This window comes from Streptosporangium saharense (genome assembly GCF_014203715.1).
Taxonomy (GTDB): Bacteria; Actinomycetota; Actinomycetes; order Streptosporangiales; family Streptosporangiaceae; genus Streptosporangium; species Streptosporangium saharense.
The window spans coordinates 1-55937 of the sequence record NZ_JACHJP010000001.1; the positions used below are offsets into that span (position 1 = coordinate 1).

Below are 55937 nucleotides of genomic sequence, written 5' to 3' on the forward strand. Positions count from 1 at the left end.
CAGCAGGACGGGCACGAGTACGTGCAGCCGTCCGGGCTGTTGATGAACGCCCGTCTCCAGGCCCGCCGTGAGTACGGCCCGCAGATCCTTCCCGCTCCCCGGCCTCCGGTGGAGGTCGCACCGGGCGAGGTGGTTCCGCTGGTGCCCGCCCAGCGACGTCCGGTTCCCGAGTTGGACCCCGAGCCGGGATCGCCCGCAGCGGCCCCGGCCGCGACCGCCGTACCGGATGACCTGCCCGGCCTCGCGGAAACCGCCCCTGGGCCAGATCACGCACCGATCCCCGCCGATACCCTGCCCGCCGCCCCGGCCCGGGCTCCGAGCACTGCGTCCACCATGCCTCCTGCCGCTGACCCGGTCGCTGCCCCGGCTTTCGTGCCTGTACGGCCTGCTCGTCCGTCGCTGTCCCGGCGAACCCGGCGTCCTGTCCCCGGTGTTCCCCGGTCCGGGATCTCCTGGGCCAGGCTGCGCCGCCTCGGTCTCTTCTGGGGTGGAGTACGGCCCGCGACCGGCAGGTGCCGCATTCCCCGCACTCATATGACCTGTCGGCCCGGTCTCCACAGGGCGGTGCCGTACGGCATGCGCCCCTCTTTCTCTTGTCCCGTAGGGCAGGCCCGTCTGGCGATCACCCTGGCCAGGCATGCCTCTGATCGGATCACGGAGGTCCAGATCATGCGCAACACCCCCGCTTCTACCCCGGTGATCCCGGGTTGGCGGTTGATCGTCAGTGACACCGGCCGGTACTGGGCGATCCGCAACCGTGCTTTCCCGCGTGTGGCGTTGCGGGCCGGGGTGGAACCGGCGGTGGACGCCGACACCTTCGAGGAGGTCCAGGCCGCCGTGGCCGCGCAGGAGGACAAGGCCCGCGCTGTTGTCGCCGCCGCTGAGAAGACCGCCGTCGTCAACGCCGAGAAGACCGCCGTGGCCGCTGCTGAGAAGACGGAGCCGGTCTCGTGACGGGACGCCACCGCGACGGTCAGCCGTACGCCTCGGTGTATCAGCGGGTCTGGGACGGACCGGCACGGGCTGAGGCCGAGCGGCTTGATCAGGTGTGGTCTGGCTGGACGGTGCTCTACAGCCTGGGCAAGCGCGCCTTCTACGCCGTCGCGTCCTGGGACAGTCCCCAGCTCGTGGTGGTTGAGGACGCGACCTCCGAGGGGTTGGAGGAGCGGATGCAGGAGGCTGAGATGGCCCGCCTGCTCCAGGCCACGCCGCCTGAGCGCATCGAGGAGCGTCCGTCCGCTGAGCCGCGCGACCGGGGGCCAGCCAGAAGGCGACGTTCGCCGGGCGGGAGGGCGGCATGATGTCATCACTCAGGGCAGCCCATCCACAGGTCGGGCTTTCAGATCGAACCTGCGACACCCTGCAACAGGCCCATCCCGGTTGGCTGGTCTTCCACAACGCACAAAGCGGATTGTGGAGCGCCTACCGCCACGTCCTGTCCGGCAGGCCGGAACCCGGGGCCGTGTTGCTGGTACGCGCGGAGTCGGCCGAAGAGCTGGACCGCAAGCTGGCCGCGCAGACGCCTCCGGCGGTGCCGCCGAGCATCCGGGCCGTCGCCGCCACCCGCGCTCTGCAGGCCCGAACCGCCCACGCCGTCCGGGCCGCCGCCACCGCCCGGACCGGATGGGCCGGTCAGCGGCCTCCCGCCCTGCGCAGACTCCTGCGCTCCTAAGCCGGTACGGCGGGTAGCGGGACCTCATCCCACCCGCTGCCCGCCGTACCTCATAAACGTGCGGCTCAGGTTGGAGGGCTTGGGCCGCACACCCCCGCAAGGCGGCTCCCACGCACGCCGGGACATGGCAGGGCGTGTTGGGGAAGGGGGAGCCGCCTCGCATACCGGTCTCGCGTCCCCACACGCGGGACCGGTCCCTCTACCGGGTGCCCGGCCTCATGCTCCCCGGCTCGGGGCCGGGCACCCCCCCACCTGACCGGCACGGCCTCCCCGCGTGAGGCGGGTTTCCTGTCCGTCCTCCGAAGCGAGACGACGATGACTGATGACGAGTACGAGCGACGCGTGATCGACGTGCTCACCAGCACCCACCCCGGCTGGCACTACCAACAACGCGACCTACCCGGCCTACCCCGCTGGTGGGCCACCCGCTACTACCCACTCCGTGCTGACCAGCGCAAAGCCGGAGCCCGCGACGTGCTCGGCCGCACCACCCTGCACCGACTGATCAGCGCCCTCGCCCACCACGACGAAATCCTCCATCGACTCCGCTACTGAAGGAGCCCCCCCATGCCCACGAGCAAGGCCGTCGCACCCGACGGCACCTTCACCACCGGCCCAGAAACCACCGACCGGCTCCTCACCCCCGGCGAAGTCGCGTACATCTTCGGCGTGGACCCCAAGACCGTCAACCGGTGGTCCCTCACCGGAAAGATCCCCTCGCTCAGGACGCCCAGCGGACAGCGTCGCTACCGGCAGAGCGACATCAACGCCCTGCTGAACGGTTCCCGTACCCCCTGATCGGTGCGGGCGGCCCACCGCCGACTTCGTCCACCACGAGGCCGCGATGTGGAACGCGATGGTGGCCGCCGACGAGCACGGGGTCACCCGGGCGATCAAGGACAACATCGCTCAGGGCCTCGAAGAGGGCGGCGCGGGGCCGGACAAGTGGCCTGTCCGGCCCGGTGTGAAGAGGAGCTAGCCGAGGAAGCTGACGTGGAAGGTGATGTTCGAGTAGGCGGTGAAGGTGCAGGGGACGGAGCCGAACACGTTCTGGCATGGTCCGGAGCCCCACGAAGTGATGTCTCCGTCCGGCGTCAGCTGCACGCTTGAACCGTAGGGGACGGCGTGGCCGCAGCTGGCGACGCTGCATGTGCCGATCAGCGTGCCGTTGGCGCGGACGCGGACCGATCCGTAGAAACCGTGCAGTTGAAGATTGACGGTGACATCGGTGAAACCGACGGGAACGCCGTTCTTTCCCGCGTCGTCTGTCTGTGCCGAGGCGGAGGCGGTCGGCAGGAGTGCTGTGACGATCGCCAGGAAGCCGATGACGAGTGTCGTCGCCCGTCGTACGCCCGGTGCCCCGGAGTGGTGGCGAGTGCGGTCGGGGGCCTTACACGGCATGGGTCCTCCCTCACGTTCGGGTCGCGGGTTTCCGCGCCGCGATCCCGGCTGGCGGGTTCAGCGAACACCACGCCGCAGGAGATGACACCGGTATGGCGATATATCCGGACAAGTCCGGACGCAATAGGTGAAGCCGTTCCTCGTGTGTGGCGGTCCCACGAAGCCCGGTGAAGGACGGCGCCTCCCCGGAGTAGGAAGGCGCCGCTTCGAAAGAACGTCAGGGCTGGCTGGCCGTCAGGACTCTCAGGGAGTGTTCCACCAGGGTTACCAGGACGGTTTTGGCCGAGGTGCGGCGCCGTACGTCGCAGAGGAGGACCGGCACCTCCGGGTCCAGGTCGAGGGCGACGCGGACCTCTTCGGCCTCGTACTGCTCGGCCCCGTCGAAGCAGTTGACCGCCACGATGAACGGCGTGCCGCGCTGTTCGAAGTAGTCGATCGACGGGAAGCAGTCGGTCAGCCTGCGGGTGTCGGCGAGCACGACGGCGCCGAGCGCGCCGTAGGACAGCTCGTCCCACATGAACCAGAACCGTTCCTGGCCCGGGGTGCCGAACAGGTAGACGACCAGTCCCTCCCTGATCGTGATGCGCCCGAAGTCCATCGCCACGGTGGTCGTGGTCTTGTTCTCCACACCTTCGACGTCGTCGATGCCGATGCCGCGGTCGGAGAGCACCTCCTCCGTGCGCAGCGGGCGGATCTCGCTGATCGAGCCGACGAGCGTGGTCTTGCCGACGCCGAACCCGCCCGCGATGAGGATCTTGAGCGCTACAGGTTCGTCAGAGGGCCCGAAGTCCATTGATCACTTCCTTGAGAATGCGCTCGCTCGCCGACGCGCGCCCGATCGAAATGAGCTTGTGGTCCTTGAGGTCGCCGAGGAGCACCCGGACGACGCCAAGCGGCAGGTCCAGATCGGATGCGATGTCGGCGACCGAGGTCGCCTCGACGGCGACCAGGGAGAGAATGCGTTGGTGCTCGGGTCCCGGGACGAACCCGCCAGACGGCGCGGAACCGGTCGCGGTGACCATCGCGACCAGGTCCAGGGTGTCACCGGACGATCTGGTACGGCCCCCGATCAGCGCGAACGGCCGGACGACCGGTCCCGCCTCCTCGTCCATCCATCGGGTCATCCGCCCGCTCCACCCCTGGCCCCGGGCAAGAAGAACCCGGGCAGGGAGAACGAGGAGAACCCGGCCAAACGTGCGTGTGGCATCATGCGAGTCCCTGCCTCGGACGGGTGGAGATGTGCTGGCCGACCCGCTTGACCAGCATCGCCATCTCGTAGGCGATGTGGCCGACGTCGGCGTCCGCGGTGCTCAGTACGGCCAGGCAGGTGCCCTGCCCGGCGGCCGTGACGAACAGGAACGCCGACTCCATCTCCACGATGGTCTGGCGCACCTCGCCGCCGCCGAAGTGGCGTCCCGCCCCGCGCGCCAGGCTCTGGAACCCGGAGGCGATGGCGGACAGGTGCTCGGCCTCCTCCCGGTTGAGTCCCTTGGAGAAGCCGACGGCGAGCCCGTCCGTGGACAGGATCACCGCCTGACGTACCGCGCCCACCCGGTTGGTCAGGTCGTCGAGGAGCCAGTTGAGCTCGCCGGTGCTGGAAACTTTTCCAGTCATTAGTCCTCCTTGTCGCCTGTCCTGTGGTGTGCGAGATCGGTGTTCTCTTCCTCCCGGCCACGTCGTGATCCCGCCTGGAAGGCGGAGAACAACGCCCGTGCCTCGTCCGGTGAGCGCTCCGGCGGATCGACCTCCGGCGAAGGCTCTGGAGAGGGCTCGGACGAGGAGTCGGATGACGACTCCTGGCGGAGTTGCGGCGCCAGGTTGGCCTGCCGTACCCGACGGGGCAGGGCCCGGGGCCGTGGCGCCCCCTCAGCGGGAGCAGCGGCCTCCCCGGCGTCCTCTGAGACGACCGACAGGGAGGGCTCGGGGACGGGGGCCGTCCTGGACCTGCGGGGCAGCGCGCCCGGCATGGACGACTCGAACAGGCCACCCGAGGGGCGCGCGGGCAGTTCTGCGGGCCGCTCGTCCACCCGCTCCGCGGTGAGGGCGAGGTGCGAGGGCAGCTCGGCCAGTACGGCGCGCGGGATGAGCACGATGGCGGTGGTGCCGCCGAAGGGGGAGCCGCGCAGGATGACGCGGATGTTGTGCCTGGCGGCGAGCCTGCCGACCACGAACAGGCCGAGACGCTCGCTGTCGGCGAGGTCGAACTCCGGCGGGCTGGCCAGCCGTTCGTTGAGGACCGCGTACTCCTCGGCGCTCAGCCCGAGGCCGCGATCCTCGACCTCGATGACGAAGCCGTTGGCGACCAGGTCCCCCCTGACGACCACCGTGGTCTGCTCGGGGGAGTAGATCGTGGCGTTCTCGATCAGCTCGGCGATGAGGTGGGTGATGTCGGCGACGGCCGCCCCGTCGAGCGCGGCGGCGGGCATCGGCGCGACGGTGACCCGGGTGTAGTCCTCGACCTCGGCGATGGCCGCCCTGACGATGTCCACGGCCGCCACGGGGTTGCGCCAGGCGCGTCCCGGGGCCGCGCCGGACAGGATGATCAGGCCCTCGGCGTGCCGCCGCATGCGGGTGGTCAGGTGGTCGAGCCGGAACAGGTCCTCAAGGCTGTCGGGGTCGGTCGCCCTGCGCTGCATGCCGTCGAGCAGGGTGAGCTGACGCTGCAGCAGGATCTGCTTGCGCCGGGCCAGGTTCAGGAAGACCTGGCCGACGCCGCGGCGCAGGTTGGCCTGGCCGACGGCGGCCTCGACGGCGGTGCGCCGTACCGAGTCGAAGGCCTGGGCGACGTCGCCGACCTCGACCGAGTCGCCCACCTTGATGGGCGGGACCTCGGACGGGACGTCCACCTCCTCGCCGAGCCGCAGCCGTTCGACGACCCGCGGGAGCCGTACGTCGGCCAGGTCGAGGGCGGTCGAGCGGAGGGTCGCGAGCTCACCGGCGAGCCTGCGGCCGAAGCGGACGGACAGGACGATCGAGGCGATCACCGCGATGAGCCCCATGCCGCCCGCGACCGCGATTCTGACGATGATCCCGGTGGCGACCGACCTGGCCCGCTGGGACAGGGTGTTTGAGGAGGCGACGCCGAGCTGGTCGAGCCAGTTGGCCACGCCGTTGGTGCTCTGCTTCCAGCGCTGCGCCTCGACGGGCAGCCGGTTGCCCTGGGCTCCCGCGATCGTCCGCTCAAGGGCGGTGAACCGCTCGAAGGCTGTCGAGTCGAAGGTGTCCCGGTACGGCCTGCCCAGCTCGGCGTCGAGCGCGGACAGGCCCCGCGCGTGCAGGTAGCGCCGGGTCGCGGCGTACTCGCCGAAGGCCTCGCGCTCCCTCGGGGTGAGGCGGTAGTCGATCAGGGCGCCGCTGATGAGCGCGTTCTCCCTGGCGATCATCTCGCGGGCGTTGCCCATGGACTGCATGGCGGCGGCCTGGCGGTAGATGGCCAGGTCGGGGACCGCGACGAGCTGGTCGTAGAGGAGGAAGACCGAGTCGAGGACCCGGTTGTAGTTCGTCAGGACGTCCAGGCGCGCGTCACGGCCGCTGTCGATGCCGGAGCGGATGCTCGCGAGTCGGCCGATCTGGCTGAGGACCCCGTTCAACGCGGTGCGGAGTTCCGGACTTCCGGAATCGGTGGACGCGGCGGCGGCACGGAACTTCTCGACAGCCCGGTCGGTACGGCTGCGCTGGTCGGCGATTCCGCTGGTGAGGACGCGGGAGCTGATGGCCACCGAGGACTGCGTCCGCTCGGCCTGAAGCTGGAGCCCAAGCTCGGTGGAGGTGACGCCGACCGTTTGGTAGAGGGTGTTCGACCGTAACAGTGCTGCCCCGTCGCCCACGGTCAGATTAAGGGCGAAACCCCACAAAGCACTCAGCGATAGCAGGGGTAAGAGCAGCAGCAAAAAGATCTTGAACCGAATTGACCGGTTTCCAGAGCCCATGCCCACTCGTCCCAACTTCTGAGTGTGTGGAGGCCCGCGATGCCTTGGGGATGGATATGCCTCCGGAAGATCGCACAGGAGACTAGCACCGATAGGGTTTCCGCGCAGTGGAGGATCTGATGATTAATGTGATTACCGGGGCGAGTGCCGGAATCGGTGAGGCCGCTGCCGTCGAACTCGCCAGGCGCGGGCGGCAGGTCGTTCTGGTCGGCCGGAACCCCGAGAAGCTGGCCGGGGTCGCCGCCCGGGTCAAGGAGGTCTCCGGGGCGGTCCCGGACACGGCGACGTGTGACTACGGCTCTCTCGACGACGTCAGGCGGCTTGCCGAGGAGTTGCGCTCCCGCTACGAGCGGATCGGCGTGCTGGTCAACAACGCGGGCGTGATGACCACCGCCCGGACCCGCACCGGGGACGGCCACGAGACGATGATCCAGGTCAACCACCTCGCGCCCTTCCTGCTGACGACCCTGCTGCTCGACCGGGTCGAGGAGCGGGTGATCACCACCTCGTCCATGGCCGCCAGGTCGGGCCGTCTCGACCCGGCCGACCTGAGCCGCGACCGGCGCCGCTGGAGCGGCTGGCTGCAGTACGGCGACTCCAAGCAGGCAAACGCCCTGTTCACGGTCGAGCTGGCCCGCCGCCTGTCCGGCACCGGGGTGAGCGCGACCTGTTTCCACCCCGGCGTGATCAAGACCGGGTTCGCCCCGGGGACATTTCTGATGTGGATGACCCACCACATCCCGGGCGTCGGCCGTACGGTCGAGCAGGGGGCGAGCACGCTCGTCCACCTCGCCACCCACCCTGACGGGACCACCCACTCCGGGCGATATTTCGCCAACGGCGCCCCCGCGAAGGCGACCAGGGGGATGACCGATCCCGGCCTGGCCCGCGCCCTCTGGGAGGCCAGTGAGCGGGCCGTCGTCTGACCGTCGCCGGGATGTCATCCCGGGTTGGCCCGCCGTTGGGACACGGGCGGCTACGGTGCGTGGCCTGTGAGCGTCACGAGCCCCAGCCGGGTCGCCGCCCTCCCCACGGCGGGCAGGGACCCCTTCTTCGACAACGCCAAGTTCCTGGCGATCACCCTGGTCGTCTCCGGGCACCTGATCGAGGACCTGCGGGACGTCGCGGTCGCGCACGCGGCCTACTTCTTCGTCTATTTGTTCCACATGCCACTGTTCATCGTTCTCAGTGGCTATTTGTCACGAAATTTCACCTTCTCTTCGGGCAAGGCGCGCAAGCTGATCAGCACGCTCGCCGTGCCGTACGTGATCTTCGAGCTTGTCTACTCCCTGCCCCGCCTGATCCTGTACGGCAAGCTGGACATCAGCCTGCTCGACCCGTACTACCTGACCTGGTTCCTGATGTCGCTGTTCCTGTGGCGGCTGTCCACGCCGGTCTGGCAGCAGCTCAGGTGGCCGCTGGTGGTCGCGGTCGGCATCTCGCTGCTGTCCGGGATGAGCAGGCTGCCCGACGAGCTGTCCATGAACCGCACGCTGGGGCTGCTGCCGTTCTACGTGCTGGGGCTCATGCTGCGTCCCGAGCACTTCGAGCTGCTCAGACGACCGAAGGTGAGGATCGCCGGGGCGCTCACGCTGGTGGCCGGGGCGGCGCTCGCGCTGGCCGTACACGCCTCGGTGAAGACCGAGTGGATCCGCTGGCGGCACGCCAACGACGCCATCGGGGTCGACGACCTCACCGGCAGCCTGTTCCGGCTGGGCATGCTGGTGGCCGGGGCGCTGCTGGTCGCGGCCTTCCTCGCGGTCACCCCCTCGCGCGGGACGTGGTACTCGGGGCTCGGCGCGGCGACCATGTACGCCTACCTGCTGCACGGCCTGGTGGTGAAGGTCGCCGAGCGTTTCTACGGCGACTGGGCGCGGACGGTCCCCGGCGTGGTGGCCGTGGCGCTTCTCGGCGTCGGGCTCGCGGCCCTGCTGTGCACGCCACCGGTCCGCGCCCTGACTCGCTGGGCCGTCGAACCCCGGATGAACTGGGCCTTCACCCGCCTGCGCCGCCCGGCCCGCTGAGCGCTCAGGCCCGCAGGTCGAGGACGGCCCGGTAGGCGGCGGTGATCGCCGCGTCGGCGTAGGCCGAGGGCACGGAGTCGGAGTTGGCGATCGCGATCCGCCCCCACCTGCGCCGCGCCGTCTCGGCGGGGAAGGGCCCCTGGGGGTAGAAGTCCAGGTTCCACGGCGTCGCGTACTCTGGCGCGTAGCCGTGTCCCCACCGGTTGACCGTGATCCCCTGGATGTCCCGGACCGGGTCGAACCCACCCGGCCCCAGCAGCCTGGCCAACTGCTCGCGGACGCTGAACTCCAGATGGGCGTACGGCGTGCCGAGCAGTTCGCGCCTCCCGGCGATCGAGCCCTCCGCCGGTGACATGCCCGGCAGCGCGGGAGCCCGTACCAGATGGGCAAGCACCGGCTCGTCGGGGCCCTCCGGCGGCCGGTAGCCACCGACGGCGACCCTGGGGGCCAGCTCGACCGTGGACCAGTAGGCCCCGGTGAAGCGGACCCTGCCCGCGCCGACCGCCCGCCAGGCCCGCCAGTCGCGAAGCTGGACCGTGGCGTAGAGCATCGGCACCTTGACCGCCGCGCGCAGCGCCCGTTCCTGCTCCTGCGGCAGCCCGGCGACCAGGTAGGGGATCATCATGTTCCAGCAGGCCATGATCACCCCGGTGGCCCGGACGGACCTGACCCGCTCGCCGTCGAAGTAGCCGACCGTCGCCGTGGTCGCGCTCGCGGCGTCGCCGTCGTTGGCCACCGAGACCACCGGGCTCGACAGGCGGACCCGGACCCGGTTGTCCGGCAGGTCCAGCCGGTCGTAGTCGAACCGCGCCGTGGTCACGCCCTCGGGGTCGACGGAAGTCGCGAACCCCGGAACCATCCTGCCGACCATCATCCTGACCAGGGCCTGGTTGCCCTCGGGGAAGAGCAGCGTCTCCCTGGGCGCGTCCCAGTGCCTGATCACGCTCGGCGAGTTGTAGACAGACGGCTTCGACCGGTCGAGCCCGAGCCCCTGGAAGCCGGGGTAACCGCACCCCCAGGCGTCGATGGCGCCGAAGGCGTCCGAGCCGTACCCCCACTCGTCGTTCGGCATGGTCTGCACGAAGCGCAGCACGTCCGGGTGGGCCCCGCAGACGTCCCTGAGGAAGCCGGAGTAGGTCAGGTGGGCGAGCCGCCGCTGCTTCTCCTCCGGCGTCAGGCCGGGCAGCCAGTCGGGCGGGTCCAGGTGGAGCGTGAGAAGGTCCATCCTGGCCCGCTCGGCGACGGGCAGCTCCGCGATCCACCTGCGGGCGTCGGTGCCGGTCAGCACGAGCCGGTCCCTGCCGAAGCTCTCCCGGTCGCACAGGACGCCCTCGCGCGTTCCGAGTCCCGGGTACGGCGTGGCGGCGAGCCGTTCGGGGCGCACCCCGAGCCCGTCGAGCAGCCGCCTGCCCTCGGGCGTCCAGGCCGAGGGCGCCTCGATCATCGGGGAGCCGCCGTAGCCGACCAGCGGCCCCTGGCGGCCCTCGGGACGGAACTCGTTGCGGCGGGCGTGCCCCCCGACGTCGTCGTGGTTGTCCAGGATCAGGATCCGCGCCCTCGGGTCCTGTTCGAGCCACCGGTGGGCCGCGCTGATCCCGCTGATCCCGGCGCCGACCACCACCAGGTCGTAGTGCTCGCCGGTCGGCTCGACCGAGCCAGCGTGGGTCCAGAACCGGCCGTCGCGCAGCGCGTGCGGCACGCCGAGGCTCTCCGGGGCGCTGCCCCGCAACCCCGTCAGCGCGGCCGGGTGGACGCCCTCGGGGGCCATCCCCATGGGCTCGACCGGAGGCTGGGTGCCGGTGAAGGCGTCGAGTGCCGCGATCCCGGCCGCCATCGCGACGCCGTCGAAGAAGTCGCGGCGGGAAATGGGGCGGTCCATCCCCAGTTCCCCAGCCGTGCGCGGAGTGATCTCCTGGGGATCGGTCATGGAGAGATCATCACGAATCGGACCGCCCGAGATAGCCCTCTAAGGGCGGTAGCGCGGACTTTTTACCCGGGGCGTTGAAAGGCTTTTCATGATTTCTGGCGAACGGGCCCGATGAACCCGTCCGCCAGAAACGTCATTTATTTCGCGGGTTGGACCCGAGACCACAGGGCGGGCGCCCTCGGCGGCTCCCACCCGGGCAGGGAGACGTGCTTGATCACACACCGGTAGACCGTCCCGCCGTGGGTGACCCGGTCACCGGCCGCGTACGGGGTGTACGGCCGCCACGCGGGCACCGGGCGCGGCTTGACGGTCAGCGTGAAGGTCGCCGAGCGCGTCACCGAGCCGACCGTGCTGACCGCGCTGACCGTGATCGGGTAGGTCCCCGGCGCTGTCGTCGCCGACGTGCCGAACGTGATCGTGCTCGACGAGCCGGTCTCGATGGAGCGCGGGTTCGCCGCGACGTTCACCCCGGCCGGGATGCCGCTGGCGGAGATGTCCACCCGCTGGGGGCCTCCCCAGTCGGTCGTGGTCTCCAGGACGGACAGGGTCGTGCCCCCGACCTCGACGGACGCCGCCTCGGGCGTGAGCCGTACCGAGAAATCGGGCTCGCGCGGGTCCCGCACGTTCAACCGCAACGTGGTCGTACGGCGGGCGGCCCCCGTGGCGCGGACGGTGACGAGATAGAGGCCGGGCGGCGTCTGCGCGGACGGATGGACGGTCACCCTGGCGTTCTGCCCCGTGGTGACCGTGGACGGGTTGAAGGTGAAGGAGACCGAGTCGGGCAGGCCCACGGCGCTGAGCGCGACCTTCTGCGGGTCGCCCCTCGTGGTCGCGGTGCTGAGCGTCAGGGTTGCCGTCGTGCCCCGGTCCACGGTGGCCGTGTCACGGCCGAGCGTGACGGAGAAGTCGTTCGCCGGGGAGGCCGGGGTGACGGTCAGCCGGTAGTTCGCCGCGTGGGAGAGCGTGGGGGAGGTCGCCGAGGTGGCGCGGACGACGACGGTGTGCGTACCGGCCGGGGTCGGCGCCGAGGTGGTCACCGTCATCGTGGAGTCGGCGCCGCTCGGCACCCGGGCCGGGGAGAAGGTGGCGTTCGCGCCCTCGGGAAGGCCCTCGGCGGACAGGGTGAGGTCCTGGCTCTGGGCGCCCAGGGTCCTGGTCCGCAGCGTCACCGCCGTCGAGGCGCCCTGGTCGACGACGCCGCCGGACTCGGTGGGCCGCACCATGAAGGTCCGCGGCTCCGACGGGCAGGTCGGCTCACCGGGGGAGGCGGCCACCCCTACCGCGTCCCAGGCGTCCTTGACCCGCTGGGCGTGCAGGCAGCCGGGGAAGATGGAGAACGCCGCCCGTACTGTCGCCGTGCGCGCCTTGGCGTGGGTCCAGGGGACGGTCTTGAGGTTCAGCGCGCCCATGAAGATCTCACCGGCGTCGCGCAGGCCGACCCCGGTCACGCCGGTGCCCGCGCAGACCGGGCTCTGCTCCGGCCTGCCCGCGACACGGTCGCCCTCGGCCAGCAGGTAGAACCAGTGGTTCTGCACCCCCGCGGCCTTGTGCGGTTCCTGGTTGGGCAGGTCGGGGGTGTAGCAGCCGGGGTCACCCAGGGAGGCCGGGTCGTACATGTTGCGCAGCGGTCTGTCGCCGTCGTAGTCGACCTCCTCCCCGACGAGGTAGTCGGCCTCGTCCAGCTCCGGCGGGTGGTTGACGTAGTGCTCGGTGAGGGCGCCGAAGATGTCGCCGGTCGACTCGTTGAGGGCGTAGGCCTCAAGACCGCTGCCCGAGCCGCCGCTGGTGGTCTGGAAGACGGCGTGGCCGAACTCGTGGCCGACGACGTCCAGCGAGGACAGCGGCTTGGTGTTGGCCACGTTGTGGCCGATGTCCACGGAGCTGCCGCTCCAGGTGGCGTCCGGGATGTTGACCCCGACCCGGACCGGGAACGCACGGCCGGAGCCGTCGATGCCGTTGCGCCCCAGCCACTCGCGCATCATGTCCCATTCGTGCTGTACGGCGAACAGGACGTCGACGCAGGTGGTCTCCGGGTTCGTCGCGGTCCCGTCGCCCCAGTCGTCGTCGGGACCGGTCAGGATCCGGTTGTCGGGACCCGCGCAGCTCACCCCCGGCCTGAGCGGGTCGGTCAGGGTGTAGGAGTCGCCCGTGGCCCTGGTGTCCAGGTAGACGGGGTCGCCGTTGTAGAAGGAGTGGCCGATGCCGCGCCGTACGTCGTCCCAGCGGTCGGTGATCGAGCCGTCGGCGGCGTCCACGTAGACGTGCAGGACGGAGGGGCCGTCCTTCGAGCTTCCCTTGACGACGCTCTCCCAGGTCAGCCGGGGCCGGGTGCCCGCGGCGTGCACGGTCAGGCGGGGGGCGCTCTGTTCGGTCACGGTGCCCAGGAGGTTCCTGGCGATCTCCCGTGCCCGCTCGGCGGTGACGACGGGCTTGGTCGCGACGCCGTCGAGCGTGGCCCGCTGGCCGGTCGTGACCGTGGTGACGGTGCCGCCCTCGCGGTCGGTGGCGACGATCACGTCACCGCCGTAGACGGGCAGGCCGTGGTGCAGGCGCCGGTAGGTCAGGTACTGCAGGCCGCGTGGCCCGAAGACGACCATGGGGCGTTCGAAGGTGTCGCCGTCACCGGCGAGCAGCTCGCGGGCCTGCCCGGCGAGGGCCTTGTCGGCGCTGTCGAGGGCGCGGGAGCGGGCACGGGCGTCGGGGGGAGCGTGTGTTCCGGGAGCCGGAGCTTCGGTGGCGGCGGCGGGCGGCGCGCCGTACAGCACGTTCGCCGCCAGTGCCGCCGAGAGTAACGCCGCGATGGGGGATCTGCCGTTCGGTTTCACTGAGTGACTCCTCAAGACGTCCCTGGGGAGGGGGACCGGGAGCCGGGCCGGCCAGGCTCAACTCGAAACGAAACTCAACGTGACACCGGTTGTGGAGGTCGAGTAGCCAATGCTTTTCCATTTCACGGTGTTATGGCAGTCGCTTCTGGCACGTCGCGGTCCGTCCACATATGCCGGACATATGGTGATGCGTCGAGATTGTTTGGGCTTGTCGCAACCGATGGTGAACGTTTTCGGGGTGTCGGTCGTTGGAGGGGGAGACGGGCGGCTGAGCGGCGATCGCTCCCACGGGGCGCCTGGCATGCTACGAAGGGTGGTGAAACAAGACATGTCGGAGTAGCGTCCGCAGACGCGGATCCGCTCCGCGACGGGACGGGGAGTCGCGCGTGGTCGGTAAGCAGGGCAGGGTGACCGGAAAGATCGGTCCCGGTCTGGTCGGAGAGGTGCTGCTGGCGGTTCGCGGCGGCGTCGAGGCCTTCTACGCGCATCCAGCCGTCCCCGACGAGGAGATCTCTCCCGGTTCGATCGTCGTCGTCGTGGAGTACTACCCGCCCCGCACGGTCTACGTCGCTCGCGCGCTCGTCTAACTCTCTCCCTTTTCGCTTGTTCTCTCCCCCTCGCGGAGGCCACATTGCCAACCGAGTACCTCATCGTCGGTGGCGGCGTCCTCGTCGCCATTGTCGTCGTCATCCTGCTGTTCAAGGCCGTCTGGAGGGTGGCCGAGCCCAACGAGGCGCTGATCATCTCCGGCCTCGGCGCCCGAGGCAAGAGTGAGGGCGACAGCCTCGGGTTCAAGATCGTCACCGGTAAGGGCACCGCCGTCCTCCCCGGCTTCCAGACCGCGCGCCGCCTGCGGCTCGACAGCCGCGCGGCCAACCTCCAGGTCTCCTGTGTCACGCAGCAGAGCATCCCGGTGGTCGTCAAGGGCGTCGTGATCTACAAGGTCGGTGACGACCTGCACTCCATCGCCAACGCCGCGCGTCGCTTCCTCGACCAGCAGGACTCGATGAACGGGGCCATCCACGAGCTGTTCACCGGTCACCTGCGTTCGATCACCGGCAACCTGACCGTCGAGGACCTCATCCTCAACCGCGAGCGGCTGACCGGCGAGACGCGCGCCTCCGCCGCCGACGAGATGATCAAGCTCGGCCTGATCGTGGACTCCCTGCAGATCCAGGAGATCGACGACGAGACCGGCTACATCACCAACCTCGGCAAGCCGCACGCCGCCAAGATCGCCGCGACCGCCCGTATCGCCGAGGCCCAGCGCGACCAGGAGGCCACCGAGGCCGAGCAGATCGCCGCCGCGAACAAGGCCGCGGCCTGGCGTGACGCCCAGATCAAGCAGGCCGCCTACCAGGCCGAGATCGACGAGGCCCAGGCCAAGTCCCGCCAGGCCGGTCCGCTGTCCGAGGCTTCGGCCCGCCAGGAGGTCGTGGTCCAGGAGACCCGCGCCGCCGAGCTTGAGGCGCAGTTGTCCGAGCAGCGCCTGCAGTCCCAGGTCCGCAAGCCCGCCGACGCCAAGGCGTACGAGACCGTGACGCTCTCCCAGGCGGAGAGGGACGCCCGCATCGCCCAGGCGGAGGCCGAGGCCCGCGAGACCGAGCTGCGCGCCGTCGCGCAGGCGTCCCAGGTCAAGCAGGCCGCCGCCGCCGAAGCCGAGTCCGTACGGCTGCGCGGTCTCGCCGCCGCCGAGGCGACCAAGGCGACAGGTCTGGCCGCCGCCGACGCCGCCAAGGCCAAGGGCCTCGCCGAGGCCGAAGCCGCCAAGGCGAAGGGTCTGGCCGAGGCCGAGGCCATCCGTGCCCGCTCCCAGGCTCTCGCCGAGAACCAGGAGGCGGTCATCGCCCAGCAGCTCGCCGAGAACTGGCCGCAGATCGTCGAGGCGGGCGCGAAGGCCTTCGGCAACGTGGACCACATGGTCGTGCTGAACGGCGCCCAGGGCATCGAGGAGATGCTCGCCAAGGCCCTCACGCTCGGCGGGACCGGCCTTGGCCTGGCCCGTTCCCTGCTCAGCATGAACAACGGCGCGACCCCCGGCCCCGAGGTCAACGGCAAGGTCGTCGATCCCACTCCCTGATTTTTTCTGAGGGGCCGTCCGCGTTCCTGCGGGCGGCCCCTCAGGCTGTCGGGGAACGCAACGCGTCGAGGACGAGCGCCGGGGAGTCGGCGAACAGGCGGATCATCCGCGCCTCCTCAGTACGGCCCAGCGGCCTGACCACGGTGACCGGGTCCGACAGTTCGACGACCACGTTCGTCTGGGAGGAGACCGCGACCCCCAGCCGCCCGTCGGCCACGGTGACCGTGCCACGTTCGTCGAAGGCGCGCGCCAGCCGTACCGACGAGATCAGATCACGCGGGACCCGCAGGTCGAAGTGGGCGCCGTAGCGCACCCGCAGCTCCCGCTCCGTCACCACGTGCGGCCGGGTCGCGCAGGCGGCCCACAGCGCCAGCACCAGCACGACCCCGTAGACGTCGAGCACCAGCACGACCAGCCGCACCCCGGACGGCACGCCCAGCGCCCCGAGCAGCAGCTCGACCGCGACCGTCTCGACGACAGCCAGGAACAGCAGCACCAGCAGCATCGAGGACTGCTCCCGCGCGTACGGCACGGCCGTCGCCCCCCGGGGCACCCCGTGACGGCGCCGCGTCACCCACAGCCCGAGACTGGCCATGCTCCGCAGCTCGAACCCCAGGAGCCTGCGCACCTGGACCGGCACCAGGCGCCGCAGCGCCGTACCGAACGCCGCCCGCCGACCGGCCCCCTCCCGCCGCGCCGCGCGGAACAGCCGGTGCAGCGTCACCGCCTCAAGCAGCAGCATCAGCGCGACGGCCACCTCGACCGCCACGAGCACCGGCCCCGGCAGCCGCACCCCCGCCACGGTCAGGATCACAAGCACCACCTCGGCGGGCAGTACGGCCAGCAACACACCCCGCGCTACCTTGATCATCAACCCTCACCTCTCACCGTGGTCATCACCAGCCGGAGCACCTCGGTCTGCGCGGGCGACATCTCCGCGCCCAGCGCCCCGACCACCCCCGCCACCTCGTACGGCCCGGCGAACGCCCCCGCCAGCTCGCCGGGCAGGTGCGCGGCCAGGTCGGCGGCGAGCACGGCCACCCGGGGATCACCGGGGTCGGCCTCGGCCAGCTCGTCCAGCCGCCTGTAGAGGTCGCGACCCCTGGCCAGCGCCCCGGGCTCGGTCAGCGGCCGGATCAGATCGAGAATCCTGTCCCTGGTCTTCTGGTCGGCGACGCCGTCGATCAGGGTCAGCAGCTCCCGGTCGATCTCGGCGACGCGCGAGCCCTCCGCGGGGATACCGCGCAGCACCGCGGCCAGGCCGGGGGAGACCGTGGAGTCGGGCCCCAGGTCCTCCTCGGCGAGCAGCGCGGCCAGCCGTTCGCGCCTGGCGCCGATCGCCTCCTGCTGCCTGGCGAGGTCGGCGTCCAGCTCCATGAGCACCTCGCGCAGGTCCCCACCCCGGTCGCCGGAGCCGAGCACGTCACGGATCTCGTCGAGCGAGAGACCGAGCTCCGTCAGCCGCCGCACCCGGGCCAGGACGACCGCGTCGCGCAGGCCGTACTCCCGGTAGCCGTTGGCCAGCCGTACCGGCTCGGGCAGGAGGCCGAGGTGATGGTAGTGGCGCACGGTCCGGGTCGAGACCCCGACCAGTGCGGCGAGTTCACCGATCCGCATGCCCTCATTAGAAACGTTGACGTTACGTCAGGGTCAACACGGCTCGATGGGGAAGCAGGCGAAGAACTGCGCGATGTCGAACCGCCGCACGACCATGGAGACCGTGACCCGGCTGAGCACCCTGATCTTCCTGATCCGGGTGGCGTGGTCGATCGTGACCTTCACACACCGGAGTGTGACCGTGTGGGGTCCGGGGAGCGCGTAGTAGGAGATCGAGGCGGTGTCACGGCCGAGCCCCCGGTCTGACAGGCCGATCCCGACCTCCCGGTAGACGCGCCGCGACCCCTTCAGGGCGAACGCCGTCGAGCCGACCGTCGCGTGGTTGGCGCCGGTCGGGCAGTGCACCATCAGCCGGACGTCGTTGTTCTGCCGGGGCCAGGCGGGCAGGACCCGCAGTGAGGTGACGTCCTTCCACGCGGCGGGCAGCTTGCTGGGATTCCACGACGCACTCGGACTCGGCGTGGGCGTAGGCGCGGCGGGAGCCGTACTGATGCCCCAGGAAGAGGGGTACGGCCCCACCACGAGGGCGACGGCCACCCCCACCACCCCCGCGACGGAACGCATCTGCTCTCTCCTGACGTCTTTCCCGAACCCGGCGACGGATCACGGGCGGTGGCCGGGAGCCACCCGGGGAGCAGCGGGGAAGACCGCTCTGACCAGGCTGTTCATCATTATGTCGATCTTCACCCCGGGGGGAAGATCGACACGCCACACCTCAGAGATCCCCGTCGGCGACACCGGCCTTCTCGGGCTTCTCGACGATGACGGCCTCGGTCGTCAGGAACAGCGCCGCGATCGAGGCGGCGTTCTGCAGCGCCGAACGCGTCACCTTCGCCGGGTCGATGATGCCCGACTCGAACAGGTTGACGTACTCGCCCGTGGCGGCGTTGAGGCCCTCACCCGGGGTCAGGTTGCGGACCTTCTCCACCACGACGCCGCCCTCAAGACCGGCGTTGACCGCGATCTGCTTCAGCGGCTCCTCCAGCGCCTTGCGCACGATCGCCGCACCGGTGGCCTCGTCGCCCGACAGCTCCAGCTTGTCGAAGGCCTTGGCACCGGCCTGCAGCAGCGCCACACCGCCGCCGGGCACGATGCCCTCCTCGACGGCCGCCTTGGCGTTGCGCACCGCGTCCTCGATGCGGTGCTTGCGCTCCTTGAGCTCGACCTCGGTGGCCGCGCCGGCCTTGATGACCGCCACGCCACCGGCCAGCTTGGCCAGGCGCTCCTGCAGCTTCTCGCGGTCGTAGTCGGAGTCGGTGTTGTCGATCTCGGCGCGGATCTGGTTGACCCGGCCCGCGATCTGCTCGGCGTCACCGGCACCGTCCACGATCGTCGTCTCGTCCTTGGTGACCACGACCCGCTTCGCCCCGCCGAGCATGTCGAGGGTGACGGACTCCAGCCTCAGGCCGAGGTCCTCGCTGACGACCTGGGCGCCGGTCAGCACGGCGATGTCGCCCAGCATGGCCTTGCGGCGGTCACCGAAGCCCGGCGCCTTGACGGCGACCGACCTGAAGACACCGTGGATCTTGTTGACCAGCAGGGTCGCCAGTGCCTCGGCCTCGACGTCCTCGGCGATGAGCAGCAGCGGCCTGCCCGTCTGCATGACCCGGTCGAGGACCGGGACCAGGTCCTTGTTCGCGGAGACCTTGGACCCCACGACGAGAATGTACGGATCCTCCAGGTTCGCCTCAAGCCGGTCGGCGTCGGTGACGAACTGCGGGGCGACGTAGCCCTTGTCGAAGCGCATGCCCTCGGTGAGCTCAAGCTCCAGGCCGAAGGTGTTGCTCTCCTCGACGGTGATGACACCTTCCTTGCCGACCTTGTCCATCGCCTCGGCGATCATCTCGCCGATCTGTGGGTCACCCGCGGAGATGGAGGCCGTGGAGGCGATCTGTGCCTTCGTCTCCACCTCCCTGGCCAGCGCGGACAGCTCCTCGGAGACCCGGGCGACCGCCCACTCGATGCCGCGCTTGAGCGCCATCGGGTTGGCGCCCGCGGCGACGTTGCGCAGGCCCTCGCGGACCAGCGCCTGGGCCAGCACGGTGGCCGTGGTGGTGCCGTCGCCCGCCGCGTCGTCGGTCTTCTTGGCGACCTCCTTGACCAGTTCCGCGCCGATCCTCTCCCACGGGTCCTCAAGCTCGATCTCCTTGGCGATGGAGACACCGTCGTTGGTGATCGTGGGGGCGCCCCACTTCTTCTCCAGCACGACGTTGCGGCCCTTGGGGCCGAGGGTCACCTTGACGGCGTCCGCGAGCTGGTTCATGCCGCGTTCGAGGGCCCGGCGGGCGTCCTCGTCGAACGAGATCATTTTCGAGGCCATGGCTGTCTCCTAGGAAAGAGGGGGGCCGGGGCGGCGCCCGCGACGGACGGCCAATGGACGGGCCTCGCCGTACCGGCCGAGAGCACCCGCACTCTACCCACAGATTGCGTGCCACGCATATAGTGCGTGGCACGTACGTGGTGGATAGGATGGCGGAATGAACGAAGAAGCCCAGGACATGCGGATTCGCAACAAGAGGGCCACCCGTGAGGCGATCGGCGCCGCCGCGCTGCGTCTGGCCATCGAGCAGGGCTCCCCGCTCGTGCGGGTCTACGACATCGCCTCCGAGGCGGGCGTCTCCCCGCGCACCTACAACAACTACTTCTCCAGCAGGGAGGAGGCGATCTGCGCCTTCCAGTCCGACCGCGCCAGGAAGATGGGTCAGGCGCTGCTGGCCAGACCGGCAGACGAGCCGCTCGCGGAGGCCGTCGTCGCCGCCGTGGTCGAGCACGCGACCCCCGAGCCCGACCGGGTCGGCCTGCGCATGATCATGTCCACCCCCGAGCTTGAGGGGGAGGCGCTGAAGGCCTTCGCCATGGCCGAGGAACCGCTGTCGGCCGCCATCGCCGAGCGCATCGGCGTCGATCCGGCCAGGGACACCTTCCCCGACGTCATGGCGGCCGCGGTCGCCGGTGCCGTACGGGTGGCGGGCAGGCACTGGCTCAACGGCGACGGCCGTGAGTCGTTCGCCGACGTGGCCCGCAGGACCCTGACCCACCTCCTGCCCGCCATCACCCGCGCGGCCCCGTAGCTCTTCCCCGGAGGCGGGGTGAGGGGTGATCATGCTGGGGTTTCTGTTGTTCGACCCGGTTCGAGGAGGACGTGTGACCGACATCGCCGATGAGATCGCCGACTGGCTGTATCCCACCATCGAGCGTGAGATGAACGGCGCCCAGGTTCTCGCGAAGGACGGTGACCTGCTCAGGAACCTCGGGGAGAAGACCCTCGGCCCCGGGGGTGGGGAGAGGTTCATCGACCACATCTCCGGCAGTTCCCAGGTGAAGCTCAACATCATCCAGCGCTACCTGGCCACCCGCGAGACCGTCGTCGCCTTCCGCGAGCGGATCGCCTCGGGAGAGCCGCTGAGCACCGAGGACACCCTGGCGTTCACCCGCGCCACGATCAGGGACGAGACCCTGTCGGAGGTCCTGTCGTACCTCGCGGCCGGTTACTACCTGCGCCCCGGCTTCAGGGAGGAGTGGCGTCCCACCCCTCCCTGAACCCCTGAATTCAGGTCATTTTCGGGTACGGCGTGGCCGCGTGGGGGCCGTCAGCCTGACCAGGAACGTCTGGGCGCCGGAGACCCGCACGCCCTGGACGTGTGCCGGGACGAGACCGTGCCGCAACCCGAGGGGAAGCTCGTCGAGGCCGGGCAGCAGCACCACGGCCGTGCCGTCGGGGGCGAGGACCCGCCGCAGCTCGGCCCACCAGTGGGACGGGGAGGCGGCGAGCAACCCCAGGGCCGTGACCTGCCCTCCCCAGGGCGGGTTGCTCAGCACCCGGTCCACACTCCCGTCGGGCAGCGGCAACCGCCCGGCGTCCGCCCGCCCGACGACCACCCCCAACCCCGCCGTGTTCTCCCGGGCGGCGCGTACCGCCGAGACAGACAGGTCGAAGCCGTACAGAACGGCCCGTGGAGCCTGTCCGCCCGCCTCGGCCAGCAGGGTGCCCGCACCGCAGCACGGGTCGAGGACCGTGTGCCCAGGACGGATGTCGGCGATGCGGGCCATGGCGGCGGCCAGCGGGGGATGCAGCGTCCCCGGGACGGTGTGGCGTTTGTAGTCACGCCGGTGCAGGGGCCGTTCGGTGATCCGCAGCATGAGGGTCGCCCGCAGGCCGTCGAGGGTCACCCGCCACCCGGTGTGCCCCGGTGGGGGAGCGCCCGCCGTCCTGCGGGAGTGGTAGCCGACGCCGAGACGCCGGGCCAGGACGCTCCCGACCGCGTCCTCGACGTCGTAGCGGTTGAAGTTCCGCCCGCCCAGGAAGGACGCCGACACCTCGACCCCGGAGACCCCGGAGACCCCGCCGGGACCGCCGTGCGCACGGCGTAGTTCAAGCAGCGTGTCGAGGTCGGCCTCCATGGCGAGCCGGGACAGGGCGGCCACGTCCCGCCTCGCCGTACCGGGATCGGGGCGGTGACCCGCGAGCAGGAACACGTCGTCGGCGGTGCGCGGGGCGACGGGACCGGGCCGAAGGGCGCGGAAGTGGAGCTCGCGGTGCCCGAGATGGGTGATGGCGCCGAGTCCGAGCTGGAGGATCTCGGCGGAAAGGGTTGGTTCAAGCCCGTGCGCGCACCGCGCCACCAGGCTCGCCGCCGTCACGGGACGGTGGGAGCACAGGGACGCGGTACGGCGAGAAGGAACGCGCGAAGGCGCATGATGACCGTTCTTCTCCCACGTCGACTCGGGGCGGCGCCACGCCACCCCGCATCGTCGGCGACGGGACCTGCCTCGTCTCGCCGACGGCGACCTAGGAAAGGAAGAACGCGAACTTCATGACCGCGAGTCTAGCCCTCTAGATCATCACGTGGTCCTCGGGGTGACCGACGAAGGAGAACTGGGCGTTGCGGGTCAGCTTGATGTCGTCGGCCTGCCAGGTGTGCATGGCCGCGTCGCCGCTGCGCCAGTACACGAAGTTGAACCGGTCCGCCGAGTAGATCTTGACCCGGTCCTCCTTGAGGCGCCTGACCAGCCGGGTGTCCTCGCCCCTGGTCACGTCCTCGAAGCCGTAGTGCTTGAACATCTCGGCCTTGCCGAGGAAGGTGCCGCCCTGCACCAGCCAGCTGTAGCGGTGTTCGAGCCCCGGCAGCCGCAGCATCGTGGTGTTGCTGCCCTCGAAGTAGGCGTAGTGCGCGCCCTTGCCGACGAGTTCGGCGTCGGAGTAGTCGAAGGCCCGCACCAGGTCCGACAGGTAGTGCTCGCCGTACAGGTTGTCGTCGTCCATCTTGGCGATGAGTGAGCCCTCGGCGGCGGCGATGCCCAGGTTCATGCAGGCGCCGAGCGACAGGGACGGGTCGGCGGGCAGCACGACCACGTCGGAGATCCCGGCGACCCGCGCCTTGTCGGCCACGACCACGGGGTCGATGTCGAGGCCGTGCAGCACCATGACGAGCTGGACGGGCCGGTGGATCTGCTTGGCGACCGAGGAGATGGCGTGCTCGATCTGCGCGGCCCTGTTGGTCGGCAGCACGACGGAGACCGACCGGGACCGGGTCTCCACGGGCTTGCCGAGCACCTGGAGGATCTGGTCCACGCGGTGGGTGAACAGGTGCTTGTCGAAGACCTCCCGCATCGCCAGGTGGCCCTGCCTGGCCCGCAGCTCGGGGCTGTTGATCAGGTGGAGCACCTGGTTGTAGGACTCGACGGGCTCACGCGCGATGGGGATGAGCGAGCCGAAGGTCTCCTCGATGGCCCGCGACCACCCGGAGACGACGGAGGTCGCGCAGGCCGACAGCTCGAAGACGCGACGGGCGCACATGGTCGGCGAGTCGAGCACCGAGTTCACGTTGAGGAAGACCTTGTACATCTTGTACGCGGCCAGCATCTGGTCGTACGGCAGTTCGCCCACGATGTGCGGGACGTACTCGGCGGGCCAGGCGTACTTCTCGTCGACGGTGCCGTTGCGGGCGAAGATGTGCAGCCCGAGTTCGCGGACGGGGGCGAGCACGGTCTCCATCTGCTCGCGGCGTTCGGGGTGTTTGTCGCGGAAGTACATCCCGGCGAACACCACGTCGTGCAGCCTGCCCTGGCGCTCCTGGATGGGGTTGTGCACCCGGGGCTGGGCGGCGAACTGGAGCACGTCCACCCGGTCGTGCCCGAGGACCTCCCGGTAGCGGGACACCATGTCCCCGTCACAGGTGAAGACGTGGTCGAAGAGCTTGGCCGTGTCGATGAAGAAGTCGAAGTTCGGCGGGTCCTCCTTGTTCCAGAAGACCGTGGGGATGCCCTCCGCCTTGCACCAGTCGATCAGGGCGCGCAGCTCCGGCTTGGGGGCGTTCGAGCCGGTCATCTGGTAGCGCCAGCGGCCCTGGTTGCCGTGCCAGGCCGACTCGGCGAACAGGATGTCCGGCCTGCGCTCGGCGAAGATCTCCGGCCAGTCGCGCAGCCCGAACTCGATCTGGTCCCACTCGTACTTGAAGGCCATCCTGGAGAAGTCGTCCAGGATCACCGCGACCTTCAGGTCGGGCCGGTTGATCGGTCCGGCGGGCCACTTCACCTGGGGCACGGTCACCGCGGGACCCTGCTGGTCGAGCTCCTCGATCACCTCGGAGACGGGCCTGGGGGCCTTGGGTCCCTTGCGGGTGGACATGGCGGCCTTCAGCTTGCCGGGCAGCCGGACGACCCCCGACCCCTTCGCCCCGGTCAGCGCCTCGGCCACCCGGTACGGCCGCTGCACCTTCGTCGACTCCAGCTTCCACTGGGCGTAGTCGGCGCGCGCCTCCGCGATGGCCAGCCGCCGTTCCAGGTCGCGGACGCGCTCCTCGAAGCGCTCGATGACCTTGCGCTCCTCGGGAAGCCAGTTGATCGGCCCAAGACGCTGGAACTTCGGCTCTTCGGGGGTCTGCTCAGGGGAACTCATGGGAATCGCCTTTACACCGAGGTCGTGCCAGCGTACGGCGTGAGCCGTACCGAAAGGGCGGTTTACAGGGAATTGGGCGGTATGACCTGACCTGCGGGGGAGAGGTTGCCTCCCCTGAGCCAGGCGGCGATCACCCTGGCGATCCTGGGACCGGCCTTGCCGTCCCAGAGCGGGGGCAGGTCACCCGAGGGGGTCACGGCGCCCTCGGCCAGCGCCCGGTCCGCAGCGGCGGCGAGCTGCGCCGGGGTGACCAGGCGGTTCGTGCCGTGCGTGATGGTGATCGGCCGCTCGGTGTTCGGCCGGACCGTCAGGCAGGGAACGCCCAGCATGGTCGTCTCCTCCTGCACCCCGCCCGAGTCGGTGACGACCAGCGAGGCGCCGCGCACCAGCGACAGGAAGTCCACGTAGCCCAGCGGATCGACGATGAGGAGGTTCCCACCCGTCACCAGCCCGGCGTCGGCCAGCCGCTGACGGCCCCTGGGGTGGATCGGCACCACGATCGGCAGCCGCGCGCTCACCTCAAGGACGGCGTCGACCAGCTCCTTGGCCGAGGCAGGGTCGTCCACGTTCGCGGGCCGGTGCAGGGTGGCCACGCCGTACCGTCCGGTCAGGCCGAGACGGGAGCGGATCGGGGCCGGGTCGAGGTGGTCCAGCGCGGAGAACAGGCTGTCGATCATCGGGTTGCCCACCAGGTGGACCCGCGCCGGATCGACGCCCTCGTTGGCCAGGTGGGACAGCGCGTCCGGCGAGGTGGCGAACAGGATGTCCGACAGCGCGTCGGTGACGACCCGGTTGACCTCCTCGGGCATCTCGCGGTCGAAGGAGCGCAGGCCCGCCTCGACGTGCGCGGTCGGCACCTGCAGCTTGGCGCAGACGAGGATCGCCGCGAGCGTGGAGTTCACGTCGCCGTAGACGACGACAAGCGTGGGACGGTGTTCGAGCACCACGTCCTCAAGGCCGGTCAGCAGGGCCGCGGTCTGCCGCGCGTGCGAGCCGGAACCCACTCCCAGGTTGGCGATCGGCTCCGGCAGACCCAGGTCGGCGAAGAACACGTCCGACATCAGCGCGTCGTAGTGCTGACCGGTGTGGATGATGCCCTGCCGTACCCCCAGCTCCGTGAGAGCGCGCACCACCGGGGCCGCCTTCACGAAGTTGGGCCGCGCGCCGAGCACGTGCAGGACGAGGGGATTGTCGGGGTCCGGGGTCGTCCCCGTGGGGGCGTAGTCCCTCATTGACCTCGCCTTTCATGCGGGAGTAGGGCAAACGATGCCTATGGTACGGTCACGGCGTGGTATCCGATGCCAGCACGCCAGACTCCTCAAAGGTTTCCGCGAAGTCGGCCCGTGCCGGGCTGAGCGGCCTGCTGAAGGGGTTCGCCAAGCACCCCGTGATCGTCTCCCGGGTCGTGGCGGCCAAGGTCAAGTCCGATCCGGTGCGTGTGGCCCAGGCCGCCGCCGAGACGCTCCCGCCGAAGCTGCGTCCCGTCGTGGGCCGCTTCGCGTGGCCGGCGGCGCGACAGGCCAGGCTGGTCGTCCGCAAGCTCGGCATGCGCATGGTCAAGGGGCCGTGGGCCGAGGCCAAGGAGCACTTCGACTCGGGCCGGATGAGCGAGGCCGTCGCCGTGCTCCAGGGGCACACGAGATACCCCTTCATCAAGCGCAGGGCCGCCTACTACGCCGGTGAGCTGGCCGCCATCCAGCCCAACCCGATCCCGCCCAAGGCCAAGGTCATCGTGGGGGAGCGGGTCGAGGGCCGGGTGCTGCACTGCGTCACCAACGCGCTGCCGTTCACGCAGGCCGGATACACCGTGCGCACCCACCGCATCGTCACCGCGCAGCAGGCCGCCGGTCTCGACCCGCACGTGGTGACGAGCTGGGGCTGGCCGATGATGCAGGGCCACGCGGACGCGACGCCGTTCGAGGAGATCGACGGCATCCCCTACCACCGGCTGATCCCCGGCGGCGGGGACGTGCCCTTCGAGAGCCACGGCCGCATGATCAAGGGCGCCGGTGAGGTGACCGAGCTGGTCAGGACCCTCAGGCCGCAGATCCTGCACGCCGCCACCGACCACCGCAACGGCTCGGTAGCGCTGGCCGTACGGGAGCGCACCGGCACGCCGATGGTCTACGAGGTCCGCGGCTTCCTTGAGGAGACCTGGGCCTCGCGCGACCCCAAGCGCGTCGGCAGCCAGCGGCACGTCCTCCAGCGCGACCGCGAGGCGTTCATCATGCGCTCGGCCGACGCGGTGGTGACGCTCGCGGAGACCATGGCCGTCGAGATCGCCGAGCGCGGCGTGCCGAGGGAGAAGATCTTCCTGGCGCCGAACGCCGTTGACGACTCGCTGCTGACCGCCGAATACGACGGCGCGACCTTCCGTTCCGCGTACGGCATCGCCCCCGGCGAGGTCGTCATGGGGTCGGTCTCCAGCATCGTGGCCTACGAGGGCTTCGCGACCATGCTGAGCGCCGCGGCGCTGCTGCGTGACCGGGGGACCCCGATCAGGGTGCTGCTCGTCGGCGACGGCGCGGAACGGCCCGCGCTGCTCGAACAGGTCGAGGAGCTCGGTCTCGGCGACGTGGCGATCCTGCCCGGCAGGGTCGGTCCCGACGAGGCACTCCAGGCGCAGGCGGCCATCGACATCTTCGTCTGCCCCCGCGAGGACCTGCGGGTGTGCCGACTTGTTACACCATTGAAACCCGTCGAGGCGATGGCGCTCGGCAAACCGGTAGTGCTGAGTGACCTGCCCGCTCTCTCGGAGCTCGTCGGCTCCGACGGCGCCGGGCTTCTTGTCCCTCCCGGCGACCCCGAGGCCCTCGCGGAGGCGCTCGCCGGACTGCGCGAGGACCCCGCGCGGCGGGCCGAGATGGGGCAGGCGGGAAGGGCAGAAGTCGCGGCCAAGCGCACGTGGAGCCGCGTCGCGGAGACGTACCGTGACCTTTACCGATCACTTACCTCTTGATGACCTTCGGACGACTCCCAGGAAACTGCCAGTTTGTGATGCGTTCAATCGCATTAGACGTGGCTCGTTCGGACTTGAGATAGCCTTTGCGACCATGAAGTGTTGTTTCCGGCATTCCAAGGTCACCCGGTGAGCGAGCGCAACGAGCCCGCCGGCGACACTGGCGCCCCCGCGGGCGAGGCCGGCGAAGGAGGCCGAGTGAGCACCTACGACCTGGCCGTCATCGGTCTCGGATATGTCGGCATGCCCCTGGCGAAGGAGGCCACGGGAGCCGGTCTGCGCGTCATCGGCCTTGAGGTCGATCCGGTCAAGGTGGAGGCGCTCAACGCGGGCCGCTCCTACATCGATGACCTCACGGACGCCGACCTGGAGCACATGCTGGCCAACGGCTTCGGCGCCACCCTGGACGAGACGGTCCTGGCGCAGAGCGCGACCGTGGTCATCTGCGTGCCGACCCCGCTGGACGAGGACCACCGCCCCGACCTGTCCGCCGTCGAGGGCGCGACCGCGACCGTCGCCCGCAACCTCTCCGCGGGCACGCTGGTCGTCCTTGAGTCCACCACCTGGCCCGGCACCACCGACGAGGTCGCCCGCCCCATCCTTGAGGCCTCCGGCCTCACCGCGGGCAGCGACTTCCACCTCGCGTTCTCGCCCGAGCGCATCGACCCGGGCAACGCCAAGTACGGCATGCGCAACACCCCCAAGGTCGTCGGCGGCTACACCCTGGCCTGCCGGGAGCGCGCTGTCGCGTTCTACTCCCGCTTCGTCGAGCAGGTCGTGCCGGTCAGCGGCACCCGCGAGGCCGAGATGGCCAAGCTGCTGGAGAACACCTACCGGCACGTCAACATCGCCCTCGTCAACGAGATGGCGATCTTCTGCGACGAGCTGGGCGTGGACCTGTGGGAGGCCATCGAGGCGGCCTCAACCAAGCCGTTCGGCTTCCAGAAGTTCCTGCCGGGACCGGGTGTCGGCGGCCACTGCATCCCGGTCGACCCGTCCTACCTGTCCTACACGGTGCGCAAGCTGGGCTACCCGTTCCGGTTCGTCGAGCTGGCCCAGGAGATCAACGAGCGGATGCCGGCCTACGTGGTCGCCCGCGTCCAGCGGCTGCTGAACCGGCATAAGAAGGCCGTCAACGGCTCCCGGGTGCTCCTGCTCGGCGTCACCTACAAACCCGACATCGCCGACGAGCGTGAGACCCCGGCCCTGCCGGTCGCGCGGGCGCTCGTCGAACTGGGCGCGGAGCTGGTCTTCTCCGATCCCCATGTCAAACAGTGGCGGGTCGACGGCGTCGAGGTGCCCCGCGAGGAGGACCTGGCGAAGGCCGTCACGGAGGCGGACGTGACACTGCTGCTCCAGCAGCACGCCGCCTTCGACCTGTCAATCGTCGAGGACCACGGCAGGCTCGTGCTCGACACCCGCGGCGTCCTCGCCGAGGGTGAACGCGTCGAGCGGCTCTAGTAGCGAAGGGCTGCGCGCAGTGCACGTGCTCGTCATGACGGTGGTGCATCACCCCGAGGACGCCCGGATCCTGCACCGGCAGATCCGCGCGCTCGTTGATGCCGGTCATGAGGTCACGTATGCCGCGCCGTACACCGCGCGGGGCGTCATGGCCCGGTCGTGGGTGAACGGCGTCGACCTGCCCAGGGCGGCCGAGCGTAAGCGGCTGACCGCCGTACGCGCCGCCCGCAAGGTCTTCAAGCGCATGCGCGGCCAGGTGGACCTCGCGATCGTGCACGACCCCGAGCTGCTGCTCGCGGTCGTCGGGGTGCGCAACCGGCCCCCCGTCGTCTGGGACGTCCACGAGGACACCCCGGCGACGCTCTCGCTCAAGCCCTGGCTGCCCGCGTTCCTGCGCCCGCCGGTCCGCTTCCTCGCCCGCCTCCTTGAGGGTACGGCTGAGCGCCACCTGCACCTGCTGCTGGCCGAGAGCGCCTACGCGGGCCGGTTCCGCAGGACGCACCTGGTGGTGCCGAACGAGACGTGGGTCCCCGACCAGGTGACGGTGCCGGGCGACGACCGGGTCGTCTACCTCGGCTGGCTGTCGGAGGCGCGCGGGGTGCGCGAGGCCATCGAGGTGGCCAGGCTGCTGCGGCCCCACCGGGTCGCGGTCGAGCTGATCGGCTACGCCGACCCGCAGTCACGCCCGATGCTGAACGAGGCGGTCGCCGAGGGCGTGCTCGAATGGCGTGACTTCATGCCGAACGACGAGGCGCTCAAGCGGCTCGACGGCGCGCTGGCCGGGCTCTCGCTGCTGCGCGACGAGCCCAACTACCGCCACTCCATGCCCACGAAGATCGTGGAGTACATGGCGCACGGCATCCCCGTGATCACCACCCCCTCCCCGAGGGCGGTCGAGCTGGTCGAGCGCTACAGCAGCGGCGTCGTCGTGCCGTGGCAGGACCCCAAGGCGGTCGCCCAGGCCGTGGTCTTCCTGCGCGACGACGTCAGGGAGCGGCATGGTCAGGGCGCCCGTGGGTACGCGGCGGCCCGTGCGAACCACCACTGGCCCAACTCGGCGCGTCGTTTCGTCTCCCAGCTTGAGTCGTGGGCGGGGGTCAAGAGCTGACCCCGGGCCCGGGGAAGCTGTTTATGTCCGCCTGATCGCAAGAACGGTAGTGTCCTGAACGTGCGCTGGCTCACCGTCTTCCTGGGCGTGGCGATCCTCGCCGCCGCCGCGGCGGTCGCGATGGTCCTGCCCCGCGGTGAGAGCGCCTCGACGGCCCGCAGCACCACCCCCTCGCAGAGCCAGAGTCCCTCGGCGTCGGCCTCCTCGCCGCAACCGTCGGGCACGCCGTACACCGACCCGTGCGGGACGTTCGACACGACCGTGCGCACGCCGTACGCGCTGACCGGTTACTGGCTGATCCCCACCACCGACCACTGCACCTGGCGCAGGCAGTTCACGGCCATCCACGAGGTCGGCGGCGACACCGTGATCCGGATCGGCTGGGGCCTGCAGGCCCGCAGGACGACCGAGGACGGCCGTGTCCTGGAGAAGGAGGGGAACAAGGCCGACCCGCGCTACGCCCCCTGCGTCGAGGACGGGGTGCCGTGCGTCGCGGCGGCCGAGCGCGATCTCAAGGCGGCCAACCCGGGCAACCGGGTGAGCTGGACGTTCGTCTACCGGACCGACGAGGCCTTCGGCGACGGGCTGTTCCGCTGCCCGGCCTACGAGCGCAGGATCGTCACCGAGGACACGGTCTTCTACCGGCTGCTCGCGCCCGACGACGGCACCGACGACCCGAGCTGCGACAACATCAGGAACCGGGGACGCGGCTACCACCTGATCCTGGTCGCCGCCGCGAAGCAGGACAGCCTCACCGAGCTGCTCGACCTCGGCGACAGGTTCGGGGTGAAGGTCTTCCCGGCGCTGCCGCTGGCCCCGCGTGACCCGATGCAGAGCACCCGGGCCTCCGAGCGCGGCACCGACACCCTGACCACGCTCACCCGGCGCATCCTCCAGGACTACGGCGACCGCTTCGCCGAGCGGCCCTCGCTCGGCGGTTTCTACCAGCCGTTCGAGCTGCAGCTTCGCGACATGAAGGCCGAGCACCCGACGCTCGCGGTCTACGCCTCGCAGCACCAGATCGTCGAGCAGGAGATGCCGGGCAAGCCCATCCTGGTCAGTCCCTATCTGGACGCGCGCAAGCGGCTGCCGTTCAGCGCGACGCCCAGGGAGGTCGCCAAGGGTTTCGAGGCGCTGGCCAGGACCGGCGTCGGCATCATCGCGCCGCAGGACAGCCGGGGCACCGGCAAGGTCGGGCTGTTCTGGCCCGACCAGCGAAGCCAGAAGGTCGACGAGCGGCTGCGCTCCGTTGTGGGGGAGACGACAAACGGCGACGCCTACCACGGCTCGACCCGCGACTACTACCGGGAGATGGCCGCGGCCAGGACCAGGATGGTCGAGCAGGGCTACAACGTGCAGCTCTGGGCCAACGTCGAGGCGTTCGAGCCGTCGTCGGAGGAGCAGTGCGCGGCCAGGACGGGCACCAGGGGACGCACGGACAAGGAACGGCTCGACACCGCGGTGACCCAGGTCGGCCGGTACGTCTCGAAGATCGTCTCCTACATGTGGAGCGACTTCTTCACCTGCGGCTCGCCGTCCCTGTCCGAGGAGATCGCCAGGGACGCGGGCAGGCCCATCCCGGTGGACGCCGTGCACAGGCCGCGTGACATCCAGGACGGCGTCGAGATCCGCGGCTACGACATCCCGGTCGGCTCGACGGTGACGATCACCTGGCCAGGTCAGGACACCCCCGAGGTCACGAAGGTCACCGGGGTCGATCTCGACGGTCTCCCGTCCGACCTGCCGGAACGCGTCAGGACGGCGTGGTTCCCGTTCGGCTGGGACGGCGTGCCGAAGGGCACCTGGGTGCGCATCAAGGTCACGGCGCCCGACGGGCGTGCCGCGGCCGAGTCCTTACACGTCCGCGTGGGCGTCTGAGCGGTGTAACGTGCCTCACATGGTTCCGCGCATCCCCGTCAGCGTGGACCTTGTCGTCCTCACGGTGCGCTGCCAGGCGCTGAGCGCGCTCGTCTGGCGGCGGAACAAGCAACCCTACGAGGGACGCTGGGCCCTGTCAGGCGGCTTCATCCAGCTCGACGAGGACCTTCCCGCCGCCGCGGAACGCGTGCTCGCCGAGCGGGCCGGTCTGCCCGGCGCCCCCGTCCATCTGGAGCAGTTGCAGACCTACGGCTACCCCGACCGCGACCCGCGTCAGCGCGTCCTGAGCGTCGCCTACCTCGGTCTGGCCCCCGACCTTCCCGCCTCGACCGAGGCCCACATGAGCTGGCAGCCGGTCTCCTCGCTGCGGGAGATGGCATTCGACCATCGGCGCATCATGGTGGACGGGATCGAACGGGCGAGGGGGAAACTCGAATACACCCCGCTCGGCGCCGCCTTCTGTCCGCCCGAGTTCACGGTGGCCGATCTTCGCCGCGTCTACGAGATCGTCTGGGACCGTCCACTCGATCCGAGAAACTTTCACCGGAAGGTCACCAAGGCGGAGGGCTTCCTGGTGCCGACGGGTCGCACGACGACCCGCGACGGAGGCCGTCCGGCCAAGCTGTACCGCAGGGGACCTGCGGTTTTCCTTCATCCCCCGATGCTGCGCTCCCTCAAGGAGTAGGCAGGAAGACAGTCCCCGCGGGGAAGTCTTCCGACGCATCCAATCTCAAGGGATGAAAACCATTTCTCCGTTATAGACATGAAAATGGTTATCGCTTACGCTATTCCCACACTGAGAGGTTAAGAGCGCAAAATCTTGAAATTTCAGGATGTCGGTGTGGTTGTTCCACGACGATTGTCCTGGTGGTCTCGGCGACCGTGAACCCGGCACCGGGCGGCGACGGCTCACCCGGCGAACGGCCATGCCCCGTCACCGTCCGGTGGCGGAAGCGGGTCAGACCGGGGACAGGGCGCCGTCCGGACGCGCGACGCCCTTCCCAGGCACGGAACAGGCTTTTCTCAAGACAGGAGAGTGCTGATGGCGCGGCGGACACTTGCGCCCGGCGTGGAGATCTTCTCGGTGACGACCGGGACGGTACGGCAGGCGGCGGACACGACCGGGCGTTCCGAGGCGGAACCCCGTGGGCGACGGCGGACCGGGACGGGCAACGGCCACGCGGAACGCCGCGGCGGCCTGGCCGTACCCGACGAGTCCGCGAAGGTGACGGTGCTGCGGACCGCCACCGGGGAGTTCCTCCCCGTCCAGCCGGAGATCGGCGAGGACCTCGACCAACTCGACCCGGGGACGCTGCGGGCCTTCGAGGACCGGGGCCTGCTGGTCGAGCGAGAACCCCGTTACTGGCCGGGCCCCGTCGCCGTGGTCGGCGGCGGAGCCATCGCGCTCGCCCTGTCGGAGCTGCTCGTGCGGATCGGCGCCGAGGTCCACCGGGTGCCGACCCCCGACGCCGCCCTCGGCTGCGCCGCCGTCACCTGGTGCCACGACGACCACCCGCCCGCCGAGTGGGCCAAGGCCGACGTCCTGCTCACCGAGCGCTCGATCGCCTGGCAGCGCTGCTCGGTCGAGGGCGCGACCGCGGTGATCGAGCCCATCTCCTTGGGCCCCGAGGACCTCACCCACACCGACGTCAGGGCCAGGCGGCTTGCCGCCTCCGCCTCTCCCGGACACCTCCAGGCCTACTGGAGCAGCGAGCGCCGCCGGGGTCCCTCCCCGATCGGCCCCGCCGAAGCCTGGTTCGTCGCCGCCCTGCTCGCCGCCGACCTCGAAGCCTGGGCCGCCCGCCGTACGGCGTCGCGGCGGCTGAGGATGGTCGACCTGATCAGTCTGACCGTGACGGAACAACCGATCCTGCCGCTGTCGGCGGTCTCCTCGGGAGACGTCTGACCGCGGCCCGAGCGCCAAGCGCCCAAGGACAGGCGCCGGATCCCCGGGGGGGTGGAGCCGGCGCCGACCGGCCGGCGAGCGGACGACCCACGTCCGCCCGCCGGCCGGACAACTTCTGCTCAGAGGTTCTCGGTCTCGGCCAGGTCGATGTCGATCTCGAAGGGCAGCGGGACCTTCAGCCGGTCATGGTGGATGCCCATGAGCGCGTAGTGCCGGGTCGCCGGGTCCAGCTCGTAGACGTAGACCGTGGGCACGCCCTGCGTGTTCTCGACCCGCCAGAAGTGCGGGATGCCCGCCTCCGCGTAGAGCTCGGGCTTGCGGCGCCGGTCGCGGATCTCGGACTCGGTGGAGACCACTTCGACGACCAGCGCGACGTCGGCCGGGAGATAGGTGGTCTGTCCGGGCCCCTTGACCGCCTCCGCGCGAACCACCATGACGTCCGGCTCGGGACGCTGCCGCTCTCCGAGCGTCACGGTCATCTCCCTGCGGACCCGCAGGTCCGAGGGGGCGGCGCGTCGCAGCTCGCTCTCCAGAAGGAAGAGTGTCGCCATATGGAAGTTGGTCTGGGGCCCCGCGAAGACGAGACTGCCGTCGATCAGTTCGGTGTGCGGGGGAATCCCCGGCAGCCGGTCGAGGTCGTCGGCCGTGAAGCCTGCCACGGGAGGAATCGCCCATACGGGTAGAGGTTCAAACTCGACCGGTGGCGTGCTGCTCATGTCGTCCTCCCGGTCGGGCATGCTCTCACCTCCAGCATTCCAGGAGGATGCCCCATCCGCCTGCTCCTCATAAAGTAAGGTCATGCCTCGTTTCCGCGCGATTCTGGACACCGTGCCCCCCTATCGGGCGGGCAAGGCCGTGGTGTCAGCCGACGGCCGGTCCTTCAAGCTGTCCTCCAACGAATCCCCCTACGGTCCGCTTCCCTCGGTGGTCGAGGCGATCTCCAAGGCGGCCTCCCAGGCCCACCTGTACCCCGACCCGGGAGCCACCGCGCTGACCAACGCCCTCGCGGAGCGTTACGACGTGCCCGCGGAGCACGTCGCGACCGGCGCGGGCTCGGTCACGCTGGTTCAGCAGCTCTTCGAGACCGTGGGCGAGCCGGGGGCGGAGGTGATCTACGCCTGGCGGTCGTTCGAGGCCTATCCGCTGATGGCCGACCTGGCGGGAGCCACCTCGGTGCGGGTCCCGCTGGCCGACGAGACGCACCACCTCGACGCCATGGCCGAGGCGATCACCCCGCAGACCCGCATGATCTTCGTCTGCAACCCGAACAACCCCACCGGGACTGTCGTGCGCTCGGCCGAGCTTGCGGCCTTCCTCGACCGGGTCCCCGAGGACGTGCTGGTCGTCCTGGACGAGGCCTACCGCGAGTACGTCAGAGACACCGACGTGACCGACGGCCTCACGATCTACCGCGACCGGCCCAACGTGGCCGTGCTGCGCACCTTCTCCAAGGCGTACGGCCTGGCGGGGCTGCGGGTCGGCTACCTCATCGCCAACGAGCCCGTCGCCACGACCATCCGCAAGACGACAGTGCCCTTCGCGGTCAACCACCTCGCCCAGGCCGCCGCGATCGCCTCGCTGGCCGCCGAGGCCGAGCTGCTCGACCGGGTCGAGACCGTGGTCAAGGAGCGCGACCGGGTCCGTGACGCGCTGATCGCCCAGGGCTGGACGGTGCCGGTCACCGAGGCCAACTTCGTCTGGCTGCGTCTCGCGGAGCGCACCGTCGAGTTCGCCGGGGCCTGCGCGGCGGAGGGCGTCGCCGTGCGCCCCTTCGAGGGCGAGGGCGTCCGCGTCTCCATCGGCTCTCCCGAGGCCAACGACACCTTCCTGAAGGTCGCCGAGGTCTTCCTGAAGGGCTGAGTCTCAAACACGTCCCAGGGGCCTCACAGGGCCTCCCAGGCCCCTCAGGGAACCCGCGCCTACGCGGGCGCGGGTTCCTCCTGTTGTACGGCAGGCGCCTTCCTGCGTTCGGTCGAGACCACCAGCGCCACGCCGACGACGATCACCAGGCCCGCGACGACCATCGAGCCGGTGACCACCTCGCTCAGCACGAGCGCGCCCAGGGCGACCGCGACGACGGGGTTGACGTAGGCGTAGGTCGAGATGAGGGAGATGGGGGCGTTGCCCAGCAGCCACACGTAGGCGGTGAAGGCGACCAGCGAGCCCATCACGACGAGATAGGCGAGCCCGACCCAGGAGCGCCCGGACACGGCCGCGAGGTTCAGGTGCTCGCCCGCCGTACGGCTGACCGCCAGCAGGCCGAGACCGCCCGCGAGCATCTCGACGGCGCTCGCCGCGAAGGGGTCGGCGGGCATCGGGATGCGCGCGGCGAGGAACGAGCCGACCGACCACGAGACCGACGCGATCAGGACGGTCGTGACCGCCGCGCCGCTCGACGCGCCGCTCGCGCCGGTCAGGGAGAGCACCGCGACCCCGGCGAACCCGACGAGCACCCCGGCCAGCGTCAGCGCCCTGGGCCTGTCACGCGCGACGACGCGCAGGATCACCAGCCACAGCGGCACGGAGGCGACCAGCAGCGCGGCCAGGCCGCTTGAGATGTGCTGCTCGGCCAGCGCGACCAGGCCGTTGCCCGAGGTCAGCAGGAGCAGGCCGACCAGCGCGGCCCCGCCGAACTGCTTCGGCGACATCCGGTAGGCCCCGGGCCCCTTCACCAGCAGGACGACCAGGCCGAGCACCGCCGCGGCGATGGTGAAGCGCATCGCCCCGCTGACCAACGGGGGGACCGTCTCGATCACCACCCGGATCGCGAGGTAGGTGGACCCCCAGACCACGTACACGATCGCCAGCCCGCCCCAGACAAGGAGAGACGTGCGCTTGTCAGCAGCGTCATAAGCCATAGCTCCTGACAATATCCCCTCAAGTCAGGAAACCTCTCGCGGTTTTCAGCCCGTGAGACGACCCCCTGACAAGCAAAGGGCCGTCACCCCCCGGTGGGGATCCGGAGGATGACGGCGTGGCGGTCCCGGGGCATGGGCCGTGCTGCAGTACGGCACAGGCCCCGGGACCGCGCGGACACACGAAGACCGCTGCGAAGCCGTCACAGCGGTCTCCACAGCTTCGGCGACGGCCTCAGCGACTTCCCAGCTTCTCCACGATCAGCCGGTAGAGCTGGCGCGGACGGCCGGGCTGCGGAGTGCGGTTCGGCGGAAGCGGCCACGCGAGCCCCTCGTCGACCAGCGTGCGCAGCAACCGCCGTGCCGTACGCGGCGTGACGCCGAGCATCTTGCCCGCGCCCTCCGCGTCCACCACGGTGTCCCCGCCCTCCAGCTTGGCGGCCAGCCGAGCCAGCACCTCCACGCCCTTGGGCTTGAGCGGTCCGCCGCCCTGCGGAGGCATCCTGGGCGCGGGGATGAGCGCCCTGCCCTCCCGGTCGACGGCGAAGCCCTGGGCCTGCTTGCCCGCCTGTGTGCGCGCGAGCGCGGCCCTGGCGTGGGACTCGGCGTCATGGGTCGTACGGCCCATGCCGACCCCTACCTCGACCGCCAGGCCCAGTTCGTCACGCACCCGGGCCGCGAACGGCAGCACCCGGAAGCCCTCGGTCGCCGTGGCCACCGAACCACGCGTGGCGGTGACCATGTAGCTGTGGTCGTCGACCGCGGTCACCGAGGCGTTGATCCGGTTGGCCTCCTGCACCAGCAGGCGGTGCAGCGACAGCCTCAGCTCGTCACGCCAGTAGCGCGGCGCGGCCCTGCGCACCGGCTCGCGGAGCGTGGGAACCTCGACCAGCACCACCGTGAGCTGCGACTCCTCCAGCCTGTGGTGCGCCCCGAGCAGCGCCGCGGTGTGCAGCGCCGTACGGACCGCGGCGGAGGTCGGGCGGATCCTGACCACCGGAACCCCGGCCGTCTGCAGCCGGTCGGCGACGGCGGGCAGGCAGGTCAGTGCCCCGCTGGTGTTCCCCTGGCGCGCCAGGCGTTCGTGGAAGGACGCGATCGTGCCGGTGGCTCCCGGCTCGTCGCGGCTGTGCACGTCCCCGGCGGGCAGCCCGAGGTCGGCGTAGGCCTCCTCGATGTCGCCCCTGCCGAGCACGTCGATGCTGACCCTCCTGGGGTCGATCCGCTCGTCCAGCGCGGCCCTGGCCAACGCGGCGATCAACGCGGCGCCGCCGAGCTGGACATACGTCGCGGGCATCGTCAGCACCCCCGATCGCCTCGCCAGGTCGTACGGCACCGGGCTGGCGAACAGACAGGCGTCCACCCCGGCTCCGAGGCGGGTCACCTTGTCGGCCGCCTCCTGTTCGTCGCGGTACGCGGCGGCCACCAGGCGGCACGGCAGAGGTGCCGCCGCGTGTCCCATAAGCATCACCCTTTCTACGAGGTCATGGGGGCCCACCACACCGATAGTGAGGTCCGGTGTCATGGCACCCGGGCGTGACACTCGTGGAGTTTCTTCGGCCCGCTCGACCAATGTTCGTCCCATCCTGCCGTCCCTGTTGATTCGGCTCTCTTTTGGAACGATCGCTTGCGAGGGCCGTAATGTCACGCCCGTTTAGAGGTCAATTCTTGGAGGAACCCACGGTCTAAACCCTGACTGACAGTGTTTACACAGGTCAGAGCGCTTTTTGGGAGACTGAAACCGGTTGATTATCATGCAGAAATCTCTCGGTGGACATCCGCACCGAGGGCCTGCATACGCTCGGCCAGATAAGAGTGGCCCCGGTCGATGAGATAACCTGACCCGATCACGGTCTCTCCCCGGGCCGCCAGACCGGCCAGCACGAGGGCGATGCCGGAGCGCAGGTCATGGGCCGTGACGTCGGTTCCGGTGAGCGGGGTGGCCCCCCGGACGACGGCGCTGTTCTCCTTCACTTCGATGTCGGCGCCCATTTTGTTGAGTTCCGCGGCGAGTGCGAAGCGGCCGTCGAAAATACGTTCGTGAATGTAGCTCGCGCCGTCCGCGAGGCAGGCGACCGTCATGATGGGCGACTGCAGGTCGGTGGCGAAGCCGGGGTAGGTGTCGGTGATCACGTTGATCGGGCGCAGCGGCCGGTCCCTGCGCACGTGCAGCACGGCGCCGTGGTCGGCGAACTCGACCCCCATCTGCTCCAGCTTGTAGCGGACGACGCCGAGGTGGTCCAGGTCGGCGCCGACCAGGTTGACCTCGCCCCCGGTGATCGCGGCGGCCATCGCGAACACGCCCGCGTCGAGCCGGTCGGGCATCACGGTGTGCTCGACGGCCTGCAGCTCGTCGACGCCCTCGACGGTGATGAACCCGGTGCCGCCGCCGCTGATCCGCGCGCCCATCCGGGTCAGCATCTCGATCACGTCGAGGACCTCGGGCTCAAGGGCGGCGTTCTCGATCACGGTCGTGCCGCGCCCGAGGACGCCCGCCATGATGAGGTTCTCGGTCCCGGTGTGCGAGGGGGTGTCGAGGTACAGCGTGGCGCCGGTGAAGCCCGTCGACTTGACGTGGATGACGGCGTCGCCCTCGTCCACGACGGCTCCCAGGCGCTTGTAGCCCAGGTAGTGGAAGTCGAGGTTGCGGCTGCCCAGGTTGCAGCCGCCGACGCCCTCGATGATGGCCTCGCCGAGGCGGTGCAGCAGCGCCGGGACGAACAGCACGGAGCCGCGGAAGCGGCGGGCGATCTCGGCGGGCAGCACGGGGCTGCTCAGCGTTGAGGCGTCGATCACCAGCGTGCGCTCGGCCTCGTGGAGCTCGACCTTGGCGCCGACCGCCTCGGCCAGCTCGACCGCGCGGCGCACGTCCTCGATGATGGGGACGTTGCGCAGCACCGTACGGCCTCTGGGCGCAAGAAGGGCCGCGCCGATCATGGGAAGCACGGCGTTCTTTGCGCCCTGGATGAAGGCGGTTCCACGGAGGGGATTGCCACCGCGCACGCGGTAACGGACCATGCTTCTTGCTCCTTGAGGGTGGGGGACGATATTCGTACAACAAGGGGGCGGTGGCCGGAAGGCGTCGGCCAACACTAGCCGTTGGATGCCCCTGAACCAGCTATTTCGTGGGGAAACGCCCCTTGGGTGACCGGTCAGGCGACTGACCAGAAGCCTCCGCGCGAAAGATTCAACGGTTCCCTCATGACAATTTCCACTGGGCCGTGAAAGCCTCCGCGACGCGTGTGTCCCGCCGAAGGGAGGGCTGTGCGACACCGGCGTCACCGGCCAGAGTTTATTCACGCGGCCCGGGTGCCTCTGTCCGAGGGGGTGAGCGGGGAGGCGGCCGTCAGCAGGGTGTCGGCCCGTTGGTCGACGAACCGGGTCACCACCTGCTGGCCGTACCCGAAGACCATCGCCCAGACCAGGATCGCGGGCTGTGAGCCGAGCCCGGACATGCCGGGGACGAACCCGGAGTTCAGGATCAGCAGCCCGAGCACGGCCGTCGCGACCCCGGCGGGGGCCTTGAGCAGCGTCTGGGCGACCGCGAGCGAGTAGCGCGTGGACAGGTCGGCGCGGGTGGACAGCGAGGCCGCGCTGGACAGGGCGGCGCCGAGCACACCGACCAGCGCGACGAGCGGGACGTCGCCGTGACCCGGCCGGTGGCCGCCGGTCGGGCAGATCTGGGCGGGCATCAGGCCCTGCGTCTGGATCACCGACTGGTTGCCGCACATCGGCACCGCGTCCGGCCAGATCGCGCCGACCGTCACCAGGCCGAGCACGATCATCGACAGCATCACGACGCCGCCGAGCAGCAGGTTGCGGAAGCTGCGGACCCGGCCGCTCTCCATCGCCTGGGCGGTGTAGGCCGCCCGCAGCACCGACTGCATCAGCGGCCTGTCGCCCTCGTTGAGGTCCCCGGCGGCGACCCTGGCGTGTAACTGGACGAGCCTGGGGTCGTCGCCGGGTAAGTAGGCCCTGCCGATCGCGAGGACCTCGGTGGCCCGGCCGCACAGCTCCGCCGTCGGCAGCACGCCGTACAGCATCACGGTGGCGCTGTTGACGTTCGACCAGGCGCCCTCGATGGCGTGGCCGGTCAGCCAGCGGCGCAGGCCGTGCCTGCTCCTGGCGTAGGACTCGGCGCGCGCCAGGTGCGTGCCGATGCCCTCGCCGACCGAGACGAGCTGGCCCGCGCCCTCGCGCACGGTCAGCGCGCGTTCGGCGTCGGCCCTGATCTCCTCGCTGCGGGTGGCCACGTACACCCGCCAGGTGCCGGGCCAGCGCAGGACGCCGGTGTCGCCGATCCGTTCCGGGGAGACTGCGTCGAGCGACATCGTTCCTCCGTTGGGCGTGGGCCGAGAGGGGATCGGGCCGGGACTACCCCCGGCCCGCCGGGACATGCCGATTCGACGGTACGTCTCCGTGACGGCCGGACACCGTACGGTCAGAGACCCCGCAGGCTCAGAGGCCCTGGGCCGCGATGTCCGTGCGGTGGTGCGAGCCGCGCATCCGGACGCGGCCGACCGCCTCGTAGGCGGCCTCGCGGGCGGCGGCGACGTCGGCGCCCGTGCCGACCACGCTGAGCACCCGCCCGCCCGTGGAGACGACGCGCTCGCCGTCGGCGGCGGTCCCGGCGTGCAGCACGTAGGCGTCTCCCGACACCTCGGACAGTCCCTCGATCACGTCGCCCTTGACCGGCTCGGCCGGGTAGTTCTCCGCCGCCACGACCACGGTGACCGCGGCGCCGCCACGCCAGGTGAGCGGCCCGAATTGGTCGAGCGTGCCGTTCGCGCAGGCCAGCAGCAGTCCGGCCAGCGGCGTGGCGAGCCGGTCGAGCACGACCTGGGTCTCCGGGTCGCCGAACCGCGCGTTGAACTCGATCACCTTCGGGCCGTCCTTGGTGAGCGCCAGCCCCACGAAGAGCACCCCGGTGTACGGCGTGCCACGCCCGGCCAGCTCGGTCACGGTCGGCAGGACCGTCTCGGCCATGACACGCTCTGTCAAGTCGGCGGGAGCCCAGGTCAGCGGCGTGTAGGCGCCCATCCCGCCGGTGTTGGGACCCTTGTCGCCGTCGTAGGCGCGCTTGTGGTCCTGGGCGGGCAGCAGCGGCACGGCCGTCGAGCCGTCGCAGAGCGCGAACAGCGAGACCTCGGGGCCGTCGAGGAACTCCTCGATGACGACCCGCCCGCACGCCGCCGCGTGCCTGAGCGCCTCCTCGCGGTCGTCGGTGACCACGACGCCCTTGCCCGCCGCGAGCCCGTCGTCCTTGACCACGTACGGCGTGCCGAACGCGTCGAGCGCCTCGGCGGCCTCCTCGGGCGTCTCACAGGTGTGCGAGCGCGCGGTCGGCACGCCCGCGGCGGCCATGACGTCCTTCGCGAAGGCCTTGGAGCCCTCGATCCTGGCCGCCTCCGCCGAGGGGCCGAAGCACGGGATGCCCGCCTTCCTGACCGCGTCGGCGACCCCGGCGACCAGCGGCGCCTCGGGGCCGATCACGACCAGGTCGGTCCCCAGCTCCCCGGCGAGCCGGGCGACGGCCCCGGGGTCGGTCGGGACGACCGGGTGGAGGGTCGCGACCTGGGCGATGCCCGGGTTTCCCGGGGCACAGTGGACCTCGGTGACCTGGGGGTCTGACGCCAGCGACCGGCACAGGGCATGCTCGCGCCCGCCGGATCCAATCACAAGAATGCGCACTCGGGAGAGCTTATCCGCCGCCCGTGCGGCGTCTGTCCACAGGCTGTGGACAAGCTGTTCGACCGCGTACCACCCGAGGTTGACGAACCCACGCGTGTCGATCTTCTCTCTGACATATCCTGATGAAAGAGCTGATTTCGCTGTAAACGGGGCGTGAATTTCGTGGAGTTCCGCATGATCGCCCCTTGTGAGCGAGGGTATCCTGGGAGTCCGCCCCCCGGTATGTGCTAAGTTTGGGCGGCTTTGGCGTGTCTGATGCTGATTGGAGGTGGTCGGGGATGACCTCTGGCGATCCCAGCAGTACGTGCTCGCGCACACGTGCTGTGCGCACTCTCGAACCACTTCACACCGGTGTCCGACCGGCTGCGCACGCATTCTCTTTTTTGAGTTGAGGTGACACGACGTCGCGTGCGATCAGCGCCGGTTCGGGCGGGAAGGCCTGACATGCGCTCTTCACTTCTTTTCCCCCGCATCAAGCACGTGCGTGCTGTTCGTACCCCGCGTCCCGACCTCTCGGCGGCCGGCCGTACGAACGCCCAGTGTGTCCCGCCGAGCGACTCGCTCGTCGAGTACGCCGCCTACGTCGACGGCAAGAAGATCCACGCCCTGGGCATCGTCGACGCCCTCGAACTCGTCCGCGAGCGCAACGCCGCCGAGGAGAAGGCCAACGCCTTCGTCTGGGTCGGCCTGCACGAACCCGACGCCCCCGAGGTCGAGTGGCTTGCAGAGGTCTTCGCCCTGCACCCCCTCGCCGTCGAGGACGCCGTCAAGGCTCATCAGCGTCCGAAGGTCGAGCGCTACGGCGACTCGTTGTTCGTGGTCCTCAAGACCGTCGCCTACCTCGACCACGACGTGCTCACCGCGACCAGCGAGATCATCGGCACCGGCGAGATCATGGCCTTCGTCGGCCCCGACTTCGTGGTCACCGTACGGCACGGCACGCACTGCCCGCTGACCGAGGTGCGCGAGCGCCTTGAGGACAAGCCCAAGCTCCTCAACCGGGGCCCGACCGGCGTGCTGCACGCCATCGCCGACCACGTCGTGGACAAGTACCTCAACGTGGCCGATCTCATGCAGACCGAGCTTGAGGACGTCGAGGCCATGGTCTTCGCCGACGTCAGCGCCCGCGACATCGGCCGGATCTACAACCTCAAGCGCGAGATGATCGAGATGAAGCGGTCGGTCATGCCGCTGCAGTCGCCGCTCGCCACACTCGCCCAGCGCCGGATGATCCCCTCGGAGATGCGCGAGTACTTCCGTGACGTCGTCGACCACCTCGCCCGCGTCTGTGAGCAGGTCGAGTCGTCCAACGAACTGTGCAACTCGGTCCTGCAGGCCGCCCTGGCCCGCTCGAACGCCCTCGCCAACGAGGACATGCGCAAGATCTCCTCGTGGGTCGCCATCATGGCCGTCCCCACGATGATCGCCGGGATCTACGGCATGAACTTCAAGCACATGCCCGAGCTTGATTCCTTCTTCGGCTACCCGCTCGTGATCGGCGTCATGGCCATCACCTGCACGCTGCTCTACCGGGGGTTCCGCCGCAACGGCTGGCTGTGACTCTCAACCGACCGGTGCGCGCATCGGGGAGAGCGGGGCGGCCAACGGCAGGCCCCGCTCGGCCCACAGCGCGCGCATCCGGTCGGGATAGTCGGTGACGATCCCGGCGGCCCCCAGGTCGAGCATCCTGGCCGCCCTGGCCGGGTCGTTGACGGTCCAGACGACCAGCGGCAGCCCGGCCCGCGCCGCCCCGGCCGCCAGCTCCTCGTCGACCAGCACGTGGTCGGGCGAGAGCACCGTGCCGCCCGCCGCGAGCGCCACGGCCGGCAGGTCACCGTCGAAGTCGTCGACATCGAGCCCGCCGAACCACGCCGGGTCCATCGTCGCCCGCTCCACCAGCGCGTAACGCGGCGTCGCCGGGGCCAGCGAACGGGCGGCGCCAAGAATCCGCCAGTCGAAGCTGAGGATCGCTGCCCCACCGAGCCTGCCGTGCAGGTCGAGCTCGGCGAGGACCAGCTCGGTCAGCTCACGCGGGTCGGCGCTCAGGTCAGGCCGCGTCGGGTCGGACTTCAGCTCCACGTGCAGCCGCACCCCGTCGGCCCCGTAGACGTTGACCAGGGCCAGCACAGAACCCAGCGTCGGCATGCGGGTGTCGGGAACCGGAACCTGGGTGGCGGCGAACCGGTCGTCAGGAGTGCGCGGCAGCCGTACACCGCAGTCGAGGGTGCGTAGCTGCGCCAGCGTCAGCGCGCCGACGGGCCTGCCCACGTAGGGGAACATCGGGTCGCCGGGAAAGGCGGCGTAGCGGTCGGCGCTGGTCACCGCCGACACGGTCAGGTCGTGGGTCAGCACCAGGCGCCGGTCGGCCGTCAGCGCGACGTCGAACTCAATCGCGTCGACGCCCAGCTCCAGGGCGTGGGCGAGCCCGGGCAACGTGTTCTCTGGCCGGAGGCCGCGGGCTCCCCGATGGCCATGGATCTCGGCATGCACACAGGGACCCTACCGACCCCGGCCACCGATTCCACAGCGCGGCTCGCGCCTTGTTTCCACCGCACGTCAACCTCGCCACCCCGTACGGCCCGCAAAGCCCTCACCCACGGACAACCAAGGCGACGCCCATGGAGCAGGCTGGGGGGATGAGTTCACGTGTCACGCCCGCCACCGGTGGTGGGTCCCACCCGGCCTTCACGATCCGCGAAGCCCGCGAGGACGACTGGGCCCGGATCTGGCCCATCGTCCACGACGTCGTCACCGCGCGGGACACCTTCACCTACGACCCCGCCATGAGCGAGGACGACGCCAGGCGGATGTGGCTCCTGCCCGCCCCGGCCAGGGTTGTCGTCGCGGCCGACGGCGACCTGGTGCTCGGCACCGCCAACATGTACGCCAACCGGCCCGGCCCCGGCGACCACATCGCCTCGGGAAGCCTGATGGTCGCCGGACAGACACGCGGCCTGGGCGTGGGCCGCGCCCTCGTCACCGACATGATCGCCTGGGCGCGGCGGGAGGGGTTCGCGGCGATCCAGTTCAACGCCGTCGCGGACAGCAACAGAAGCGCGATCCACCTCTACGAGAGCCTGGGGTTCGTCACCCTCGGCATCGCCCCCGGCGCCTTCCGCCACCCCACCGAAGGCAACGTCGGCCTCCGCATCATGTGGCTGGGTCTCTAGCCGTTGATGATCGCGTTGACGTCGCTCTGCCGGTAGCGGCGCTGCCCGCTGGGGGTCTTGAGGGAGGGGATCTTTCCGGTGAGGGACCACCGGTTGACGGTTTTGGGGTCGACGCCGAAGATGTGGGCGACTTCTCCGGGGGTGAGGAGTCGGTCGGTGGTTTCTGGGCCGGTGGTGAAGGTGCCGTCGGGGGTGACGGCCTTGCTCGGGGGCATGAGGGGGCTCCTTCAGTAGCGGAGGTCGTGGAGGATCTTGTCGTGGCGGGCCAGCGCCCTGACCAACCCGTGCAGGGTGGTACGGCCCAGCACGTCGCGGGCTCCGGCCTTCCGCTGGTCGGGGCGCAGCGGGTAATAGCGGGTGGCCCACCATCGGGGTAGGCCGGGGAGGTCGCGTTGTTGGTAGTACCAGCCGGGGTGGGTGCTGGTGAGCACGTCGATCACGCGTCGTTCGTACTCGTCATCGGTCATCGTCGTCTCGCTTCGGAGGGCGGACAGGAAACCCGCCTCACGCGGGGAGATCTCGCCGGTTCAGGCGGGGGGTGCCCGGTCCCGAGCCGGGGAGCACGGGCCGGGCACCCGGTAGGGGAGTTCTCACGGGAATGGAGCGGGTGTTCTTGTGGGGAGAGGGTGGGGGTGCCCGGCCCCGAGCCGGGGAGCAGGGGCCGGGCACCCGGTAGAGGGGACCGGTCCCGCGTGTGGGGACACGGGACCGGTGCGCGAGGCGGCTCCCCCTTCCCCAGCACGCCCTGTCATGTCCCGGCGTGCGTGGGAGCCACCTTGCGAAGGGTGCGGCTCAGGCCCTCCAACCTGAGCCGCACGCTTGGGGGGTACGGCGGGCAGTGGGTGGGATGAGGTCCCACCCACTGCCCGCCGTACCGGCTTTTAGGAGCGCAGAAGTCTGCGCAGGCCGACAGGTCGCTGACCGGCCCACCCGGCTCGAACGGCATGGGCGGTTCGGGCTTGGAGAGCGCGGGCGGCGGCGACGGCCCGGATGCTCGGCGGCACCAGCGGGGATGCCTGAGCGCTCAGGCGAGCGGACACCTGCCTGGGCGCCTGGACGGACACTTGAGCGGGTGTCTGAGCGGGTGTCTGGGCGGTCAGCTTGCGGTCCAGCTCTTCGGCCGAGTCGGCGCGTACCAGCAGCACGGCGCCGGGGGTGGGCCTGCCGGACAGGGCGTGGCGGTAGGCGCTCCACAGGCCGGACTGCGGGTTGTGGAAGACCAGCCAGCCCGGGTGGGCCGTTTGCAGGGTGTCGCAGGTTCGGTCTGCGACACCGGCCTGGGGATGAGTCGCCTTGAGCGAGGGCATCATGCCGCCCTCCCGCCCGGCGACGAACGCCGCCGCCTGGCCGGGCCCCGATCCCGCGTCCCCGGTGTGTCCCGGTCACTCGGCTCAGCCGACAGACGCTTCTCCTCGCCCCGGGGCGGTGTGGTCTGGAGCATTCGGACCATCTCCGCCTCCTGCATCCGCTCCTCCAACCCCTCCGACGTGGCGTCCTCGACTACCACGACCTGCGGGCCGTCCCAGGAGGCCACGGCGTAGAAGCTCCGCTTGCCCAGGCTGTAGAGCACGGTCCAGTCCGCCCAGGTCTGGTCGAGCCGCTCGGCCTCGGCCCGTGCGGGCCCGTCCCAGACCCGCTGATACACCGAGGCGTACGGCTGGCCGTCGCGATGCCGTCCCGTCACGAGACCGGCCCCGTCGTCTCGGCAGCGGCCACGGCGGTCTTCTCGGCGGCGGCGACGGCGGCACGGGCCTTCTCCTCCTGCTCGGCGACAGCGGCCTGGACCTCCTCGAAGGTGTCGGCGTCCACGGCCGGTTCCACCCCGGCCCGCAACGCCACACGCGGGAAGGCGCGGTTGCGGATGGCCCAGTACCGGCCGGTGTCGCTGACGATCAACCGCCAGCCCGGGATCGCCGGGGTGGGGGCGGGGGTGTTGTGCATGATCTGGACCTCCGTGATCCGATCAGAGGCATGCCTGGCCAGGGTGATCGCCAGACGGGCCTGCCCTACGGGAGAACAAAGAGAAAGGTGCGCGCCGTACGGCACAGCCGGGCGAGCGCGGGGAACGCGGCAGTGGCCTTCGCGTCGAGGCGGCCTGCCGGTCGCGGGCCGTACCGCGCTCCTGCGGAAACCAGGCCGGGACAGACCGGATCGACGCAGCCTGGCCCAGGAGATCCCCGATCGGGGAGCGCCGGGGACAGGGGGCCGTGAAGGCCGGACCGGCATCGCGACGGGTTCCGGGGCCGAGACGGCAACCGGGTCGTCAACGGGCACTGGCAGAAGGCCCGGCTGGACGTTCGCGGCCGGAGCCACTGCGGGCGACTCCGGCTCGGGGTCCGGCTCGGGAGCGGGCCGCCGCTGGGCGGGCACCAGCGGAACCACCTCGCCCGGCGCGACCTCCACCGGAGGCCGAGGCGCGGGAAGGATCTGCGGGCCGTACTCTCGGCGGGCCTGGAGGCGGGCGTTCATCAACAGCCCGGACGGCTGCACGTACTCGTGCCCGTCCTGCTGCGAACAACCATGGGCGTAGGGGGAATGGCCGCAGCGGGCGCATCCCATCGGCAGGGGTATGGCGTCGGCGAAGCAGCCGCAGCCGTCCTGGGTTGGCGTGTCCAGGCCGGAGCCCGGAGCACTACTCTTGCTCACGTCAGGAGATGCCTTCCTGATCAAGGACCTGTCCCGACGTCGCAACCGTCGGGCAGGTCCGTTTTGACTGTGGCGAGTTCGTTTTGACCGGTCAGTGCGTGTCGGGTTCTGTGCCGATCTCAGCCCAGGCCAGGTGACCAGACCTGTTTTTGCTTGTGCCGAATGCGCGTGCGAGTCGGGATACGACTGCGACACCTTCGCTTTCGACCTGGTCGTTCTCTCCGGGGTCCCGTACTTCGAGGCGCAGTCCGGTTTCCCAAAGTGTCATCTGTACGGTCACGGTCGCTGTGGGCTGATTTCGCCGAACCGCATCTTCGGTAAGGGCTGCGGCCACCTGTTGAACCGCGTCGGCGAGATTGAGATGAGCGGCTAGAGCAAGGTTGCGCGCCCAATTCTGGACGGTCTCCACCATCTCTGGCCGGGCGGGAATCGTGGCTTCATACACCGACTCTCCTAGATACCCTGCTGTCCTTCGGGGTACCCAGCTTGCTGAGCAAGATAGCCTGCTGTCAAGCTGGAATCGTGGATCAGTCAGGCGCCTTGTACCTCGCGATTGCGGACCAGCTCCGCCAGCAGATCGTCAACGGCGAACTGGCCCCCGGAGCCGCCCTTCCATCACAGACAGAAATCGCCCGACAGTTCGAGGTTTCTGACGGTGTCGCGCGGAAGGTCATCCGGACACTGGTCGTCGAGGGACACGCCATCGCACGTCCGGGAGCAGGAACGTTCGTCCGGGAACGCCCCACCCTCCGGAAACTCGTCCGCTCCTGGCATCGCTCTCTACGCGGCGGCAGTCCCTTCGCCGCCGAGATGAAAGCCCAAGGAGTGAACGGCGGCTGGCAGTACAGCAGCCGCACCGAGACCGCGCCGCCCGCCGTACGGCAAAGATTGCTGCTCGCCGAGACCGACAACGGCCCGGACTCCATCAGAACCGACTACGTGTTCACCGCCGACGACGAACCGGTGATGCTCTCCACAAGCTGGGAACCCTTCGCCCTGACCAAGGGAACACCCATCGTCCTGCCCGAGGACGGCCCCTACGCCGGACGCGGCGTCGTCGAACGCATGATGGCGATCGGCATACGCATCACCCACTCCGCCGAGGCCATATCCGCCAGGATGGTGCTGACCACCGAGGCGACTCGCCTCCAGATGGCACCGGGCTCGATCGTCCTCACCATCGAGCGCACCTACTGGGCCGACGAACAACCCGTCGAAACCGCCGACATTGTGATTCCCGTGGACCGGTATCAGGTGATCTACGGCACAGCGATTGACGAAATACCGTAGATCCGAGACATCCCACGATCAGGCACGCCTGCCAGTCGCTCATTGCCCCTCTGGCGCAAACGGAGATGGATGCGTGGACACCGGCATCTTCGACGCCTGATTGCTTACTCGTGAGGCTCCAGTGCTGGTGTGGCGCCGGAGTCTTGTGCGTACTGGGGACTGCTCGCACAGTGAGGATCAGGAATCCTCAGACGAAGGCAAGGAGCAACCATGTCCCCCGACCTGACAGGCACCACGTTCCACAAGTCCTCCCTCAGCAGCGCTGAAGGAGGTAACTGTGTTGAGGTGGCCACCAACCTCCCTGGCCTGGTCGCCGTCCGCGACAACAAGAACCTTTCCGGCCCGGCGCTCACTTTCAGCACTTCTGGGTGGGACACCTTCGTAGACAGCGTGGAACTCGGAACGTTCGACTTCTGACGGCTGAGCCCGTCATCATGGACAGAGCTTCGTGCGCCGGGCCGTACCCAAAAATGATCAACGCCCTGACCTGCACCTCTGCACGACCGCCGGACTGCTGCAAAATCAGCCCCTCTCACCCTCGCCCGGCCCTACCTGACCTGGGACTTTACCCTCGGGTCGCTCATCACCCTGAAGGGTTCGCAACAAGATCATCAGCCTGATCACGCCGGTCATCCAGTGGCGTCGCTCATCACCCTGAAGGGTTCGCAACCAGCAGCAGCGCCAGGCGCGCCCGTTGCTGCTCAGGTCGCTCATCACCCTGAAGGGTTCGCAATCAGACACAAGGAAGCTCCGGTTACCCGGTTTCTTGCAGGGGTGTCCGGCCTGGGGTTTCGGTGGGGCGTCACCCGTTGGGTGGCGCCCCGGTTGGTTCACCAGGTTTTGCCGGCCTGTTCGCGGATCGTGTGGTTGATTCGGTTGAAGAAGTTGGTCAGGGCGATCTCCATGGTGATCGCGTTCAGTTGTTCGCCGGTGAAGTGGTTGGCGGCGGTGTTCCAGATCTCGTCGGTCACGCCGGGGGCGCCGTCCTGGATCCGGGTGGCGGCCTCGGCCAGTGCAAGCGCGGCCCGTTCCTCGTCGGTGAAGAAGGGCGTCTCGCGCCACGCGACGACGTTGTGCAGTCGCTCGTCGGTCTCACCGGCCTTCTTCGCCGAGGTGATCGAGGCGAAGACGCACGCGCTGCACCCGTTGATCTGGCTGACACGCAGGTGGACCAGCGACAGCAGACGCCCTTCGACACCTCCGGCGTGAATGACCTTGTACAGCCGTGCGATCCCCTCGAACAGCTCGGGGCTGGCCGTACCCTTCAGACGTGCTTCCATCGTTCCTGCTCCCTCGTCGGTTACCCAAGCCCGTTCTGGCTCGTCATCACCCATGACGAAGCAGTTCCGAGGAAGGTAACGGCATGTCCTCCACCCCGATGGCCGAGGCGTTCGAGTCCCAGCGCGACCGGTTGCGCGCGGTCGCCCATCGTCTGCTCGGATCGCACGCCGACGCCGAGGACGTGGTTCAGGAGGCGTGGCTGCGACTGTCCCGCCAGGACACGGCGACCATCGACAACCTCGCGGGCTGGCTGACCACGGTGGTCGCCCGGATCAGCCTCGATGTCCTGCGAACGCGCCGGGCCCGTACCGAGGTGCTCCTGAACGACCGGCTGCCCGAGTTCGTGGTGACCCTCGATGAGGGTCTCGCTCCGGAGGAGGACGCGGTGCTGGCCGACTCGGTCGGGCTGGCGCTTCTCGTCGTCCTCGAATCGCTCCGGCCTGACGAGCGGCTGGCCTTCGTGTTGCACGACCTTTTCGCGGTGCCGTTCGACGAGATCGGCAAGATCCTCGGCAGGTCCACCGACGCCGCCAAGATGCTCGCCAGCCGCGCCCGCAGGAAGGTGCGGGCGACCGAGCGTCCGGCAGGCGCGGGACGGGAGCGGCGCGAGGTGGTCCAGGCCTTTCTGGCGGCAGCTCGCCGTGGTGACTTCGAGGAGCTGCTGCGCCTGCTCGACCCCGAGGTGAAGCTGACCGTCGACACCCCCACGGGCGTGGTCGTCGTCCTCGGCGCCACCAAGGTCGCGGCCGGTGCGCGGCCTGCCGCCGACACGACCGCCCTCAGCCGGGCGGTGCTCGTCAACGGCCTGCCCGGCGTCATCGCCTGGCGCGAGGACGGCACCCCGTTCTCCGTCCTGGCGTTCACCGTCACCGAGGGCCGGATCACGGCCATCACCGCCATCGTCGATCCGGCCAAGCTCGCCCGGATGGACCTACCGGGTCCGGTCTGAACCGGTTTTCCTGTTCCAAGGGACGCGTGAAGTGCGAGGATCGCTGGCAGAGATACCTTTTACTGCACTTCCGGAGGATCGGTGCGTTCTCTCCCCCTGGCCTTCGCGGCGGTGCTGGCCGCCGCCACCCTCGTCCCCGCGCTGCCCGTCCACGCCGCCGCGGTTCCGACCGTTCAGATCACCCGTATCTGGTACAACTCACCCGGCTCGCCGGACTCGGGAGCGAACAGCAGCCTGAACGGTGAGTACATCCAGGTCAAGAACACGACCCGGCGAGCGGTCAGTCTCAAGGGCTGGACCGTCCGCGACACGACGCGCCGCTCCGACCACGTCTACACGTTCGGCGCCTTCACCCTGGGCGCGGGCAAGGCGGTGACCCTGCGGACCGGTAAGGGCAAGGACACCTCGACCACCCGGTACTGGGGCAGGAGCGGGGGCACGCTCGCCTACATCTGGAACCAGACCAAGGACACCGGCTACCTGCGCGATCCCTCGGGAAAGCTGGTCGACTCCTGCTCCTACAACTCGTCCCGGGTCGAGTACGTCAACTGCGTGTAGGCCAGCCCGCCCGTAGTGGAGCCCGCCCGGAAAGGGGCGGGCTCTTTCAATCCGAGTGCCACGACCTCGTATCCTCCTTGCCCCGGCGAGCCGCTCCTCGGCCCGGCCTGATCGAGGCCCCTCTTGTCGTACGGCACCGGCCGTACGGATCGGAGATGTCCTGCAACCTTTCGCTGGGTTGGTCGCGTTTGGAACCGGCGAGAGGAGATCACATTGGATCGTCACGACGGCTTCCGCGAGTTTGTGCTCGCTCGCCAGCAGGCGCTGACGCGGACCGCGTACCTGCTCACGGGGGACGCACACCTCGCCGAGGACCTGTTGCAGAGCACGCTGGTCAACGTCGCGAAGCAGTGGCCCAGGCTGTCCGTGGACGGCAATCCCGAGGCGTACACGCGCAGGGCGCTGATGAATCAGTACATCTCGTGGCGGCGTCGGCTGCGGCGGGAGTGGCCGAGCGCATCCCCGCCCGAGCACGGTGTCTCCCACGACGAGGAGACGCTTGACCGGATCGTGCTGCGTCAGGTGCTGGCCAGGCTGACGCGCAAGCAGCGTGCCGTACTCGTGCTGCGTTTCTGGGAGGACCTCACCGAGGCGCAGACGGCCGAGGCGCTCGGCTGCTCGGTCGGCACCGTCAAGAGCCAGACCCATCGCGCGCTGGCCCGCCTGCGCGCACTCGCGCCCGAACTGGCCGGGCCACATTCCCTTTCCACATTTCAGGAGGTGACACCGTGACGAGGCTGCGCAGAGCGCTGTACGGCATCGCCGAGGAGGCGCCCGCGGTGGACATGGCCGCTCTGGTGGACCAGGCCCTGGCGGGCCGTCGGCGCAGGCGGCGCGTGCCCGCCATGATGGCCGCCGTCGCCATGGCCGCCACGGTGGTGGCGACGGGTACGGTGATGACCGCCATGAGGTCGTCCCAGCCCCAGGAGATGGCAGCGCCGGGGATAACCGACCTGCCGGAGGGCAACGTGGGGCCGCTCGGCTACGCGTACGAGACGCCCTGCAAGGTTGACGAGAAGCGGCGCGTCGACTGCGGTGCCGCGGAGTGGCGAGTGGTCACAGGCGCGGGAGAGACCTACCGGCTGCCGCAGGCACTCGCCATGACCGCCAAGGACCGTCGCGTGCCCGTCGCGATCAGCCGGGACGGGCGCAAGATCGCCTACTACAGCCGCAAGGACCGGGCGCACGTGGTGCGTGACCTCGTGAGCGGCTCGGAGACGACGTCCCCCGTCACGGTCAAGGAGTCACGCATCGGCCCGGGCTCCACGCTCGTGCTCTCCGACGACGGTCGGTATGTGGTCTTCGATCCGCGCGAGGGGAGCAAGGATCCCGGGCTGCTGATCGAGGTGAGCACCGGCAAGACGGTCAAGGTGCCCGGCAAGTACGAGGCGATCGGGGTGCGGGACGGTGTCGTCGAGCTCGTCCGCTACCTCAAGACCGACCTGTGGCTGATGCCCGTCACCGGTGGAGGTAAGCCGGTGCGTTTCGACGGCGCGTTCATGGGCTTCAGCGAACTCGCTCCCGACGGCCGTACGGTCGCCGCCTTCGAGAGACGCGACGAGAAGAAGTGGATCCAGGAGCTGCGCACCCTCGTCCTGCTCGACGTCAGCACGGGACGCAAGCTGCGCAACGTGCCCATCCAGGGCCTTCCTGAGGGCCGGCCCGTCATGTTCACCGGGCCCTGGCGGAGCGGATCGGAACTCACGGTCGTCGTGGACGACGAGAAAGGCGCGCATGCCTACGGGGTCGATATCGGCACCGGGAAGGCCCACCCGCTGACCGACTATCCGAAAGCGCTGTACCTGACCCTGCCGGGAATCGTGAACGAGTGATCCGCGAAGGGCGTCGGGCATGGGGGCGCCGACGCCCTTCGGGTGTTCTCAGCTTGAGAGCTGGTCGTAGCGGACGCGCATGCCGTCCACGAGGGTCTTGAGAGCGGGGGCGTTCGGCAACCAAGGGCTGGCGAGCGACTGGGTGGCCTGGGTGACGAACTGGTCGGCGAGGTTGCCCACCGACGTCGCCGCGTTCGTCACGTCCGCGGCCCACAGGTAGGCCGCGTTCCCCGCGGGCAGGGGCGTCCCGGCCGCCAGCACGTGCACGGTCTGCTGCGCCTGACCCCAGCTGACCAACCGGTGCAGGTCGGCCAGGACCTCCTCCATCACCGCGAGGTCGTAGGCGGTGACCAGGGGAAGCACCGGCGGGACGTCGGGCGGGGTGGTGGCGCGGCCTCCGGTTCCGTGGTGCAGGGTCATCGAGATCTGCTGCGACTCCAGCATGAGCTGCCGGACCAGCAACTCGGTCGTCGGCGCCTCACCCAGCCACAGGTAGGAGTTCTGGTAGCGCTGGACGAGCCCCATGTTCTGCCACACCCACAGCGACCGGGCCCAGCCCTTGGTGAGACGCTCCTGGGCCTCCGTCAGCGCCTGGCTCACCTTGAGCTCCTGCGCGGGCGTCAGGGCCGGACCGGCGGCCGGGGCGAGTACGGCGAGCGGCGCCGGGGCGGGCAGGGTCAGGCCCGCGTGGCGCCTGGCCACCTCGGCGTAGTGGTCGGCGTTGGTCTTCATGGCCGGCCAGCCGACCGTGGAGAAGCCCGCCGCGCCGAAGTAGATGTGATCCACGATGTCCTTGCTGGCGATGTGGAAGGACTCGTGCAGCAGGATGCGGACCCGGGCGTCGGTACGGGCGTCCGCGAACGTGACGGGGACGGTCAGCGACCTGGGTGACGACACGGCTCCGGCACCCTGGATGTCCAGGTCACCGCGGTGGTCCAGCAGGATCAGCCGGTTGTCGTGGAGGCGTCTGAGCCCCTTGGCGGCCTCGGTGAACGTCCGCTTGATCTCCGGGAGCCTGGCGCCGTCGGCCAGGTTGAAGACGGCGGTGATGTGCGCGTCGGCGTTGCCCGCCGCGATCTGGGTGAAGGCGGTGGTCGCCTCGTCCACCATGGTCTTCAGCACCGCCTGCCCGGCGTTGCCCGGGGGCTGGTTCTGCCGGTTCCCGGCCTGCGCGACGTACGGGGTCTTGTCGACGAAGACCGTGATCAGCTTCTCCAGGGCGTCGTTGACCGCCGTGTTCGTGTAGTCCGGCACGGCGGCGGACCTGACGTAGTTGTCCACGCCGGTATTGCTCAGCGCGACCCTCAGGGCGCCCAGGTCGTCCTGCCGGACCCTGCTGTAGGCGCGCCGTACCAGCCGGTGCAGCGTCGCGCGGAGCGGAGGCTGGGGGAGCTGGGGGTGGGTGAACGGTTCCTGCTGGGTCACACCGCGTAATGGCAGCATGAATTCCTTTCCACATCCGCGTCTTGCCTCGCGACGAACGCCGCGCGCACAGATATGACCCCCACCACACAAATCACGTTTACCGCTCCAACGCGAACAACCGGACCCTGTCAGCCCATGCCTGTTGAGCTGGATCCCTGTCTGGGGTACGGCATGACATCCGTCATGCGAGGAAGCGGATGTAATCCACTGTCCGGCGACCGCTGGACATCGAAGAATTATCACGAAGGGACAATCCAGTAATTAGGGGGATGAAATGACCAGGAGTGCCGAACTTCTCGTACAGCCCGGCGGCGCGACGGGGGCGGAGGTGCGGGGCATCGCTCTCCTGCTGCACGGCGGTACGGTGAACGGCCACGGCAGGCCCTCAAGGCTGGCCGCACTGGGGCTGAACGCACCGGCCAAACGCCTGGCCGAACTGGGCCGGGGCGCCGGGGTGGCGGTGGTCCGGCTGCGCTACCGCTTCCGTGGCTGGAACGGCGCGGAGGCGAGCACCCTGGTCGACACCGAGTGGGCCCTGGAGACCCTGCGCCGCGA

58 protein-coding genes (1 of these 58 running past the window's edge) are annotated in these 55937 nt (G+C 69.8%); 28 read left to right on the forward strand and 30 right to left on the reverse strand.

The window, feature by feature from the left end; all coding sequences use genetic code 11:
• A partial coding sequence (locus FHS44_RS40045) for a hypothetical protein (protein WP_221460264.1) occupies positions 1-270 on the reverse strand: 270 nt, incomplete at its 3' end.
• Between the two features lie 399 nt (positions 271-669).
• On the opposite strand from FHS44_RS40045, the gene FHS44_RS00005 reads away from it, so the two are divergent.
• The 6 genes from FHS44_RS00005 to FHS44_RS41570 all read left to right on the forward strand — a co-directional run bounded on the left by FHS44_RS00005 (position 670) and on the right by FHS44_RS41570 (position 2651).
• Complete coding sequence (locus FHS44_RS00005) at positions 670-954, forward strand: hypothetical protein (RefSeq protein WP_184711770.1); 285 nt, start codon at positions 670-672, stop codon at positions 952-954.
• Positions 951-1301 carry a hypothetical protein gene (locus FHS44_RS00010; RefSeq protein WP_184711771.1) on the forward strand — a complete coding sequence of 117 codons (351 nt, stop codon included), beginning with the start codon at positions 951-953 and terminating at the stop codon, positions 1299-1301. Before FHS44_RS00005 ends, FHS44_RS00010 begins: the two co-directional genes overlap by 4 nt.
• Entirely contained in the window at positions 1298-1672 is a 375-nt protein-coding gene (locus tag FHS44_RS00015) for a hypothetical protein (RefSeq protein WP_184711772.1), read from the forward strand. The genes FHS44_RS00010 and FHS44_RS00015 overlap by 4 nt, the downstream gene beginning before the upstream one ends.
• A gap of 315 nt (positions 1673-1987) precedes the next feature.
• The gene (locus FHS44_RS00020) at positions 1988-2227 is read left to right on the forward strand and encodes a hypothetical protein (protein WP_184711773.1); all 240 of its coding nucleotides are present in this window, start codon (positions 1988-1990) and stop codon (positions 2225-2227) included.
• Positions 2228-2239: 12 nt separating this feature from the next.
• Positions 2240-2470 (forward strand): BldC family transcriptional regulator, encoded by a 231-nt coding sequence (locus FHS44_RS00025; protein ID WP_184711774.1) that lies wholly within the window; start codon positions 2240-2242, stop codon positions 2468-2470.
• A 46-nt stretch (positions 2471-2516) separates the two neighbouring features.
• Entirely contained in the window at positions 2517-2651 is a 135-nt protein-coding gene (locus FHS44_RS41570; protein ID WP_281401216.1) for a hypothetical protein, read from the forward strand.
• Here the strand turns inward: FHS44_RS41570 and FHS44_RS00030 are convergent.
• The 5 genes from FHS44_RS00030 to FHS44_RS00050 form a co-directional block, all read right to left on the reverse strand.
• A complete protein-coding gene (locus tag FHS44_RS00030) occupies positions 2648-3073 on the reverse strand; it encodes a hypothetical protein (protein ID WP_184711775.1) in 426 nt (141 codons plus the stop codon). The two genes, FHS44_RS41570 and FHS44_RS00030, sit on opposite strands and share 4 nt — an antisense overlap.
• 217 nt (positions 3074-3290) lie before the next feature.
• Positions 3291-3866, reverse strand: coding sequence for a GTP-binding protein (locus tag FHS44_RS00035; protein WP_184711776.1), 576 nt, complete (start codon positions 3864-3866; stop codon positions 3291-3293).
• Entirely contained in the window at positions 3847-4197 is a 351-nt protein-coding gene (locus FHS44_RS00040) for a DUF742 domain-containing protein (protein WP_184711777.1), read from the reverse strand. The genes FHS44_RS00035 and FHS44_RS00040 overlap by 20 nt, the downstream gene beginning before the upstream one ends.
• An 82-nt stretch (positions 4198-4279) precedes the next feature.
• Entirely contained in the window at positions 4280-4687 is a 408-nt protein-coding gene (locus tag FHS44_RS00045; RefSeq protein WP_184711778.1) for a roadblock/LC7 domain-containing protein, read from the reverse strand.
• Positions 4687-6900, reverse strand: coding sequence for a sensor histidine kinase (locus tag FHS44_RS00050; protein WP_184711779.1), 2214 nt, complete (start codon positions 6898-6900; stop codon positions 4687-4689). The genes FHS44_RS00045 and FHS44_RS00050 overlap by 1 nt, the downstream gene beginning before the upstream one ends.
• Positions 6901-7121: 221 nt before the next feature.
• Between FHS44_RS00050 and FHS44_RS00055 the strand changes: the two genes are divergently transcribed.
• A complete protein-coding gene (locus FHS44_RS00055) occupies positions 7122-7928 on the forward strand; it encodes an SDR family NAD(P)-dependent oxidoreductase (protein WP_184711780.1) in 807 nt (268 codons plus the stop codon).
• Between the two features lie 66 nt (positions 7929-7994).
• Complete coding sequence (locus tag FHS44_RS00060; protein ID WP_184711781.1) at positions 7995-9026, forward strand: acyltransferase family protein; 1032 nt, start codon at positions 7995-7997, stop codon at positions 9024-9026.
• Between the two features lie 4 nt (positions 9027-9030).
• On the opposite strand, the gene FHS44_RS00065 is transcribed toward FHS44_RS00060, so the two are convergent.
• A complete protein-coding gene (locus FHS44_RS00065; RefSeq protein ID WP_246435028.1) occupies positions 9031-10953 on the reverse strand; it encodes a flavin monoamine oxidase family protein in 1923 nt (640 codons plus the stop codon).
• Positions 10954-11090: 137 nt separating this feature from the next.
• Complete coding sequence (locus FHS44_RS00070) at positions 11091-13778, reverse strand: M4 family metallopeptidase (RefSeq protein ID WP_184711782.1); 2688 nt, start codon at positions 13776-13778, stop codon at positions 11091-11093.
• Between the two features lie 386 nt (positions 13779-14164).
• Here FHS44_RS00070 and FHS44_RS00075 point away from each other — a divergent pair, with 386 nt between their 5' ends.
• On the forward strand, positions 14165-14365 hold the full coding sequence (locus FHS44_RS00075; RefSeq protein WP_184711783.1) for an NfeD C-terminal domain-containing protein: 201 nt from the start codon (positions 14165-14167) through the stop codon (positions 14363-14365).
• Positions 14366-14409: 44 nt separating this feature from the next.
• Entirely contained in the window at positions 14410-15858 is a 1449-nt protein-coding gene (locus FHS44_RS00080; RefSeq protein WP_184711784.1) for an SPFH domain-containing protein, read from the forward strand.
• A gap of 40 nt (positions 15859-15898) precedes the next feature.
• Here FHS44_RS00080 and FHS44_RS00085 read toward each other — a convergent pair whose 3' ends face one another.
• The 4 genes from FHS44_RS00085 to groL all read right to left on the reverse strand — a co-directional run bounded on the left by FHS44_RS00085 (position 15899) and on the right by groL (position 19795).
• A complete protein-coding gene (locus FHS44_RS00085; RefSeq protein ID WP_184711785.1) occupies positions 15899-16729 on the reverse strand; it encodes a hypothetical protein in 831 nt (276 codons plus the stop codon).
• The gene (locus FHS44_RS00090) at positions 16729-17475 is read right to left on the reverse strand and encodes a MerR family transcriptional regulator (RefSeq protein ID WP_184711786.1); all 747 of its coding nucleotides are present in this window, start codon (positions 17473-17475) and stop codon (positions 16729-16731) included. The genes FHS44_RS00085 and FHS44_RS00090 overlap by 1 nt, the downstream gene beginning before the upstream one ends.
• A 33-nt stretch (positions 17476-17508) precedes the next feature.
• Positions 17509-18039 (reverse strand): hypothetical protein, encoded by a 531-nt coding sequence (locus FHS44_RS00095; RefSeq protein WP_184711787.1) that lies wholly within the window; start codon positions 18037-18039, stop codon positions 17509-17511.
• Between the two features lie 151 nt (positions 18040-18190).
• Positions 18191-19795 carry a chaperonin GroEL gene (groL, locus tag FHS44_RS00100; RefSeq protein WP_184711788.1) on the reverse strand — a complete coding sequence of 535 codons (1605 nt, stop codon included), beginning with the start codon at positions 19793-19795 and terminating at the stop codon, positions 18191-18193.
• Between the two features lie 157 nt (positions 19796-19952).
• On the opposite strand from groL, the gene FHS44_RS00105 reads away from it, so the two are divergent.
• Both FHS44_RS00105 and FHS44_RS00110 read left to right on the forward strand, forming a co-directional pair.
• Positions 19953-20546 (forward strand): TetR/AcrR family transcriptional regulator, encoded by a 594-nt coding sequence (locus tag FHS44_RS00105; protein WP_184711789.1) that lies wholly within the window; start codon positions 19953-19955, stop codon positions 20544-20546.
• A 73-nt stretch (positions 20547-20619) separates the two neighbouring features.
• Entirely contained in the window at positions 20620-21015 is a 396-nt protein-coding gene (locus FHS44_RS00110; RefSeq protein ID WP_184711790.1) for a hypothetical protein, read from the forward strand.
• 15 nt (positions 21016-21030) lie between these two features.
• Here FHS44_RS00110 and FHS44_RS42190 read toward each other — a convergent pair whose 3' ends face one another.
• From FHS44_RS42190 to wecB, 3 genes are all read right to left on the reverse strand, one after another.
• Positions 21031-22116, reverse strand: a complete 1086-nt coding sequence (locus tag FHS44_RS42190; RefSeq protein WP_221460266.1) for a TRM11 family SAM-dependent methyltransferase — start codon at positions 22114-22116, stop codon at positions 21031-21033.
• 193 nt (positions 22117-22309) lie between these two features.
• Positions 22310-24373 (reverse strand): glycosyltransferase family protein, encoded by a 2064-nt coding sequence (locus FHS44_RS00120; protein ID WP_184711791.1) that lies wholly within the window; start codon positions 24371-24373, stop codon positions 22310-22312.
• 62 nt (positions 24374-24435) lie between these two features.
• Complete coding sequence (wecB, locus tag FHS44_RS00125) at positions 24436-25605, reverse strand: non-hydrolyzing UDP-N-acetylglucosamine 2-epimerase (protein WP_184711792.1); 1170 nt, start codon at positions 25603-25605, stop codon at positions 24436-24438.
• 56 nt (positions 25606-25661) lie between these two features.
• On the opposite strand from wecB, the gene FHS44_RS00130 reads away from it, so the two are divergent.
• The 6 genes from FHS44_RS00130 (at position 25662) to FHS44_RS00155 (ending at position 33685) form a co-directional block, all read left to right on the forward strand.
• On the forward strand, positions 25662-27332 hold the full coding sequence (locus FHS44_RS00130) for a glycosyltransferase family 4 protein (protein WP_184711793.1): 1671 nt from the start codon (positions 25662-25664) through the stop codon (positions 27330-27332).
• A gap of 198 nt (positions 27333-27530) precedes the next feature.
• The gene (locus FHS44_RS00135; RefSeq protein ID WP_184711794.1) at positions 27531-28793 is read left to right on the forward strand and encodes a nucleotide sugar dehydrogenase; all 1263 of its coding nucleotides are present in this window, start codon (positions 27531-27533) and stop codon (positions 28791-28793) included.
• A 19-nt stretch (positions 28794-28812) separates the two neighbouring features.
• Complete coding sequence (locus tag FHS44_RS00140; RefSeq protein WP_184711795.1) at positions 28813-29901, forward strand: glycosyltransferase; 1089 nt, start codon at positions 28813-28815, stop codon at positions 29899-29901.
• Positions 29902-29961: 60 nt separating this feature from the next.
• Positions 29962-31779 carry a DUF4434 domain-containing protein gene (locus FHS44_RS00145; RefSeq protein WP_184711796.1) on the forward strand — a complete coding sequence of 606 codons (1818 nt, stop codon included), beginning with the start codon at positions 29962-29964 and terminating at the stop codon, positions 31777-31779.
• A gap of 19 nt (positions 31780-31798) precedes the next feature.
• Entirely contained in the window at positions 31799-32464 is a 666-nt protein-coding gene (locus FHS44_RS00150) for an NUDIX hydrolase (RefSeq protein WP_184711797.1), read from the forward strand.
• 357 nt (positions 32465-32821) lie between these two features.
• Positions 32822-33685: a hypothetical protein gene (locus FHS44_RS00155; RefSeq protein ID WP_184711798.1), complete on the forward strand. Its 864-nt coding sequence runs from the start codon at positions 32822-32824 to the stop codon at positions 33683-33685.
• Between the two features lie 119 nt (positions 33686-33804).
• On the opposite strand, the gene FHS44_RS00160 is transcribed toward FHS44_RS00155, so the two are convergent.
• Positions 33805-34401 carry a Uma2 family endonuclease gene (locus FHS44_RS00160; protein WP_184713364.1) on the reverse strand — a complete coding sequence of 199 codons (597 nt, stop codon included), beginning with the start codon at positions 34399-34401 and terminating at the stop codon, positions 33805-33807.
• 82 nt (positions 34402-34483) lie between these two features.
• Between FHS44_RS00160 and hisC the strand changes: the two genes are divergently transcribed.
• Positions 34484-35545: a histidinol-phosphate transaminase gene (hisC, locus tag FHS44_RS00165; RefSeq protein WP_184711799.1), complete on the forward strand. Its 1062-nt coding sequence runs from the start codon at positions 34484-34486 to the stop codon at positions 35543-35545.
• A 59-nt stretch (positions 35546-35604) separates the two neighbouring features.
• Here hisC and FHS44_RS00170 read toward each other — a convergent pair whose 3' ends face one another.
• The 5 genes from FHS44_RS00170 to purD form a co-directional block, all read right to left on the reverse strand.
• Entirely contained in the window at positions 35605-36543 is a 939-nt protein-coding gene (locus FHS44_RS00170) for an EamA family transporter (RefSeq protein ID WP_184711800.1), read from the reverse strand.
• Between the two features lie 232 nt (positions 36544-36775).
• Positions 36776-38065, reverse strand: a complete 1290-nt coding sequence (locus FHS44_RS00175; protein ID WP_184711801.1) for a GTP cyclohydrolase IIa — start codon at positions 38063-38065, stop codon at positions 36776-36778.
• Between the two features lie 227 nt (positions 38066-38292).
• Entirely contained in the window at positions 38293-39558 is a 1266-nt protein-coding gene (murA, locus tag FHS44_RS00180; RefSeq protein ID WP_184711802.1) for a UDP-N-acetylglucosamine 1-carboxyvinyltransferase, read from the reverse strand.
• Positions 39559-39836: 278 nt separating this feature from the next.
• A complete protein-coding gene (locus tag FHS44_RS00185) occupies positions 39837-40871 on the reverse strand; it encodes a hypothetical protein (protein WP_184711803.1) in 1035 nt (344 codons plus the stop codon).
• Positions 40872-40998: 127 nt separating this feature from the next.
• The gene (purD, locus tag FHS44_RS00190; protein ID WP_184711804.1) at positions 40999-42231 is read right to left on the reverse strand and encodes a phosphoribosylamine--glycine ligase; all 1233 of its coding nucleotides are present in this window, start codon (positions 42229-42231) and stop codon (positions 40999-41001) included.
• 480 nt (positions 42232-42711) lie between these two features.
• On the opposite strand from purD, the gene corA reads away from it, so the two are divergent.
• The gene (gene corA, locus FHS44_RS00195; protein ID WP_312863470.1) at positions 42712-43791 is read left to right on the forward strand and encodes a magnesium/cobalt transporter CorA; all 1080 of its coding nucleotides are present in this window, start codon (positions 42712-42714) and stop codon (positions 43789-43791) included.
• Between the two features lie 3 nt (positions 43792-43794).
• Here corA and FHS44_RS00200 read toward each other — a convergent pair whose 3' ends face one another.
• Positions 43795-44721, reverse strand: coding sequence for a glycerophosphodiester phosphodiesterase family protein (locus FHS44_RS00200; RefSeq protein WP_184711806.1), 927 nt, complete (start codon positions 44719-44721; stop codon positions 43795-43797).
• A 146-nt stretch (positions 44722-44867) separates the two neighbouring features.
• Here FHS44_RS00200 and FHS44_RS00205 point away from each other — a divergent pair, with 146 nt between their 5' ends.
• Positions 44868-45401 carry a GNAT family N-acetyltransferase gene (locus tag FHS44_RS00205; RefSeq protein WP_184711807.1) on the forward strand — a complete coding sequence of 178 codons (534 nt, stop codon included), beginning with the start codon at positions 44868-44870 and terminating at the stop codon, positions 45399-45401.
• On the opposite strand, the gene FHS44_RS00210 is transcribed toward FHS44_RS00205, so the two are convergent.
• From FHS44_RS00210 to FHS44_RS00235, 6 genes are all read right to left on the reverse strand, one after another.
• The gene (locus tag FHS44_RS00210; protein ID WP_184711808.1) at positions 45398-45616 is read right to left on the reverse strand and encodes a helix-turn-helix domain-containing protein; all 219 of its coding nucleotides are present in this window, start codon (positions 45614-45616) and stop codon (positions 45398-45400) included. The two genes, FHS44_RS00205 and FHS44_RS00210, sit on opposite strands and share 4 nt — an antisense overlap.
• 12 nt (positions 45617-45628) lie before the next feature.
• Positions 45629-45868, reverse strand: a complete 240-nt coding sequence (locus tag FHS44_RS00215; RefSeq protein WP_184711809.1) for a hypothetical protein — start codon at positions 45866-45868, stop codon at positions 45629-45631.
• A gap of 414 nt (positions 45869-46282) precedes the next feature.
• Positions 46283-46711, reverse strand: a complete 429-nt coding sequence (locus FHS44_RS00220; protein ID WP_184711810.1) for a hypothetical protein — start codon at positions 46709-46711, stop codon at positions 46283-46285.
• Positions 46708-47085, reverse strand: coding sequence for a hypothetical protein (locus FHS44_RS00225; protein WP_184711811.1), 378 nt, complete (start codon positions 47083-47085; stop codon positions 46708-46710). Before FHS44_RS00225 ends, FHS44_RS00220 begins: the two co-directional genes overlap by 4 nt.
• Entirely contained in the window at positions 47082-48047 is a 966-nt protein-coding gene (locus FHS44_RS00230) for a hypothetical protein (protein ID WP_184711812.1), read from the reverse strand. The genes FHS44_RS00225 and FHS44_RS00230 overlap by 4 nt, the downstream gene beginning before the upstream one ends.
• 91 nt (positions 48048-48138) lie before the next feature.
• Positions 48139-48492 carry a hypothetical protein gene (locus tag FHS44_RS00235; RefSeq protein WP_184711813.1) on the reverse strand — a complete coding sequence of 118 codons (354 nt, stop codon included), beginning with the start codon at positions 48490-48492 and terminating at the stop codon, positions 48139-48141.
• 77 nt (positions 48493-48569) lie between these two features.
• Between FHS44_RS00235 and FHS44_RS00240 the strand changes: the two genes are divergently transcribed.
• Both FHS44_RS00240 and FHS44_RS00245 read left to right on the forward strand, forming a co-directional pair.
• Positions 48570-49337 (forward strand): GntR family transcriptional regulator, encoded by a 768-nt coding sequence (locus FHS44_RS00240; protein ID WP_312863472.1) that lies wholly within the window; start codon positions 48570-48572, stop codon positions 49335-49337.
• Positions 49338-49547: 210 nt separating this feature from the next.
• Positions 49548-49754: a DUF397 domain-containing protein gene (locus FHS44_RS00245; protein WP_184711814.1), complete on the forward strand. Its 207-nt coding sequence runs from the start codon at positions 49548-49550 to the stop codon at positions 49752-49754.
• Between the two features lie 413 nt (positions 49755-50167).
• On the opposite strand, the gene FHS44_RS00250 is transcribed toward FHS44_RS00245, so the two are convergent.
• Positions 50168-50617, reverse strand: a complete 450-nt coding sequence (locus FHS44_RS00250; protein ID WP_184711815.1) for a carboxymuconolactone decarboxylase family protein — start codon at positions 50615-50617, stop codon at positions 50168-50170.
• Positions 50618-50700: 83 nt separating this feature from the next.
• Here FHS44_RS00250 and FHS44_RS00255 point away from each other — a divergent pair, with 83 nt between their 5' ends.
• The 4 genes from FHS44_RS00255 (at position 50701) to FHS44_RS00270 (ending at position 53957) form a co-directional block, all read left to right on the forward strand.
• Entirely contained in the window at positions 50701-51567 is an 867-nt protein-coding gene (locus tag FHS44_RS00255) for a sigma-70 family RNA polymerase sigma factor (RefSeq protein WP_184711816.1), read from the forward strand.
• A gap of 81 nt (positions 51568-51648) precedes the next feature.
• Positions 51649-52125: a lamin tail domain-containing protein gene (locus FHS44_RS00260; RefSeq protein ID WP_184711817.1), complete on the forward strand. Its 477-nt coding sequence runs from the start codon at positions 51649-51651 to the stop codon at positions 52123-52125.
• A gap of 213 nt (positions 52126-52338) precedes the next feature.
• Positions 52339-52857 carry a SigE family RNA polymerase sigma factor gene (locus FHS44_RS00265; RefSeq protein ID WP_184711818.1) on the forward strand — a complete coding sequence of 173 codons (519 nt, stop codon included), beginning with the start codon at positions 52339-52341 and terminating at the stop codon, positions 52855-52857.
• On the forward strand, positions 52854-53957 hold the full coding sequence (locus tag FHS44_RS00270; RefSeq protein ID WP_184711819.1) for a hypothetical protein: 1104 nt from the start codon (positions 52854-52856) through the stop codon (positions 53955-53957). Before FHS44_RS00265 ends, FHS44_RS00270 begins: the two co-directional genes overlap by 4 nt.
• A 48-nt stretch (positions 53958-54005) precedes the next feature.
• Here the strand turns inward: FHS44_RS00270 and FHS44_RS00275 are convergent, their stop codons facing one another.
• On the reverse strand, positions 54006-55400 hold the full coding sequence (locus tag FHS44_RS00275) for a hypothetical protein (RefSeq protein WP_184711820.1): 1395 nt from the start codon (positions 55398-55400) through the stop codon (positions 54006-54008).
• Between the two features lie 256 nt (positions 55401-55656).
• On the opposite strand from FHS44_RS00275, the gene FHS44_RS00280 reads away from it, so the two are divergent.
• A protein-coding gene (locus FHS44_RS00280) for an alpha/beta hydrolase (protein WP_184711821.1) crosses the window boundary here: on the forward strand, positions 55657-55937 show its 5' end (the start). The gene runs 421 nt beyond the window's last position; 281 of the gene's 702 nt are visible here — the first part of the coding sequence; its start codon is at positions 55657-55659; its stop codon lies off the right edge, out of view.

Coding starts and splice junctions, on each gene's coding strand:
- FHS44_RS00005 (WP_184711770.1), top strand. CDS start 670: ATGCGCAACACCCCCGCTTCTACCCCGGTGATCCCGGGTTGGCGGTTG.
- FHS44_RS00015 (WP_184711772.1), top strand. CDS start 1,298: ATGATGTCATCACTCAGGGCAGCCCATCCACAGGTCGGGCTTTCAGAT.
- FHS44_RS00020 (WP_184711773.1), top strand. CDS start 1,988: ATGACTGATGACGAGTACGAGCGACGCGTGATCGACGTGCTCACCAGC.
- FHS44_RS00025 (WP_184711774.1), top strand. CDS start 2,240: ATGCCCACGAGCAAGGCCGTCGCACCCGACGGCACCTTCACCACCGGC.
- FHS44_RS41570 (WP_281401216.1), top strand. CDS start 2,517: ATGTGGAACGCGATGGTGGCCGCCGACGAGCACGGGGTCACCCGGGCG.
- FHS44_RS00030 (WP_184711775.1), bottom strand. CDS start 3,073: ATGCCGTGTAAGGCCCCCGACCGCACTCGCCACCACTCCGGGGCACCG.
- FHS44_RS00035 (WP_184711776.1), bottom strand. CDS start 3,866: ATGGACTTCGGGCCCTCTGACGAACCTGTAGCGCTCAAGATCCTCATC.
- FHS44_RS00040 (WP_184711777.1), bottom strand. CDS start 4,197: ATGACCCGATGGATGGACGAGGAGGCGGGACCGGTCGTCCGGCCGTTC.
- FHS44_RS00045 (WP_184711778.1), bottom strand. CDS start 4,687: ATGACTGGAAAAGTTTCCAGCACCGGCGAGCTCAACTGGCTCCTCGAC.
- FHS44_RS00055 (WP_184711780.1), top strand. CDS start 7,122: ATGATTAATGTGATTACCGGGGCGAGTGCCGGAATCGGTGAGGCCGCT.
- FHS44_RS00065 (WP_246435028.1), bottom strand. CDS start 10,953: ATGACCGATCCCCAGGAGATCACTCCGCGCACGGCTGGGGAACTGGGG.
- FHS44_RS00085 (WP_184711785.1), bottom strand. CDS start 16,729: ATGATCAAGGTAGCGCGGGGTGTGTTGCTGGCCGTACTGCCCGCCGAG.
- FHS44_RS00090 (WP_184711786.1), bottom strand. CDS start 17,475: ATGCGGATCGGTGAACTCGCCGCACTGGTCGGGGTCTCGACCCGGACC.
- FHS44_RS00095 (WP_184711787.1), bottom strand. CDS start 18,039: ATGCGTTCCGTCGCGGGGGTGGTGGGGGTGGCCGTCGCCCTCGTGGTG.
- groL (WP_184711788.1), bottom strand. CDS start 19,795: ATGGCCTCGAAAATGATCTCGTTCGACGAGGACGCCCGCCGGGCCCTC.
- FHS44_RS00105 (WP_184711789.1), top strand. CDS start 19,953: ATGAACGAAGAAGCCCAGGACATGCGGATTCGCAACAAGAGGGCCACC.
- FHS44_RS00120 (WP_184711791.1), bottom strand. CDS start 24,373: ATGAGTTCCCCTGAGCAGACCCCCGAAGAGCCGAAGTTCCAGCGTCTT.
- wecB (WP_184711792.1), bottom strand. CDS start 25,605: ATGAGGGACTACGCCCCCACGGGGACGACCCCGGACCCCGACAATCCC.
- FHS44_RS00150 (WP_184711797.1), top strand. CDS start 31,799: ATGGTTCCGCGCATCCCCGTCAGCGTGGACCTTGTCGTCCTCACGGTG.
- FHS44_RS00155 (WP_184711798.1), top strand. CDS start 32,822: ATGGCGCGGCGGACACTTGCGCCCGGCGTGGAGATCTTCTCGGTGACG.
- FHS44_RS00160 (WP_184713364.1), bottom strand. CDS start 34,401: ATGAGCAGCACGCCACCGGTCGAGTTTGAACCTCTACCCGTATGGGCG.
- hisC (WP_184711799.1), top strand. CDS start 34,484: ATGCCTCGTTTCCGCGCGATTCTGGACACCGTGCCCCCCTATCGGGCG.
- FHS44_RS00170 (WP_184711800.1), bottom strand. CDS start 36,543: ATGGCTTATGACGCTGCTGACAAGCGCACGTCTCTCCTTGTCTGGGGC.
- FHS44_RS00175 (WP_184711801.1), bottom strand. CDS start 38,065: ATGACACCGGACCTCACTATCGGTGTGGTGGGCCCCCATGACCTCGTA.
- murA (WP_184711802.1), bottom strand. CDS start 39,558: ATGGTCCGTTACCGCGTGCGCGGTGGCAATCCCCTCCGTGGAACCGCC.
- FHS44_RS00185 (WP_184711803.1), bottom strand. CDS start 40,871: ATGTCGCTCGACGCAGTCTCCCCGGAACGGATCGGCGACACCGGCGTC.
- FHS44_RS00205 (WP_184711807.1), top strand. CDS start 44,868: ATGAGTTCACGTGTCACGCCCGCCACCGGTGGTGGGTCCCACCCGGCC.
- FHS44_RS00210 (WP_184711808.1), bottom strand. CDS start 45,616: ATGCCCCCGAGCAAGGCCGTCACCCCCGACGGCACCTTCACCACCGGC.
- FHS44_RS00215 (WP_184711809.1), bottom strand. CDS start 45,868: ATGACCGATGACGAGTACGAACGACGCGTGATCGACGTGCTCACCAGC.
- FHS44_RS00220 (WP_184711810.1), bottom strand. CDS start 46,711: ATGATGCCCTCGCTCAAGGCGACTCATCCCCAGGCCGGTGTCGCAGAC.
- FHS44_RS00245 (WP_184711814.1), top strand. CDS start 49,548: ATGTCCCCCGACCTGACAGGCACCACGTTCCACAAGTCCTCCCTCAGC.
- FHS44_RS00250 (WP_184711815.1), bottom strand. CDS start 50,617: ATGGAAGCACGTCTGAAGGGTACGGCCAGCCCCGAGCTGTTCGAGGGG.
- FHS44_RS00255 (WP_184711816.1), top strand. CDS start 50,701: ATGTCCTCCACCCCGATGGCCGAGGCGTTCGAGTCCCAGCGCGACCGG.
- FHS44_RS00275 (WP_184711820.1), bottom strand. CDS start 55,400: ATGCTGCCATTACGCGGTGTGACCCAGCAGGAACCGTTCACCCACCCC.